Source organism: Bacillus sp. P4_E1 (genome assembly GCF_056401715.1).
Map to the genome: position 1 here is coordinate 1 of NZ_JBFUIV010000005.1, position 56,280 is coordinate 56,280.

The following is a 56,280-nucleotide window of genomic DNA, read 5'->3' on the forward strand; positions in this document are numbered from 1 at the left end:
TGTTTCTTGGTTTCTTGATATTTCCTAACCCACTCTATTAATTGCGTTCTACTTTTAAGTCCATATTTCTTCGCTATAGCTGATTGACTACCCTCACCGTTTAAAAAACTTTCTACAGCTTGTATCTTTAATTCATTTGAATAAGTTTGAAATGTAGACCCTTTTTTAGCCATAATAAAATCCCCTCCAAGTAGAAGTGTAACATCCATGTTTGTTCATGGTCTTTTTACACTGTCTACCTTAAGGGGATAATATCACATCGGATAAGTTCCGATGTCTTTTTCTTTTTATATTTGATAATCATGCAGCATTGCATAAGTCACTCAAAGATTCATAAGTAAAGGGGATGACACGATATGATTAACGTAGTATTTTCACTTGGCACGATTATTGCTTTGTACAATTAGTAAAAGTATAAAGAGGGGTGTTATCGTGCCGATTCAATCAGAAAAACATACAAATACAGTTGAAGTTGAAAATCCTTTAGAGGAATTTCAAGCTATATTAAAAGAGGCGCTTCATTTTTTAAGTTATCCAGAAGAAGTATTCGAATTTCTGAAAAAACCAATGCGTTTTTTAGAAGTAAGCATTCCTGTTCGAATGGATGATGGAACAACAAAGGTATTTCAAGGGTATCGCGCTCAGCATAACGACGCAGCAGGGCCAACAAAAGGTGGTATTAGATTTCATCCAGATGTTACGGCAGAAGAAGTAAAAGCACTTGCTGGCTGGATGAGCTTGAAATGTGGAGTGACAGGACTGCCATATGGAGGCGCAAAGGGCGGGATTATTTGTAATCCACAGGAGTTGAGTTTTAGAGAACTAGAGTTACTGAGTCGTGGGTATGTAAGAGCAGTAAGTCAAATTGTGGGGCCGACGAAAGATATTCCAGCACCTGATATGTATACAAATGCGCAAATTATGGCTTGGATGCTAGATGAATATGACCATATCAGGGAGTTTGACTCTCCAGGATTTATAACCGGGAAGCCATTAATGCTAGGAGGATCACAAGGGCGGGAAACAGCAACGTCTAAAGGTGTATTGTATACACTTCAGTTAGTAAGTGAGTTAAAACAAATTCCGCTACAAAATATGCGAGTTATTATTCAAGGGTTTGGGAATGTTGGAGGTTATTTGGCAAAATATTTATATGATATTGGTGTGAAAGTAGTCGGGGTATCAGATGCTATAGGAGGAATTTATAATCCAGACGGTCTAGATGTTCCTTATTTACTAGAAAACAGAGATTCTTTCGGTGTAGTATCGAATCTCTTTAGTAAAACAATTTCTAATCAGGAGTTGTTAGAAAAAGAATGTGATGTACTCATTCCGGCGGCAATTGGAGGAGTCATTACAAAACATAATGCAGGAAAGCTTGGATGTAAGATTATCATTGAGGCTGCAAATGGACCAACAACAAAAGAGGCGATAACCATGTTAGAAGAAAAGGGAATTTTGGTTGTTCCAGATATTTTAGCAAACTCTGGTGGCGTGATTGTTTCATATTTTGAATGGTGTCAAAATAACCAAGGATATTACTGGACGGAGCAATATGTTGATCAATGTTTAAAGGAGAAAATTACATCTAGTTTTTCTAACGTACTTGATACTTCTAAACGCTATGGAGTAAATATGAAAATTGCTGCCTATATGGAAGGGGTTCGCAAGATTGTAGAAGCATCACGCCTAAGAGGTTGGTTGCATTTTTAACCTAAAGGGAGGGCTAAAATGAAACTGGATATTTTATTAGAAGAAGTGGAGAGACAACAAATCGGTTATTACTGTATTGTGTCGAATAGTCATCGTTACGATATAGCTGTTACGTATTCGCAACAGTTTCTTGGAAAAGCAATGGTTACCTCAATTCAAAATGGGAGAATGGTTTTATTAAGCCAAGAAGATATTGGAGAGGAACAATATTGGGCAACAAGGCTAGGCATTGAGGTAGAGGACATAGAAGAGTTTCAAAGCTTTTTCTATATGATTCTTCAGTCACAAAGGTTAGAAGAACAATATTAATAGAATAAAAGAAAGGGATGATTGATTATGTATTATGATATTATTACGAGTCCGTGTTATGGAATAATTGAAAAAGTGTCTATCGATAAGGATTCTCGAATTTATGAATGGGAGCCATTATTCGCTATTAAAGATATGAATGGTAAACTGGAAGTAATTAAGATGGGATGTAGTGGAGAAGTTCAATCTTTAGAAGTAGAAGCAGGAGATAAAGTAATTCCAGGTATGGTATTAGCTTATATTCAAGAAGATCTTTTCGTTAGTGGTAGTGATTAATGATAGAACTATGGGGAAGATGGAGGCACTCATCTTCCTTTTTTTATTAAATAAAGAAAGAAATGTTTTATTTTCAGATTAATTAAAAAAATCTGCATTTAATGATACAATACAAATTAAATAGTTCAAAGGAGGAATAGCAGAATGTTTTCCATCGCTCATACAAAAATTAGACCCATAGTTTCTCTACCTATCGATCAATCTGAAAAGGAATGGAATATAGATGTTAAAAATATAAAAGAATCGTTTCTATTTTTAAAAAGAGGAGAGAAATTATTTGCATACGTTCATGTGAAGGATCTGCTATCAAATAGTAAGGAATTAACTTCTAAGCTATTACTTTCAAATGCTGTTTCACTAGATACAATATGTCATCTTAGTAAAGATATTTCTTTAACAGCTCTTTTTCAAATTATTGGAGCGCCGATTGCCATAGTAAAAAATGAAGTGGATGAGCTAACAGGATATATAAGAAGAGAGGATGTTTTTGCAGAACTATTTAAACAAGAAAATCAGAGTGTTGATATATTGAAAATTATTTTAACGTCTATTCCAATGGGGATTTTTGTAGTAGATCGAGAAAAGAAAATTGTAAATTGTAATGAATCTGGTTTGAAGATGATTAAATCGACTCCTGAAAAAGTTATGAATGTACCAGCAGAACTGATTTTTAATGGAGAACATATTAATAACGTATTTACAAAGGGAAAAACGATCTTGAATCAATTACAAATCACAAATGAGATGGGTGTATTAGTTGACTATAGTCCGATTCCAAACTTTGATCAAAGTATTGAAGGAATGGTTATTATTGTGCAAGATTTGCCGATGGTCGAGGACATGGCGATGGAAATTGAATATATAAAGGATTTAAATAAAGATTTACATGCAATTTTGTCTAGCATTTATGATGAAATATTAGTTGTTAATCATAAAGGGGAATTAATTCGTTATAGTGAAACTGTTATCAATGATTTTTGGGGGAGTAATTTGAAGGACTTGTTAGGAAAAAATCTTTTAGACCTAGAAAAGAAAGGATTATTTAGTCCATCGGTTACGCGATTAGTGTTGGAAAAACAAAAAAAGGTATCAGTTGTACAAGAAACAAAAAGCGGAAGAAAAATATTAGCAGTTGGAAACCCTGTATTTAATGAAAACGGAGAGCTTCATCGTATTATTATTGCCTCCAGGGATATTACCGAAGCAACGAGATTGAAGACGGAATTACATGAAATAAAGAAGATATCAGAGCAATATAAGAAGGAGTTAGATGACTTTAAAAATAAAGATCGTTTTCTTAAGAAGCTTATTTACTGTAGTCCGAAAATGGAGCAAATTATTAACCAAGCTAAAAAAATAGCAGATTTTTCTTCCAATGTTCTTATTTCTGGAGAATCTGGCGTCGGAAAAGAAGTAATTGCTCAGGCAATTCATCAACTTGGAAACCGATCTTCAAAGCCATTTTTAAAATTAAATTGTGGTGCAATTCCAGAAACTTTGCTAGAAAGTGAACTATTTGGTTATACGAAAGGTGCTTTTACAGGAGCCGATAAAAATGGAAAAGAAGGATATTTTAAGCGAGCTGATCAAGGTATTTTATTTTTAGATGAAATTGGAGAAATGCCTTTACATTTGCAAGTAAAATTGCTTAGAGTCCTGCAGGAACAAGAAGTAATTCCTATTGGAAGTACAACACCTATGAAAATAAATGTACAAATTATTGCTGCTACAAATAAGAGCCTTGAAAAGATGGTCGAATCTGGAACATTCCGTGAAGATTTATTTTATCGCCTCAATGTAATTCCACTGCGAGTTCCTTCTTTACGAGAGCGAATGGAAGATGTTCCGGTACTTGCCTTTCATTTCTTACAACAGTTAAATGAAAAATATAATAAAAATTATCATTTAACTCCAGATGCACTTAATTTACTAGAGTTCTATTCATGGCCAGGAAATGTCCGTGAATTACAAAATATGATTGAACGTTTAGTAGTATCAGCAGACGATCCAGTAATTGAAGCGGAGTTTGTTAGTAAGTTTTTAACACCCGGTTATGACTTTAATAAATCAAAACCAGTTATTACAAGAGTATTACCATTACAAGAAGCACTACATTCTGTAGAAGAACAATTGATTTTGCTTGCAATGAAGCAGTATAAAACAACGACTAAGGCTGCAAAAGCTCTTGGAATCAGCCAATCTTCAGTGAGTCGTAAATATCAAAAGATTGTTAGTGAAAAAGAGATAGCGGCTGATATCATCTCATATTCCTAAAAAAGGAGAAGGTCACATAGACTTCTCCTTTTTGTGTGCGCTCAGCATGTACATATTCTCTGGGATTCAAGTCTCGAGTGGTGAAGGCGGTAGCGGAAATGATTAAAGTTTCACTTTATGCAAAATGGAATAGTGTATGCGGAAATGCATAAAATGTTTGTTGTTTTTAAGAAAATAGTCAGTTTATCCCGATATTTGTGGGCAGTAAAACTCCCACCTCAAAATTCAGGTGGAGCAAAGAAGTTAGGTGGAAGCCCTGCTGTCCGTAAACGCCCGATTGGTGAGGGCTAATTAAAGTTTCACTTTATGTATGATTCTTTTGAATTTTAAATATTGGCATGGAAATTGCTTATAAATATATAAACGATCGATAAAGGAGGATTCAATATAGTGCTAGATTTAAAAATGTATGTAAACGGTGAATGGAGAGACTCTAGTGATCAAGAAAAAAGAACGATTATTAACCCTGCGAATGGCAAGGGTATAGCATATGCACCTGAGGGAACGATTGAGGATGCAAAATACGCGATAGAAGTGGCAAGAACGGCTTTCGATAGCGGAATTTGGTCAGGAACATCCACTGCTGAAAGGGCATCATATTTATTTAAAATAGCAGATGAAATTGATAAAAATATGGAAGAATTAGTGTACCTTGAAACAATGGATAATGGAAAAACATACCGTGAGGCAGAAGGAGATATTGGAGATGCAGCGGCTTGTTTTCGCTATTATGCCGGATTGATTACAAAGCCAGATGGTCAAACATATCATGTAGCCGATCCGATGCAAGCGATGGTTGTAAGAGAGCCAGTCGGTGTTTGTGGATTAATTGTTCCATGGAATTATCCGCTATTGATGAGTGTATGGAAAATTGCACCTGCTTTAGCAGCTGGAAATACCATTGTGTTTAAACCTTCTGAAGTGACACCAATCACTGCAACAAAGCTATTCGAAATCCTTGAAAAAGTAGGGCTACCAAAAGGTGTTGCCAATATGGTAATGGGGGCCGGTCCAATAGTAGGAAATGAAATTGCAGCGAGTAATAAAGTGGACATGATTTCCTTTACAGGTGGAACAAAAACAGGTAAGCACATTATGAGAACAGCGGCTGATAATATGAAAAAGATTTCGTTAGAACTTGGAGGGAAATCTCCAAATATTATTTTTGCAGATGCAGATTTTGAGACCGCTATTGATTATGCTCTATTCGGTATTTATGCAGGTAGCGGACAAGTATGTTCAGCAGGATCAAGAATCCTTGTAGAAGAAAAGATTTATGATAAATTTGTTAATAGTTTTGTAGAGCGAGCGCAGCAAATTAACGTTGGACCTGGTGATAATCCAGAATCAGAAATGGGGCCACTTGTAAGTCAAGAACATATGGAAAAAGTATTACGCTATATTGAAATTGGGAAAGACGAAGGTGCAAACGTTGCTTGCGGAGGTAGACGAATAATGGAGGATGGAAAAGGTGATGGTTTCTTTATTGAACCAACAGTCTTTGTCAATGTAAAACCTGATATGCGCATTGTCCAGGAAGAAATCTTCGGTCCTGTTGTAGTAATTCAAAAGTTTAAAGACGAACAGGAAGCAATTGAGTTGGCAAATGGTACAGACTATGGTTTGGCTGGAGGAGTATTTACAGTTGATGGTGCAAAAGCAATGCGTGTGATTCGCAAACTTCGCGCAGGAATTACGTGGATTAATAGTTATCATCCAACATACAATGAGGCACCTTGGGGCGGATATAAGCAAAGTGGTATAGGTCGTAGTCTAGGAACGTTTGGTTTAGAAGAATTTCAAGAAATTAAGCAGATTAATATAAATCTAGAAGTAGAACCAATAGGTTGGTTTGCAAATAAAAAAAATGTAGGAGTGAATTAGATGGAAACGAACGTGAAAAATAAATTGAATGAGAAAGAATCAAATGTAAATGAGTATATTACGAAAGTACTACAGTTAATTGAAAAAGAAAAGGTTACTGAAGAAGAGGCAAACTGGATTCAAAAAGAAACAGTAGACGGATTTAGAGAGCATGTAAACCCTGGTTTTCTTGCTTATAGAAAAACAGTAACAAAAGATGGACAATTTGCAGCAGTAGAGTGGTCAGATGAAGGATCTTGTTTCATGGATATTAACGGTAAAAGATATATTGATTGTTTAGGTGGATTTGGAATTTATAATGTTGGTCACCGTAATCCGAAAGTGGTAAAAGCTGTGACAGATCAATTAAAACGTCAAGCATTGCACAGTCAGGATTTACTGGATCCACTTCGAGCAATGCTTGCAAAGATTTTAGCGGATATTACACCTGGTGATTTGAAATACGCCTTCTTCACAAATAGTGGAACAGAAAGCGTAGAGGCAGCATTAAAACTAGCAAAAATGTATAGTGAACGAACAACTTTCATTGCTACAACGCGTGCTTTCCATGGTAAGAGCCTTGGTGCTTTATCTGGGACGGCAAAAGGAATGTTCCGTAAGCCATTTTTACCATTAATTCCGGGTTTCCGTCATGTTCCGTTTGGCGATATTGATATGATGAGAAAAACATTTGAGACATGTGCATTAGTGGGAGAAGATGTTGCAGCAGTTATTTTAGAACCAATTCAAGGAGAGGGCGGTATTATTTTACCTCCAGAAAATTATTTGAAACAAGTACGAGAGCTTTGTGATGAGTTTGGATCACTCCTTATTTTTGATGAAGTACAAACTGGAATGGGACGGACAGGAAAAATGTTTGCTGCAGAATTATATGATGTCGTGCCGGATATTATTTGTCTTGCGAAGGCGTTTGGTGGAGGTGTAATGCCAGCGGGAGCTATTGTTGCGAAAGAAACAGTATTCAAAAGTTGGTTTGAAAATCCATTTATGCATACAACAACATTTGGAGGAAATCCACTTGCATGTGCTGCTGCAATTGCAACAATCCATGTATTATTGGAAGAGAAATTACCGGAACGAGCTATGGAAGTTGGGGAGTATTTCTTAAATGGATTGAAACAAGCAGCAGAAGGGCACGAAGATAAAATCTTTGAAATTCGTGGTCAAGGTTTAATGATTGGGATTGAATTCCATAAAGACGAGATTGGTTATGAAGTGTCAAAGGCGATGTTTGATCAAGGAATTCTTGTTGCGGGAACATTAATTAACTCAAAAACAATTCGTATTGAACCATCCCTTACAATTAGTTATGAAGAAGTAGATACAGTTATTAATACGTTTAAATCTGTGCTAGCTCAAGTAAAAGTAAAATAAATTTCGCATAAGGTTATATGTGAATTCAAACGATTGAAACTATAATTAGAATAGATTTACCTGTATTTTATTACAGGAAGGCAGTGTAACGAAAAGTTACACTGCCTTTTTATTACATTTTTTGTTGTTGAGTATTTACATATAATTTGTCTTAGTGTACTATTTAACTAACACACTAAGACAGGAGTGGAGAAATGAAAATCGAGTTTTCTCCAAATACACCAATTTACATTCAGGTAATGGAATACACAAAGAAAGAAATTGTAACGGGTCATTTATTGCCTGGCGATAAAATTCCCTCCGTACGTGAATTAGCGAGTGAATTACAAGTAAATCCAAATACGATTCAACGTACATTTCAAGAACTAGAACGGGATGGAGTTGTTGTAACGCGTAGAGGAATGGGGCGATATGTAACGAATGAAGGGGAGAAAATTATGGAGCTGCGAAAAGATATGGCGAAAGAATTACTTCATTCTTTCATAAATGGAATGGACAATTTAGGTTTTTCAGAAGAAGAAATTCTTTTAATTCTTAGTTCTTCATTAAATAAGAAAAGGGAGGAGAACGAATGACAGAGCTATTAAAAATAGAAAATCTATGGAAGCGATACGGATTGAAAGCAGTAATCCGGGAATTAAACATAGAGATTACAGAAGGGAAAATCGTTGGGCTTGTTGGAGATAACGGGAGCGGGAAAACGACGTTATTGAAAATGATTGCAGGCTTGCAGCACCCTTCTGAAGGTAGTATTACAATAGATGGTAAAAAGGTAGGATTAGAGACGAAAAAAATCGTTTCATTTATGTCCGATAAGCCAGTCTTTGATGATTGGATGACTGTAAAAGATGCTTTATTTTTCTATAGAGATTTTTATAAAGACTTCGATATTCAAAAAGCAGTAGATACGATTGTGGAATTCAAAATACCGTTAGAAGAAAAAATTAAAGCATTGTCAAAAGGGATGATTGAGAAGCTGCAAATCATTTTAACATTTTCTCGAAAAGCGAAGTTATACGTACTGGATGAACCGCTTGGCGGGATTGATCTCGTTTCTAGGGAGCATGTACTTGAGCTAATCCTTAAATTTTATCGTGAAGATTGTACGCTGCTTATATCAACTCATTTAATAAGAGAAATTGAAAATATATTTGATGAAGTAATCTTTTTGAAAGATGGAGAAATAATATTGCATGAAAATGTGGAAGAACTACGATTTCAAAAGGGGAAAGCAGTACATGAGCTGTTTAAGGAGGCCTATGAGAAATGAGTCAGCTTTTTCTTTATCTGTATAATTGTAATAAGAGAAAAATAGCCATTATTTACTTCGGATTTATTACAGTTTCATTAATTCTTTTATTTAATATGAAAGGAGTTTCAGGAGCTAGAATTTCAGGTAGGCAAGATATAATCATTATTATATTTTTTATCGTACTAGGTATAAATGGATTCGCAATTCTTCTAACAGGTATATCGTCTTTTCGAAAAATGCTAAAAAACTCTATGCTACGTTGTACTTCTATTTCAGCACAAAAATATATAGCTGCAAATGTTTTATTTTGTGTACTACTCTTTATGATTTTGCTAGGAATAGGAATCATTTTTCTATACTATTTTTCTTTAAATATTTATAATGGAAAAACAGATTTAGGTGTTCAGCAAGCAATCCACAGTTTATATGATTATGGAATATTACATCATATGTTATCTATTTTCTTATGGGGACTAGATTTTGTTAATATGCTAGTTTCTATTTATTTAATTATAGTAATTACGAAGCTATTCAATGTGAAATCATCGATGAGTAAGATTGTTTGCGTAATCTTATTCGTTGTTTTTATCGCATTTAATGGGGGAATAACATATATCTTTCAGCAAATAGAAAAGTATGTGTTTGCCATAAATAATATTGGATTTATAGATCAAAATGGCTTTTTAAATACATCATTTTATTCTGGTACAGATATTACAGTTTTAAATCTATGTTTTAACTGTTTATTAACAATTATATTATTAGTAGTTACAGGGCGCATCATCGACAAAAAACTAGAAGTTTAAAGGAGGAATCATCATTGGGAAATGTAGTAGTGAAATTAGAAAATGTCCGAAAAAAAATCGGTAGAACAGAAATTATTCGGGGCTTATCATTTGAGGTTCGAGAAGGAGAGGTATACGGATTCCTTGGACCGAACGGTAGCGGCAAGACAACGACAATTCGTATGATGACAGGTCTTATTTCTATGACAGAAGGCGATATTACAATTTGTGGTCATAGTATTCGCACAGAGCGTGAAAAGGCGCTAGAGCAAATTGGAGCGATTGTAGAAAATCCCGAGCTATATGATTATATGACTGGAATGCAAAATTTAAAGCATTTTGCGAACATGGCGATTACCCCAATTAGTAAAGAGCGCATCGCTGAAATTGTAAAGCTTGTTGAATTAGAGCATGCGATTCATAAAAAGGTGAAAACATACTCACTTGGTATGAAACAGCGTTTAGGAATTGCGCAGGCGTTACTTCATCAGCCGAAAATCTTAATTTTAGATGAACCGACAAATGGATTAGATCCAGCTGGTATTCGCCAAATTCGTGATTATTTACAACGATTAGCGAAAGAAGAAAATATTGCAGTCATTGTATCAAGTCATTTATTAAGTGAAATTGAATTAATGTGTGATCGCGTAGTTATTATAAAGCAAGGTGAGTTTGTACAAGAGTATAACTTACATGAACAAGCGAAGCATGATGAAACAGTTGTAGTTGCATTTGAAGTAGATCAAGTTCAAAAAGCGAACGAAATTATTAAAGGTAAAGTACAAGGAAAGGTAGCTGTGGCATCTGTAATGAAAGAAGAGATTCCGCAAATTGTAAAACAGTTAGTGAATGCTGATGTACTCGTATACGGTGTTACTGTTCAAAATAAAACGTTAGAGGATGAGTTCTTAGCGATTACAGGGGGAGTGAAAGCGTAATGTTTAAATTAATTCAAAATGAATTTTTAAAGTTACATGCGAAAAAAGGTATGTACATTTTAATAGGTGTAATTGCAGCATTGGAGATTTTGGGAGTTTTAGCGATGCTGAAATGGGGAGGAGGAAATGAGTTTAAAGGATCATATTTAGATTTTGTAAGTTCAGAGATTGGTTTAATTACCTTATTTGCAACAATTTTTGGAATTACGATTGCGTCTCGTACAATTACTGATGAGTTCCAAAAAGGTACAATTAAGCAGTTATTAATCCGTCCGAGAAAACGAATTACAGTTTTGTTCTCTAAATATATTACAGTGTTACTTACTATATTATTTATCATATTTGCTAGCACGTTAATCTCAATGATTATTGGCGGGATTGTAATGGATGGTAGTAAAACAGGAGTAACGTTAGGAATCGTAATGAAGTCCATTTTATATCAAGTACTTTCACCGTTCTTCTTTGCAACTCTTTCATTTTGCTTAGCTAATGTATTTAGAAATTCTGTATTACCATTAATTATTTCGTTGTTCTTATTCTTCTTACAAAGTGCAATTACAATGGTGCTTATGATGTTTGCTAAAGGTGTTGCAAAGTTTGTTGTATTCTCGCATTTAAATTTAAGTGTGTACGACAGCAATAAATTAGTAAGTGGCGGAGTAGAACCACCATTTACAGAATTTACGTTTACAACTTCATTATTACTTGTAGTTGCATACTTTGCTGTATTACTTGTAGCATCAAGTGTATTATTCCAAAAACGTGACGTATTATAGTAGAAAAATCCCCGTGTTAACGGGGATTTTTATTAACCAGCTTTTTTGATTTATGTAGCTTTTAAGTGTGGCAGATACATATTTACTTAGGAACATAATTGTAACTAAGTTGAAGAACATTGATATGGTATATCAAATAGGATCGTTATTATATAATTTAATACGTATATTATTCGGAATAAAGTGAGAAAAATAGGAAGATTTTCAACTATATTCATATTATAATTTAGTTATCCGGCCATTTGTGGAGAAGGGCTACCCATAAAATACTGATTAAAGTTTCACTTTATCCCGCATTAACGGGCAGTAAAACTCCCACCCAAAAATTCGGCTGGAGCAAAGAAGTTAGGTGGGAGATCAACTGCCCGTAAAAGCCCGATTGGTTCAACTAATAATCAGTGGGGGATGAACAAAACCCCCACTGATTAAAGTTTCACTTTATATCATCTCTGGAGGTGTTCCATATGCAACATGCATTTTCACGTATAAGGCTACGTAGTTTTTTTGGATGGATGATTATAGGGATGTTCCTGACGATGATTCCATTAAGGTTATCAGGTGCTTCTGACAATACGATAGAGTTGCTGTCACAAATATCAATATTTTTTGCATTTCCACTATTGTGGCTATATTTAAAAACAAGTAAAAATAATGTTGTTTTTAAAAGTTTTTTTGATAAGCCCGGACGTTTACATTGGGGGTTAATTGTATTAGCAACGATCATGGGAATGATTTTTGCAGTCGGTATATCCCAAATTCAATTTTATATTTTAGCACATACTTTACCTAATTTCTTAGTTACCATGTTAAAAGATGGAAATGTAATTAATACGAGTAACATATACATGACGATATTTACTTTCATTTCAGCATGTGTATTAGCCCCAATAATGGAAGAGGTTATTTTTAGAGGTTTTTTCTTGCAGCGAATGGCTTACAAATGGGGGATTAAACGAGCGGTTATTATATCCTCTCTTATTTTTGGACTAGGACATTTTGATGTTATCGGTGCTTTCATGTTCGGTGTTATTATGTGTCTTCTATACATAAAGACAAAAAATATATGGACGAATATTGCTGTGCATGCTCTAAATAATTTGATTGCAACGAGTATGCAATTTGTAGGTGGAGATGGAAGTGACGCAATCTCGATTACTGAATTACAAGCACAAAGTAATTTATGGATCGGCATTGGTCTTGTGATTATCGGTTTATTATGGTTCATTCCTTTTACTTGGAATCAATGGCGTACAGTAAAAGAAGTTGGTGTGCCACCGCTTCGTTTCATAAATGAAGAGAAAGTAGTGAATACATCAGAAGAAAATGAAATATATAGCCAAGTGATAGTAACAGATAGATTGATGGCTGTAGAACTACCTGATGACGCTGTAAATAAGCTTCGGTTAGAAGAAAATGATTATGTAACAGTTTCTGTAGAAGAAGATAAAATTGTTATAAAGAAAGCGCATAATAGATAATTAAAAAGTAGCTCCTAAAGAGCTACTTTTTAATTTGTAATAATCTCTACACGAAAATTATTACCGTTCTTTACATATTTAATATCTGTAACGATCCGAACGGTTTTTAGAAGTTCAACTTTTTCACCAATTCGAGGGATGGTCGGAACATTGTCCCAAATACCAAGCAAGTCATCTAATTGTGCCGTTTTTTCATAAAACCAGATTTTCAATGTAAAGCCCCTTTCTCGAACTTTATGTATTTTAATACATAATATATTATTTTTATTCTTATTGTAAGGGGTTTTTCAATAATTTATGAATAAAAATAAATTAATTTTCTGGGAAGATATGTTCAATGTCCGGAGTAAGAGCTACTTCTGATAATACGATATGAGAAACTGTCGTTGCATATGAAGAAACATCATTGATAAATTCTTCAAGTTCAACGAGTGAAGGAACAGAGATTTTTACAATGTAGCATAAGCTTCCTGTTACTCGGTAACAAAAACTTGCAGATGGATAAGACTGAATAAACTGTTGCATACGTGTTGTATCACCATTTTTTAAAGTGATTTCTAAAATACAATCTAAAACAAGTCCTGCTTTTTTATAATTGATATCGATTGTGTATTTTTGAATAATCCCTTCACCTTCAAGTTTACGTACACGTTCTGTAGTAGACGGAGCCGATAAGTTTACTCGTTTTGCTAATTCACGCATCGAAAGGCGGCTATCATTATATAATTCATTTAAAATTTTTCGATCAACACGGTCTAATTGCATTTGTAACTATACCTCCAGTAAAATGATAATTTTTGTAAAGAAAAATTTAAAATTAAGATTCATATGAAATGTAAAGTGAACTTTATTTATTTTACAATAAAAAAGAAGGAAATAGGAGGGGAAATGATGGAGAGAATTACATTATCAAATGTAGGAGATACAAAGTTTCAAAAATTATTAGGTCATAATCCAGATATATTAAATTCGTGGAGTACGTTAGAGAATACACTGTATAGTACGGGGGCCCTTTCCGTAGAGTTAAAGGAGCAAGTAAGAAGAACATTAGCGTTTGGGAATGAATGTCCGTACTGTATGGCAAAGGGAAAGCCGGATGATATACAAAAAATAGAAGAAATTAGCGTAGCCGTTACTTTTGCACATGCATTTGTTCATGACCAAAAGGCGATAGATGATAATATGTTTCATATATTAAAACAATATTGGACTGAAAAAGAAATTGTAGAGCTTTGTGCCTATATTTGTTTTATTACTGCTTCGCAGCAACTTGGTTTTCTGTTTCAATTACAGCCCAATTAATTAGGAGGATATTATGCTTAATCAAGCAGCACTTATAATCATTGATGTACAGGAAGCATTCAACTTACCATACTGGGGCGTGAGGAATAACCTTTTGGCGGAAGAAAATATGAAAAGTTTGTTAGAAGAATGGAGAAAAAGAAAACTACCAGTTTTTCATATTCAACATGTAAATAAAGAAAATGTTCAATCGATGTTTTATCAACATGCGGAAACGGTAAACTTTAAAGAAGAAGTGCAACCGATGCCAGATGAAATAATTATCCAGAAAGCCGTTAATAGCGCGTTCATTGGGACAAATTTGGAAGAACAATTAAGAGAACAAAAATGTAATACGGTAGTGATTGTAGGATTAACAACAAATCATTGTGTGGAGACTACAACACGGATGGCAGGTAATTTAGGGCTTACAACGTATTTAGTGAGCGATGCGACGGCTACATTCAATCGTAAAGGTCTGGACGGGACAGAGTATAGTGCAGAGGACATTCACAATATGACACTTGTAAACTTACATGATGAATTTGCCAAAATCGTTACGACTGAAGGTGTTTTAAAATTATTTTAAGAAAATAATTGTGGAATTATGTAGAAAAAAATAAGAATATTTCGTATAATCTAAGTATAATCATTTTGAAAATAGGGGTGTCATCATATGGAGCAAATTCCGGTAAAGAAAATAGAAGAAGTACTCGTTTTAGCAGGAGATGATAAACAAAAGCAAAAGGAATTTTATGAATTGCTCTTAACAACGGAGTTTTATGTTGCTGGTTCACTTGAAGCAGAAGACGGGGCAACGGAAGGAACACTTCGTTTGCGTCATTTCCAAGGAGAGGGTAGATGGATCGTTCCGTTCTTTACACAATTGAAATTTGTAAAAGATGTGTTGCCAGAAGGTACACCCCTTATTACGATACGTGGAAAAGAATTATTGGGTAGCATCGAGAAAGATGCGACAGCTGTATTAAATGTTGGAACAGATATGAGTAAAACATTTATTCCAGAAGAAATTGCAGAGATAGCATCAGGACGAATCTTTAATTATTATAAGTAAAAGGAAAAGCTTAGCAGCTTTTCCTTTTTAATTTGAACATGGAGTGGCTATACCAGAAGAAATAGAAACAGTTTTGTTAGTTGTATTTATTGTTGCTGTAGCTCCGAGGGGAATACCGATATTTGGACTTATATGTCCAATCGGTAAACCGAATAACACAGGTATATTATATGGCGTGAAATATTCATATAATATTGTTTGCAATGATTGAGATGGCTTAGAAGGGTTGCAGTCGTGACAACTTGTAAAAATAACGCCGCTGCATTCATTAAACTGTCCAGATAAAAGTAGTTGATTTAACATCCGGTCAATGCGGTACGGTTCTTCACCAATATCTTCAAGCAATAAAAGTTTATTTGACGTATTTATCTCATAGGGCGAGCCAATTATACTTGTTAACACAGTTAAATTTCCTCCAACTAATGTGCCTGTAACTGTACATGGAGAGGTAGGTACGATACATTCTGATGCATATAAGATAGATGAATACGGATGGAATAGTTGATTGAAAGAAGATAAAGAGAGAGAATCTATACCTTTTCCTAATTCTTCAATCATTGGACCATGAAAAGTAACCAGCTCCGCATAACGTGAAAAGGCAGTATGTAAAGCGGTAATATCGCTATATCCCCAAAAAATCTTTGGATTCCGTTGAATGATTTCATATTGAATGTAAGGGAGGAGACGAGCGCTGCCGTAACCACCTCGTGCACAAAAGACTGCTTTGACCTCAGTATTTGTAAATGCTTCATGTATATCATCAAGACGAACTTGATCACTTCCAGCTAAATATCCATATTTTTCATAAACACTCTTTCCAATTATTACGGATAATCCCATCTCTTGTAATACGTTCACACCTTTTAATATATTCTCAAGTGTTGGTGGGCCAGACGGTGCAATAACCATTACTGTATCACCTTTTTGCAAAGCATTTGGATAAATCATTGTTCTCAGCCTCCTTCTCTTTCAATATATTCGCTTGAGCGAAAGTTCAATCCTTGTAAAAGAAGGGGAAAGCATGTCATATAAAGAAGGTATAGGGAAAGTAGGAGGGAAAATGATGTTTACAAGTCGAGTAATAGATATATTACAAATTAAGTATCCGATCATTCAAGCAGGTATGGCAGGAGCGATTACAACGTCAAAACTTGTTGCAGCTGTGAGTAATAGCGGAGGATTAGGTACGCTTGGAGCAGGGTATATGAGCCCAGAACAAATCCGTGAAGCGATTTATAAAATAAGGGAACTAACAAATAAGCCTTTCGGTGTTAATTTACTTTTAACGAAAGAGATACAGATAGAAGAAGAGAAGGTAAACGAGGCGAAAGTATTACTTAGTGGAGTGAATAGAGAATTAGGTATAGAGGAAGAAAAGACTTTAAAACTTCCAAAAAGCTATAAAGAACAATTACAAGTATTATTAGAGGAAAAGGTACCAGTCGTTAGTTTTGCATTTCAAACGTTAGAAAAAGAAGAAATAGATGATTTGAAAAAGGAAGGGATAAAAGTTATCGGAACAGCTACCCATGTAGCGGAAGCGAAAGCACTTGCTAAGTTAGGGGTAGATATTATTGTCGGGCAAGGTAGCGAGGCAGGAGGGCATAGAGGAACGTTTATTGGGAAAGAACAAGATGCGATGATTGGTACATTTGCATTAATCCCGCAATTAGTAGCGGAAGTACCTCATATCCCGATTGTTGCAGCAGGTGGTGTAATGAATGGGCAAGGGCTTGTTGCGGCATTTGCGTTAGGGGCAGAGGCTGTTCAAATGGGATCAGCCTTTTTAACGAGTGAAGAAAGTATTACGCATGACGTGTATAAAGAGGCGATTTTACATAGTACAGATACGAGTACAACGGTAACCCGTGCGTTTTCCGGGAAATATGCACGGGGTATTCGTAATGAATTTATAGAGAAACATGAAGGAAGAGAAGAGAATTTACCGATGTATCCAGTGCAAAACGTATTAACTTCAAAAATACGTCAAGAAGCAGCGAAGCAAAATAAGGAAGAGTATATGTCGCTTTGGGCGGGACAAGCATCATCATTAGCGCGAACGGAATCAGCTCAGCACGTAGTGAAACGTGTCATGAAAGAAGCAGAGAACGTAATTGAACAATTACAAGATGTATATAAAAAAAGACCACTTGAATAATTCAAGCGGTCTTTTCGTTAGTTTGCTTTATAAAATTGTTGGATAGCTTCGTCGATGTAAACCCAGCCTTTCCAACCTAAGTGCATATGATCTTTTAAGAAGTACTTATCATATTCATGATTTGAGAAATCAGCAATTGGATAGCCAGCTTGCTTAATTTGCTCATGAACTTTATTGTAGTATAATTCGCGTTTTTCTTTCGGGAAGCCAGCGTAATCATACCAAGGACCTTTTACAGGAACAGAAATGAAGAGCGGTTTTGCGCCAGATTGTTTTAATAAATCAAGTACAATTTGTAAATCTTCATATTCTGGTGATTGGTCATAAGCATCATTTTTTAAGTAACCTTCACGTTGTTTTAATTTCTTCTTAATTTTGCTATTGAAGTAATCATCTTCGATACCATATTCGTTGGAGCTTGATTCTACTGCACCTGTTTGATCAGCATGCTTACGAGCTTCTTCCCAGTTCATTTGTTTCAATGATGGATCAAGCTGTTCTTTATGCGGCTTAATATTAAACATAACTGTAAATAAATCTTTACGATCTAGAATGTTACGATAAATATAAGCGAAAGGTTTAGCAGCAAGTGCTTTTACTTTATACTTTGTATCATCGTAGGCGATACCTTCAAGCGAAATTTTTAATAAAGTTTCTTTTTTAACAATCTCAAAGTTTAATAAGCGTTTTGCAATTTGTTTTTTCATTTCAGGTTTTAAATCATCGTTGAAAATGAAGTGGTAACCTTGTTGTTTTGAAAAGTTAGGTGCAAAGTGTGTCTCATCAATACCTTGTGGTACAAACCATTGCGGAGAAAGAACGAATATCATTTTCTTATCTTTCAATTGATCCATTGTAGATGTGAAGTTTAATACATGTACAAGGTCTTGTGTTCCACCGCGCCCAAGTAGGAATGGTGTGAATCCTTCAGGCTTTACTTTGAAATAATTCGATGGATGGAAAGCATCCATACGTGCGAATTCCGATGAACCGTACATCGGAAGATATTTCGGGTCTGCTAACATCTTTTGCTGTAAAATCATACTTTGAATCTTTTCTTCTTTTAAAGAAGTCGCAGCTTGTTCTACTTTCTCATCACTTAAAAGTGGGAGTAGGAAGCGCGTAGGAATAAGTAAGAATACAGCAAAAAGGGCCAATGCTAAAAGCATCGGACCAAATTTCACTTTGTTCATCGGATTTCTTCTAACTTTTTAATAACCATATTTGGTGTAGCCCACTCATCGCGGTCAAAATCAGAAATAGAAACTTCAATCTCTAAACGCTCTTGGAATTCTACTAATAAAGATACTACAGCGAAAGAATCAAGAATACCTTCTTCAAATAATTGAACATCTAAGTTTTCTTTCACAATATCGTTTTCACATACTTCTTCTAAAATATCTAATACTTGCTCTTTGAATTCTGCCATTTTTAAAATCTCCTTTATATCCGAAATATATTATATGTGCAACTTCTTAATAGTATAAGAAGGGTGCATTAAAAGTATCTGTTAAGGTGTCCAGAGAAGATCAGGAAACCGAAACATACAACGTGGAACGTAATTACAATCGCAAGGACGTGTGTAAATTTATTGTTTGGCCAAAACTTATGCTTCTTGTTTTTTCGTTCGAAAATATCGAATAAAATAAACAGTGCGGCATGATATAGACCATAAATAACATATTGCGCAACAGCGCTTCCTTGGATGTGCCAAATTCCCATAATGAAAAAGTTTAAAAATGCACCGATATACGAAATTGTGTAACGGTTCTTAATTAACTTTTTCTTCGTTGCAAAAAAGACGAAACGCATGTAAATAAAATCACGGAACCAGAATGATAAACTCATATGCCAGCGGTTCCAGAAGTCTTTAATGTTACGACTAATGAATGGCTTATTAAAGTTTTCTGGAGTTTTAATTCCCATCATGTAACTGATACCAATTACGAATGCACTATAACCTGCAAAGTCAAAGAATAACTGCATGCTAGTAGCGTACATAAAAATCACATTAGATAAAAGTGTATCTTGATTGGCGAATACTGCCTTTACAAGATATGTTGTTATCAAGTGCGCGATTATAAATTTATACAGAAAACCTTGGAAAATACGGTTAATCCCTGTATATAGTAACTTTTGATATTCCTCAGCACTAGGCGGCTTTTGAATATCTTTTTGGAATCTACGGTAACGATCGATAGGTCCACTTGAAATCGCAGGGAAGAATAAAACGAATTCCCAGAAATTAAAGAAGGAAAGTTCTTTAATTAAATTATCACGAACTTCAAAGACCATCTGTACAGCTCTAAATGTTACGTAAGACATACCTGCGAAAACAATAAAATGCAATTCAGGTACAAACGGTGCGATTTTTGCCAAAATAAGCGGTAAAATCGATAAAATAACAGCTATACAAAACGTGAATGTACTATTATTTTGTTTTCTTAAAATTAAATAGCCTTTAATAAGGGCATATTGCCAAATAATAAATGCGGCTAACATGATTGCTTGCTTCGGTTTATCAGAGAAGATAATAACGAGCATTACTAATGTTAAAACGGCATTATATTTACGCAACATTTTACCTTTTAATCCAGCTATGATAGTAGGTATTAATAAAATGCCTACTATAGCGAAAAAATAAAATGATCCATATGCGGTCATGCTGTAACCTCACTCAATAATTTTTTGCGATCTACCTTTCCATTTGGTGTCATTGGAATAGAAGAGTGATACATGAATTTACGTGGAATCATGTAATTTGGTAATCGCTCATTGAGTTCTTTTTTGATTGCAGATGTTAATTTGAATTCTTTTTCAAACGAATGCTCTCCAGGAACAACAACCGCTAATAAGTAATCATATTTTTCACCTTTTTTAATTGGAACAACAACTGCACCTTCTACGTAAGAACACGCGCGAAGATGATGTTCGATTTCTTCTAATTCCATTCGATAACCATGAAGCTTAATTTGGAAATCAAGACGACCATTATAGAATAGAAGACCATTTTCTACATAGCCAGCATCACCTGTTTTATAGGCACGCTCACCATCAATCATGGTAAATACTTTTTCTGTTAATTCAGGGCTTCCTAAATAGCCAACGCTTACGCTTGGACCGACAATTACGATTTCACCTTTTTCACCTTCAGGTGCAATTGTACCATCTTCTTTCATAATAAGAAGGCGACAGTCTGATTTACAGTAGCCAACTGGAAGTGATTTGTATTGATCAAGCACTTCTTCTGTAACGTGAATGCCTGTTACAGCAACAGTAGCTTCTGTTGGACCGTACGTATTCATAATTGCTGCTTTCGGGAAACGCTCAATTAATTTTCTAGCTACTTCATTTGGTAACACTTCACCGCAGAATAAGAATGTTTTCATGTTTGGTAGCATACTTTCAGAGAAAGAGGCTTCCATTAAACACATTTCTGCGAAAGATGGTGTCGAAGTCCATACTTGTATATCCGATTGCTCTAAAGAAGCAAACAAGTCTTTTGGACGTGCAATCATATCTTTATCGATTGCCCAAAGTGTACCACCTGTTACTAATGATGGGTAAATATCCATTACAGATAAATCGAATGAGAAAGGTGCTTGGTTTAAGAATACTTGCCCTGTTTGTAAGTTGAAATCTTCTACAGCCCATTTTGTAAAGCTAACAAGACAGTTATAAGTAATCTGAACCCCTTTCGGATTACCTGTACTTCCTGATGTGTAAATAATGTAGAAGTTCTCATCACCTTTTACCGCATGTTCAGGATTTGGAGTATTCCCTTTATGAGTAAAGAAAATATCTTTTAAGTTATCTTCACTTGTAATGCGAACTGGTAAGTCCGTTACCGTTACTTCTGCCCCTGATAACAGTAATTTCGCACCAGAACTTTCAGCAATACGTTGTACACGATCAGCTGGAATAGATAAATCTACAGGAATGTAAGCATGTCCAGCTTTTACACAACCTAAAAAGTTAATAATCATTTCAGGTTGCATATGGCCATAAACCATAATTGGTGAACGATCATCTGGATACTCAGAAGAAATCCAATGTGCTAACGCATCAGAATCTTCCTTTAATTGTTTGTACGTAATTTTCGCATCTCGCCAAACAAAAGCGGTTTGATCAGGCGTTTCTACAGCCCACTTTTCAATTTGTTCTAATAACTTCATAACGTTCCCACCCTAGAATTCATTGTAAATAAATGTACTTGTGTTTGTATCATGGAATCCATACAACCAAAGTAATGCAAATAAAATTGCAAGGTAATAAACCGTCTTTGCAACCCATTGTGTGAGTGGTTGAGACCATATCTCTTTTAATCTTTCCATGTCTTTCCCTCGCTTAATGAAATAATAGCTCTTTGTAGGTATCATGTCCTACATTATTGTGAAAAAAACAAAATCCCACATTTTAGGTAAAAATAAGTCAAAAGGCTCTTTTCTGATATTAGCACTAAATACTAAAAAAGAAAATCCCTAACTTAGCAATTATATTACATTCAGCATGAATTTGTAATGGGTTTGACATGTAAATAGGAAGTGGATTGTGTGAATGTATAAAAGTGGATTGTGAGAAGGCGGGAAAATATAATATTTGTTTTGTTATTCCTGAATTGGAGTGGGTTAATAATCACTGGGTACTTAGTACATTTTCAAGGTATAGAGCCTTTTAAAAGGAGGTAATTATTATGAAAAGAGAGTGGAGGAGTTTTATTTCAGAGGAAAATATCATTAAATGGAGACGGCATTTCCATAAGTATCCGGAATTATCGTTTCATGAAAAAGAAACTTCGCAATTTATATATGAAACATTATGCTCATTTTCTTCTTTTGAAGTAACGAGACCAACGCAGTACAGTGTGCTAGCAATTAAAAGAGGAAGGCAACAAGGGAAAGTAGTTGCGATTCGAGCTGATATAGATGCTTTACCAATCCAAGAGGAAACAAGGAAACCTTATACGTCTGTGCATAAAGGAATAATGCATGCATGCGGGCATGATGCTCACGCAGCTATTTTATTAAGTGCAGCAGAGACGATAGCAAATATGAAGGAAGATTTTGCAGGCGAAATCCGTCTGTTCTTTCAGCACGCAGAGGAAGTGTATCCCGGTGGTGGACAAGAAATGGTGGAGGCCGGTGTTATGGACGGCGTCGATTATGTAGTAGGTTTGCACGTTATGTCTGGATTAGAAAGTGGAAAGATAGGAATTGTATATGGCCCTATGATGGCAGCACCAGACGTATTTACAATTGAAATTTTAGGAAAGGGTGGTCACGCGGCACGACCAGAAGAAACGATAGATCCTATTGCTATCGGAGCACAAATTATTACAAATTTACAACATATCGTATCAAGAAATACAAGTGCTTTTATGCATAGAGTAGTGTCAGTTACACAATTTCATGGGGGGATGGCCGATAATATCATTCCTAGTGCAGCAGCTTTAATGGGAACTGTTCGATCTTTTAATCAAACATTAAGAGAGGAAGCAAAAGAGAAAATTGAGCAAATTGTAAAAGGAATTACAGAAGCACATGGGGGAGATTATACATATACGTATCGTTACGGATATGATCCAGTTGTTAATAATGAGTACATTACGAAAATAGTAGAAAAAAGTGCGATAAAATTGTTCGGAAATCAGCGTATTGTGCATCTTGAACCTTCTATGGGAGGAGAAGATTTTTCAGCGTATTTAAGAAAAGCACCTGGTTGTTTCATTAAATTAGGAACAGGGAATAAAAATATTGATACTTGTTATCCACATCATCATCCGAAATTTGATGTGGATGAATCGGCTTTAATTAATGGAGTGGAACTATTTTTAGAGACAACTATAAGACTACTAGAAACTGATAAAGCATAAAAAAAGGCAACTGCACTCTATTGCAGTTGCTTTTATTTCTTCCGTCAGAGAGGGCTGAGAAAGAACTATGCTCATTTATAGTATATGAATAGCTAACGGACAAGCTTGTACATTTTAACTATTTTTTTAAAAATAGTTATTGACTTTGATAATCAATTTCAATTAATCTAATGGTATAATTGAAATTGATAATTATTATCAATGAAACAGATGAGGAACCTTAATGAGAAAAACATTTCACCTTTTACGAAGGGGATTAAAAAATAAAGATGTTGATAAGCATATTGAATGGCAACGAAATGTAATTCGTTCTGAATATGTAGATGAGAAGAGTACACTTCAAACAGAAAAAGAGATACAAGGTAAAAGGAGAGGTTCAGTTGAGTAAGTTAGTAATGATTTTTGCAAGTATGAGTGGAAATACAGAGGAAATGGCTGACCATATTGCGGGTGCGATTCGTGAAACAGAAAATGAGATTGAAGTAATTGATATTATGGATACACCAGAAGCTTCTATATTAGAGCAATATGACGGGATTATTTTAGGTGCTTATACTTGGGGAGATGGTGATCTTCCTGATGATTTTTTAGATTTTTATGATGCAATGGGTTCTATTAACTTAACTGGTAAAAAAGCAGCTGCATTCGGTTCTTGTGATTCGGCTTATCCGAAATACGGGGTAGCGGTTGATATTTTAATAGAAAAGCTGCAGGAGCGCGGGGCAGCAGTTGTGTTAGAAGGATTGAAAGTAGAATTAACGCCAGAAGATGAAGATGTAGAAAAATGTTTACAGTTTGGAGCTGAATTCGTAAAACACCTTTCTTAATGGCAGAAGGGAGATGAAGAGCAATTGCATGAGAAAATCTCAATCAAAACGATGACAGATTACCATTTGTATGATTTTATGCGTTGTCCGCATAAATTTTATTTCCGTCATATAAAAAGAAGAGAACCTTCTTCATTTGAATGGCAACAAATAGCGCAAATGATTGTGAATCAAATTATTAATGAATATTACACGCTACCTGCGGGCCAACAAACGAAAATTGTACTTTTAATATTAATAGAAAAGTATTGGAAAAAAGTAAGAATTAATATGTTTGCTTCAAAGGCGGAGTACTATATTGTTTTAGCGAAGCTAACTGATCACTTATTACAGTTTGTTGAAAGGGATGATAGTCAGGCACCGCCGTTATTTTTATATGAGAAGTTTCAAACATATATGGAAGAGTTAGGTGTCCACATGTCATTGACATTTGAAGTTGGTGAGTGGAGTGCTGAATCGTTTGTAATTAAAAAGTATGTTATCGATGCGGATGAGGAAATGCTTGCTCTTTGTCAGAAGCTAATGACAGTATTCAGTTATAAAGCTTTCGGTATTCTTCCAGGGAAAATTGAAGTTATTAATTTAATAGAAGGAACTAAGTATGAGTACATTCCAAAGCAGGAAGATATTATAACTGGAATGGATGATTTATTTAGAATGAAAGAAATGTTGCAGCAACCTGAGCACTATACAGAGCGTCATTTTCGTTCTGAGTGTATGAGTTGTGCGTTTCGTAGTGAATGCCAAAGGGAAGAAGTAAAGAAAGAAGCGAAGCAGAAGAAAAATATAGTACATTAAAGGATGCAAATTTGCATCCTTTTTTGTTATTGACATGAAAAGCTTTTCATCATTTACGGTATATAAGTAGCAGATTTTAATAAGAGGAGGAATAATCAATGAAAGATGAAACGGCAGTATTTCAATGGTTAAAAGAACAGAATGCTCCTTTTGGAATTCAACTGCAAATTTTACAGGCGTTTCAATTGTATAAAGTTATTGTTGAAATGGATAAAAAGTTAATGATGTATGAGGAGAGAGTATAGGGAGAGAATTTAATCTCGTCCCTGTAGTATTGCTTTAAGCTGTTCTTCATTCTCCTTTAATGTTATTTCGTTGTTTGTTTCAATGTTATAAATAAGGTTATGTAGTAAAGGGCTGTATTGATAAAAGGTAGTGATGCGGTGAATGAGTAATGGATCGTGGTGAGAAATACGTGCACTGTATTGTTCATATACAGAAGTAGTAAACTCATGACCGAAATCATAATATAGTCCAGCAAAATCAAAAGCAGGATCGCCAATTTGAGCATCACCAAAATCAATAACTCCCGAAATGTTTTTGTGCAGGTTGTTAAATAAAATGTGATGATGTGTAAAGTCAGCATGGATGATTGTATTTTGAAAGGTAGATTTAGCTATACAGGTAAAGAAATTTTCGAATAAACGATTTAAGGCTGATTTCTGTAATGAAGTAAGATTGTTAGTAAAATATTGATTTAATTTTGTTTGTAGCTCTTTCCAGTAGATAAGTGTTTTTTCGATAGGGAATCCTAGCGTTTCAACACGTTTTAAAGGAATACTATGTAAAGCCGCAAGGAAAGTGGCTAATTGTGTAATAATTACTTCAAGTTCTTTTTTCTCTAGCTTTGCAACTAGTTCAGTTGTTAACGGTTCACCATGAATGAGAGGATAATAGCTGCAAAATGGAACAGTATTACAATTATTCTTATACAATAAATGATACTTAGGAATCTTGATTTCTTGTAATGAATGAGAAAGAATTGTGCACAGTTCTTTTTCTAACGGAATTCGGTTTGCATATTCAAGTTTTCGTGGGAAACGAAATAGTAGTTCATCATTTATAATAACAGTTATATTATCCCACCCTTCTTCATTTTGCATATATGAATGTATAGAAAGATCTGGTAGAGCTTCTTTTATATATTGTTTGTAAGAGTCCATAATTGTTCCTCGTTTCTAAGTTAAAGGTAGGTTATTCCACTTTATGATATCAGAATTTTCTTTCTATATGTTAAAATATAACTATCATTATGGAGGAGGGTGGGGTGCATTACGAAGAAAAGAATATTAATCATTTCTCTATGTATCGCTTTTGGATTGTTTTGGCCATATAAAGAGGAGGTTTTTGCTACCTTTAAACCGATAGATCGCTACGAGTTAAATAAGGAATTAAAGAACAAAAGTATAGAAACTTTAACTGATAAAGAAATGAAAATGATAGGAGAACACTTTGTGACAGTGCAACTATCAGTGTTTGAGTTTAATAATAAAGAAGATGTGAAACGAAAAGGTGAAGAAATATTTGTAAATAGAGGGTATGAACAGTTAATAGAAAATTATTACCCAAACCGTTTTCGGGATTTAGAGTATAAATTTACAAACGAAGAGATACGTGAAGAGACAGATGAGAGTTTTCGCTATCATGCTGTAGCGTACGTTGCTGGTATTGAAAATGGTAAGAGAAGTGAAATGAAATTAAATTATGACATGAAAATTGTAAAGGTTAATAATATATTTATGGTGTTAGATCAAAAACAGTACGTACAATGAAAAATCCCTCTAGAAGCAGAGGGACTTTAAAGATTTTCATTTTGTTGACCAAGTTCTTTTTGAGCAATGTATAAATTTCCTTGCTCAACTTGTTTCAGTGTATGAACAGAATCTCCTGCATATCCTTTTTCTGTTTTAACAGTTCTTTTTGAACGATTTGAATCTTGTTTCTTCATATAATAGACCACCCTTCCTTAAAAATAGACGAAAATGATGAGCACGAGTAATACAGCTGCGAAAATGGTAATGCCCATTAAAAAAGAAGTGTTTTTATATTTAGGTGGCTTATGTACATCTTGCCGATATCCAGGTGAAATTTCAGGGGCGAATTCTTCATCGAATGATTGTTTCTTTTGTTTTTCGTCCATATGTATCCACCTTTCTTTTTCATTATGTTACACGTTACAAGAAAAAATATGCATGAAGAAAACAGCCGCTATATCATTAGCGGCTGCTTTGCGTTGTATATTTTCTTTGTACTTGAAAGAGACGGATAAGCAGGAAGATTGCTCCAAATGCTAGACCGATAATAAGACCGATCCAATAACCTTTTGCTGCCCAGTCAGTATAAGTTGCTAACATGTAGCCAAGAGGTAGACCTATTACCCAATAAGCTATTAATGTCATAATTAAGGCAACATTTACGTCTTTATAACCACGAAGTGCTCCTTGTACTGGAGTTGCAATCGCATCTGAAATTTGAAATAAAATCGCGAATATAAGAAATTCTTTAGCTAAATGATGGACATTTGCATTTGTCGTATAAATAGAAGCAATTTCATCATCAAAGAAATAAAGAAGGATTGAATATAAAAGAGCGAAAGCAAGGGCTAACCCAATTCCGATAAATCCATATTGTTTCGCATTATTGTATCGTTTTGCTCCAACTTCAAATCCAACGGCTATCGTCATTGCCATTGCTAAACTTAAAGGAGTCATATATAACAAGGAAGCAAAGTTCATAGCTGCTTGATGTGCTGCTATTGTTGTCGTACTAAAATTACTCATCATAAGTGTTACCGCAGCGAAAATACTCGTCTCAAAAAAGATAGCAAATCCGATAGGGACGCCAAGTTTCAGGAATTCCTTCCAAATTGTAAAGGAAGGACGGTATAACTGTTTAAAGATATTGAAAGAAGCGAAAGGCTCTTTCGTACGAATAATAATAACCGTAATAATTAAAATACACCAATAGGTTGCTGCAGAAGCGATTGCCGCACCAACACCACCGAGTTTTGGAAAGCCAAAGTGACCAAAAATTAATAAGTAATTTAATACTACATTAATTGGTAATGATAGTAATGTAATAATCATCGTTGTTCGAGTTTTTCCTAATGCATCAATAAACCCGCGTAAAACGGTGTAAGTAAATAAAGGGATAATTCCAATCGCGATAATAATTAAAAATTGTGCTGCAATACGTTCCACGGGTTCTTCTAATTGCATGCCATTTAAAATAGGTGAAACAGCGAAGAATCCGATAAGGATAACAACGAAACTAGCACAAATTGCTAAATATACTGCTTGTATGACAATGTGGGGAACGTCCTCCTTTTTCTTTGATCCAACGAGCTGTGCAACAATAGGAGTAGTAGCCATTAAAATTCCTGTTAAGCCGGTACTAACGGGAAGCCATATACTTGTTCCGATAGCAACACCCGCTAAATCAATAGGACTCGCATGTCCTGACATTGTCGTATCAAAAAAGCTCATCGCAAATAATGACATTTGCGTTACAAAAATCGGGAAAAAGAGTAATAAAAATTGCTTTAACTTTTGTGAGAATGAAGTAGTTTCTTTCATAAAATCCCCTTTCAACGTAAAAAACAAACTCTTATTATCATACAATTTAATCAAAAAATAGAAAAGAAATAAGCGTATACAACAAATGAAATCAATAAAAAAAGGATGCACTTTGAAAAGGGATAAGGTATTATGATAAGGTGTGAAAAAATTACATATTCGTTATTAAGGAGGCACTACTTGTGGCTGATTGGTTAATTGGATTAATCATGGGTGCTGTTGAAGGTTTAACAGAGTTTTTACCAGTATCATCAACAGGACATATGATTTTAACAGGACACTTAATTGGATTTGAAGACGATAGAGCGAAAGTTTTCGAAGTTGTTATTCAGTTGGGATCGATTTTAGCAGTTGTTGTTATATTTTGGAAACGTTTATGGTCATTAGTTGGAATAGGGAAAGTAACTGATGGACCATCTTTAAATTTATTACATATTATTATCGGGATGATTCCTGCCGGCATACTCGGCGTACTATTCCATAGCGCAATTAAAGAAGTTTTATTCGGTCCAGGACCGGTTGTTATTAGTTTAGTAGCTGGTGGTATTTTAATGATTGTTGCTGAGAAGTTTTCAAAACCAAGTACAGCAAGAACGTTAGATGAAATCACATATAAGCAAGCATTTACAATCGGAATGTTCCAATGTTTAGCACTTTGGCCAGGATTTTCTCGTTCTGGATCAACAATAAGTGGTGGTTTATTAGCACGTGTTTCGCATACAGCGGCAGCGGAATATACATTTATTCTAGCGGTGCCAATGATGGTAGCTGCAAGTGCCTTAGATTTAATTAAAAGCTGGGATATATTAAGCGTGGCTGATATACCGTTATTTGCAACTGGATTTATTACAGCATTCGTTGTTGCGATGCTTGCAATTGTTTCATTCTTAAAATTATTAGGTCGTGTAAAACTAACACCGTTCGCTTACTACCGTTTCATTTTAGCTGCGGTATTCTATTTCTTCATTATGTAAGTATAAAATATCAGCAATACCCTATAGAATAGACACTTGAAAAAAAGTCTACTCTGTAGGGTATTTTTTTATAGAAAGAGAAAAATGAAACTTTTACCTTCAATTACTTGTATTTCACCATGTGAAATATGCCATAATGATTTCGTTATAATAATTTTAAGGAAATCGATAGGGTATTTGAGAGGAGCAATTTAGTGAGTTTTGCAATAGAAATAGTAATTCCAGCACCAATTGATGTTGTATTTGATTATGTACACAATGACGAGAAAATACTAGAATGGAGTACCTTTATGGTAGAAAATAGGTATCCTTCAAATATAGATGTTGAAAACCCTCGTGAAGGTGACAAATATATATCTGTGCAAAAGATGGGGAAGAAAATATATGAATTTGAGGCGGAAATTTTAGAGTATGATGAACCGTATATCGTTTCAGTTGGATGTGAGATGAAGCAAGGCTATACAGCTGCAACTTATATGTTAGAAGAGGATGAAGAAGGTACATCGCTTACTTTAATTGTAGAATTTGAACCGAAGAATTTTTTATATAAGATTATGTACAAGTTGACTGGGTGGATGACACGTGGAATATACATGGGTGAAATGGAACGTTTAGCAGCGTGCGTAGATGCTGTATGTTCTCAGAAAAAAGGATTATAATTTAGTAAAATAAAAAACCTGCCGAAATCGGCAGGTTTTTTATTTTACTACTTTTTCAATCATGCTTTCCATTACATGTTCCCAAAGAGAAGTATCATCAGCTAATGTAGCACGGAAATTAGCATACATTTCTTTTTGTTTCTCTTCGAATGTTGGATCTTCTTTTTCAGGTAATGTAGCGCGCATTGAAGTTACTAATTCTTGTATTTTTGGAGCTCGTGGTCCAAAGACGGCTTGTTCATTTCCGTCTTTATCAATGAAAATAAAGATTGGAATCGCACGTGCTGTTCCGTTTGTTAAGTATTGATCCATTAACTCTAAGTTTTCATCGCGAATTAATAAACGCATATCAATATTTGCAACTTCAGAAATTCGTTTCATAACAGGTACACATAAAAGAGCGTCGCCGCACCAGTCAGCTGTTAATACGATAACGCGCCAGCCATCATTTTGACGTTCTTCTAAAACTGGAAGTAATTCATTTGGAATTAAAAAGTTATTGTAAATGTGTAGTAGCTCGTATTGGTTTACTTTCATTTCATTCACATATGTATCAAAGGACATGCCTTTATCAGCCCATTGTAGTAAGTTCATAAGTAACACCTCTTTAGTATGATTTATTTTTATTGTACCAATTTTTATATAGAAAAGCTTGTATTCTTACTCTTTCTTATCACTAAATAATTTATTTAGTGTGTAAAGGAATAGTGCGACACATAATTCAGCTATGTTGGGCATTTGTACACTCTCTATCCAGTCATCGGCGGTATGTATGACAAACCAATCTAACGTAATTTCAATTATAGAGAGCAGAGCAATTGAGAGCCAATTGGGCATACTTGTCATCATTGGATGTAGGAGCACTTTAAAGAAAATGAATATAAAATATGTAATACCGTCTAATAAAAGAATGAGTAAAAAAAAGAGTAGTAGAGCTGTTCTTGATGAATATTCTATACCTGTAATATGAAAGATTCCCACATATACAAAAAATATAAATGCAAAGAATATAATGAGAATAAGAATAACAACACTAATAATAATAGTCTTATCTTTTAGACTGAGATTAGAAAGTTTGTCTTCTTCACTCATTACCCCAACTCCTTTTTTTGGAAAATCAATTTCATTGTACCATGAAATATCTATTAAAAAACTACGAATTATGGGGAAATAAGGTGACAAAAAGTAAGATTTCGTGTAAAATTATTAATAAGGTTTTTATTTAACTAAATTAAATAAAAGGGGCTGTCGAAGTTGTCTCAAAATCGAGAACAATTAATGGAAGAACTATCGACAAATGTTTTTGCAATGTTTCGCACGTTGCGTAATGATATTGGAAAAATATTTGGTGGTTACATACCGTGGAATGAGTTCATTGTCCTTAGAATATTGAACCGTACGAATAAAGAAATGGTCTCACGTGTAGCTAATGAGTTAAATGTGTCGAATAGTCATATTACAGCTGTTACAGAAAAATTAATTAATAAAGGCTTTGTAACTCGTTCACGTTCTACATCAGATCGCCGAGTTGTATATTTAGAGATTACAGAACAAGGGAAAGAGTTAGTTGCGAAAATGGAAGGTGAGAAAAAGAAATATTTACAAGAAAGATTTTCCGCACTTTCAGAAGATGAAATGGATATAATGATATCTATTTCTAAAAAACTTATTTAAATAATTACAAATAAGAAAACGCTTACCTAATTAAAAAGAAGACCTTCCTCATATATGGAAGGTCTTCTTCTGTGTGTAATAGATGATAAAAAATAAAATGTGTATGAAAAAAGATAGAGCGCCATACTACTAATAAAGGAAGGAGGGAGAAATATGACGAATCGTAATGGTAGTCAAGGAAGTGGAAATCAAGGTTCACCAAAATCAGGGCAATTCCAGCAGGAGTTTAGTACTGAATTTGAAACGGGAAATGATAATAAAGGAAAAGAATATCGTTCGAAAAAAGGAAGTAAATCAAAAAAGGAGTGAAATGATTCACTCCTTTTTTGATTTAAGATGCTGCAGATTGATCCGTATTATATTTTTCTTCTGATTTTGCAACAATCATTGCACAAATTGCATCACCGGAAATATTTACAGCAGTTCTAGACATATCTAGAATGCGGTCAATACCGATAATTAAAGCAATGCCTTCTACTGGTAGATTTACTTGATTTAAAACCATCGTAAGCATTACTAGTCCAACACCTGGTACACCTGCAGTACCGATACTAGCTAGTACAGCAGTTAATACGACCATAGCTAATTGTGGTAATGTAAGTTCAACGCCGTATACTTGAGCGATAAATACAGTTGCTACCCCTTGCATAATAGCGGTACCATCCATATTAATCGTTGCACCTAGTGGTTGTACAAAAGAGCTTATCGCTTTTGGAACTCCAAGTTTTTCTTGGGCGGTTTTCATGGCAAATGGAAGGGACGCATTAGAGCTAGATGTACTAAACCCAATTGCCATTACCGGACCGAAATGTTTAAAGAAACGAATAATACTTTCTTTGGCTAGTACCTTTAATAAGCCGCCGTATACGAAGACACCGTGAATAATGAGTACCAACATAACGACAATCATATACTTGAACATCGCAGCGACGCCTGCAAGACCCATTTTACCAACGGACGAAGCGAGCAACCCGAATGTTCCGATTGGAGCTAATTTCATGACAAGATTAACAAGATACATCATTAATTCGTTGCCCTGTTCAAGTAATGAATGGATACCTTGAACTCGTTTTCCTAAAACAGCTAAACCGAGTCCGATCAATGCGGCAAAGGCAATAATTTGTAGCATGTTCCCATCAGCCATCGCTTTTGCTGGATTATCTGGCACAATATTCAGCAATGTATCAACGAAAGATGTTTCAGTTTTTGCACCTTCATACTTAAGCCCGTCTGTTTTAAAGTTACCGCCAGCTCCTGGTTTTATGATAAGTGCAAATGTAACTGCAATAGAGATAGCGACAGCTGTTGTTACGAGAAAGAATGAAATTGATTTTAAACCAATTCTTCCAAGTTGTTTCGGATCTCCAAGACCAGCAGCCCCAAGTACGATAGAAATGAACACAACAGGAACAACTAGCATTTTAATAAGTCGAATAAACAGTTGACCAATTGGATTGAACGCATATTGATTCAATGGCTCAAAAATAGATGGAGCAGCTAAATTTAAAGTGAGTCCGACAACTAGACCGAGAAATAATGCAATTAAGATTGCCTTTGTTTGTTTCAATAAAACCCCCCCTTTTGTTTTTGTAAAATTGCTTTCTAAATTAATTATACCGAAAAAATACCTATTTTGACAATATTTTCTGAATATTTAGTATAAAACTGTCTGTTTCAATGTATATAGTCCAGTTTTGCTGAAATATGTGGAAAGAATACATTTATGTATTTGGAAAAAAAATAGACCATCACATGATGGCCTAGGGAAGGGGACAATTTATATCAATTTAATTAGGGATGGAAGCTATTCAAAGATACTGGGGAATGTCTTATAAATTAGGGAGGAACAGCTTCGATACATATACTATAAAAGATAGATGTGAACATAGAGTGAAATAGAGGGGAAGTTTTAAGTAAGAAGAAAGAGAGAATAAAAAAATAAGACCATCACATATAGGATGGTCAAAGGAAGGGGACAATTTATGTCAATTTAATTAGGGATGGAAAGCTGTTCAAGACACTGGGGAATGTCTTATAAATTAGGGAGGAACAGCTTCGATACGTATACTATAAAAGGTAGATGTGATCCTCGTGTGAACATGGAGTGAAAGAGAGAGGGAGTTTTAAATAAAAGATAGAGTAAACAAAAAAATAAGACCATCACATATAGGATGGTCAAGGGAAGGGGACAATTTATGTCAATTTAATTAGGGATGGAAAGCTGTTCAAGACACTGGGGAATGTCTTATAAATTAGGGAGGAACAGCTTCGATACGTATACTATAAAAGTTGGATGTGACCTTGGTGTGAACATAGAGTGAAAGAGAGAGGGAGTTTCAAATAAAAGATAGAAAGAATAAAAAAATAAGACCATCACATATAGGATGGTCAAGGAAGGGGACAATTTATGTCAATTTAATTAGGGATGGAAAGCTGTTCAAGACACTGGGGAATGTCTTGAACAGCTTCGATACATATACTATAAAAGGTGGATGTGATCCTCTTGTGAACATGGAGTGAAAGAGAGAGGGAGTTTCAAATAAAAGATAGAAAGAATAAAAAAATAAGACCATCACATATAGGATGGTCAAGGAAGGGGACAATTTATGTCAATTTAATTAGGGATGGAAAGCTGTTCAAGACACTGGGGAATGTCTTATAAATTAGGGAGGAACAGCTCCGATACATATACTATAAAAGGTAGATGTGACCCTCGTGTGAACTTGGAGTGAAAGATATGGGAATTTGAAAAGGGATAAAATAGTTGTTGTAAGAGTCATAGTATAAGTGGAGATATAATAGAAAATATTCTTTTGTAAAACGATAGGAGTCTGAATATAAATAAAAGTTGAAATCTATGAAAAAAAGGATTATGCTCAACTATATTATAAGAATATAAGGTTTATCCCGCTACTTGTAGGCTCTTAAAGAGTCTTTATTTATGAGGGGATAAAAGCTTCACTTGATAAAGGGAGTTAGTGATATGGAAGTAGCAAAAAAACAAGGGTTGTATAATCGTTTTATACGATTGAATCCACCACAAATTTTAGCATTAGGCTTTTTTTGTTTAATTGTGGTCGGAGGATTGTTATTAAAGTTACCGTTTGCAACGAAAGTACATATTAGTTGGGTAGATGCTTTCTTTACAGCTACGTCGGCAGCGACTGTAACCGGTTTAGGTGTTGTAGATACTGCGAGTACGTTTACGATGTTTGGTGAAATTGTTATTATGTTTTTAATTCAAACGGGTGGTCTCGGTCTTATGACGATAGCCATTTTAATTGTTTGGGTATTAGGGAAAAAAATTGGTTTACGCCACCGATTATTAATTGGAGAAGCATTTAATCAAACAAATATTGGTGGTCTTGTGAAATTAGTAAAACGTGTTTTTATTTTTTCTATTTGTATTGAGCTAATTGGAGTTATCTTTTTATCGATTCGCTTTATTCCAGAGTTTGGTTTTGGAAAAGGTTTATACTATAGTATTTTTCACGTTATTGCGTCATATAATAATGCCGGCTTTGCGCTTTGGCCAGATAATTTAACAAGATATGTAGGAGATCCTATTATTAATATTGGGATTTGTTCTTTAATTGTAATAGGAGGGTTAGGGTTTACGGTATTAATTGATATATGGTATAGCCGTAGTTTCCGAAAATTATCACTGCACTCCAAAATCATGATTGTTGGAACGATAGCACTTAATGTTATTGCGATGATTGTGATTTTTGTATTGGAATATAATAATGTGAAGACTTTGGGGCACTTATCTTTAAATGAAAAATTATGGGCTTCGTTCTTCCAAGGAATTACACCTCGTACAGCTGGTTTTAACACGGTAGATTATGGGGGGATGGAAGAGTCATCGATACTATTTACAATGGTATTAATGTTTATTGGTGCGGGAAGTGTATCGACAGGCGGTGGAATTAAGTTAACGACATTCGTTATTTTAATTACGTCAGTTCTTTCTTTCTTTAGAAAGAAAGAGGATTTTGTTTTGTTTCAGCGTACGATTAAAATGTCGACAGTAACGAGAGCGTTAGCAATTGTCGTTGCTAGTCAAATACTTATTTTTACAGCGGTATTTGTATTAATGCTTACAGAAGACTTCAGTTTTATTCAGTTATTATTTGAGACAATTTCAGCGTTTGGTACAGTAGGGTTAACAATGGGGATTACTGCGAAGCTATCGGCGTTTGGAAAATGTATTATTATGTTTGTTATGTTTTGTGGATTAATCGGACCGTTAACACTTGTGTTCTCTTTGGCACGACCAGCAAAACAAAAAATTAAATATCCATCAGAAGATGTATTTACAGGATAAGGTATCCCGCATAAAGCGAGATACCTTTTTCTTTTTAAAAAAGAGAGAACAATAAACCAATAAGCGCCACTCGGAATAAAATCGCAATGAGTGCAGCGATACCACCCACAATGGCAGCGGTACCGCCAGTTACAGTAGCCCCGCGATTATAAGCGTAAATACCAAGTAGAACAGAAACAAGACCAAATAGTGTTGGGAATGTGAATAATGATAATATTGCTAAGGCAAGAGCAATGAAACCAGCAGTCGATCCAGCTGCAGACGATCTTACATCATCGTTATCTTTATCATCATAATCGATACGCTGTGGTGCAACTTCAGCTGCGTATTCTTCTTTATAATCACTATCTATTCGATCTCTTTTTTTATATTCATCAAATTTCTCAGTCAAAGTAAGGACTCCTTTCATAACAAGGTTCAATAGTAGTATGTTTCTCTTTACTGTTTTTATCCCGCTATTTGCGAGCAGTAAGACTCCCACCTCAAAATTTGGCTGGAGCCCTGCGACTCGTGAACGCCCGATTGGTGTGGGCTAATAATCAGTGGGGGATGAACAAAACCTCCACTGATTAAAGTTTCACTTTATCCGAGCATGTACAGGGAGTAATATCCAATTGGAAAGTGGAAAATGTTTTTTCGAAATAGGAAAACTTAGTATGACTTCCTCTATTTTGGAAAGTATAAAAAAGAATAATGAGGAAAGGGTGTAGTACATAATGGAACATCCAATTGAAAATTTAATGAAAACAGCAATGACAAATTTAAAAGAGATGGTAGATGTAAATACGATTGTTGGAAGTCCGGTTTCAACAGCTGACGGAAATGTAGTATTAACAGTATCTCAAGTGGCTTTTGGTTTTGGAGCTGGTGGAAGTGACTTTAAAGGTGATTTTATTTCCGAAAAACATAACGGCGGACAAGGGCAGCATAAAGAGAACAAGCAAAGTCATCCATTCGGAGGCGGAAGCGGGGCTGGGGTTTCTATTAGCCCAGTTGCTTTTTTAGTAGTTGGTTCTAACGGTGTGCAAGTGTTGCATCTCAATAGTAGTACACATTTAATTGAAAAAGCGTTAAATACTGTGCCAAGCACTGTGGATAAATTTGTGAATGGTCGCCAAAAGTGAACTTGCATTTTTTAGGAATTATGATATATTAGAAAAAGTGCGCTTTATGACGATCGGAATAATTGAACTGTAAATATATATGATGTGTGGAATAAGGGAGAGGAATTTATGATTAATATCAAAAACTTAGTAGTTGGCTTATGTATGTTAGTAAGCGGTTTTGTTGTATATGTAATAAAAGAAAAAGCTCCATTCTAAAACAGACAAACCGTTAATGTCTGTTTTTAATTTGTAAAAAATGTTGACAAGTTATTGTATTGGTGTTAGAATTTTAATTCGTGTCTCGGTTAAAGCTAGTGTAAAGTAAATAAATCTTATGAATATAATACGAAAAGTTTGCGAAAGATCGGGTAGTCTTACCAACAACTTTTGTGAACAAACCCTATAAATTGTATATGTAAGCTTTATATGTATACTAGTGAATCAAGGAGCGGTCAGTGGAACCGTAATGATGAGAGAGAGGTAGGGCTTTCATCCAGTATATGTTACTTTCCCGTTAGGTGAATATAAAAAAGAGGGCTCCTTTTGAAAAGGAGCCCTCTTTCTATAAATAAATTGAAACTATAATCAGTGGGACCATTCCATTCTCTTTACATGTTAGCTCACAAATAATGTGATAAAAATGATTAAGTGCGGTTTTCAACTTGCTGACAAATTTCATCTGTTGTTAAACCATGTGCTTTAATTACAGATCCTTTTATCGATGTATCTGCAATGCCCATCATATTAGAATCTTGCCCGGTTACAACGCAACAATCACACCCATGTGCATCATTTTCAGAGTTAAGTGAAACGACTTCATGTCCTTGTTGCTGAAGAGCTTGTTGAACATCTGTTAAAGAGTTCTCAACACCAATTCTAGCCATAATTTTCACCTCCTACCATCTAGTTGCTAGTATGCTCAAGTCCATAGCATATATTTATGAAAAAATGGTAGGAAGAGAATATTTATTTAGTCGTTATATACACCAGTAAGCATTTGACTAACGAATTGATCATTTAATGTATCTTGTGCTGAGCTGTTATTAGACTGAATATCGATTGAAGCTGTGTAGTTGTTATGTTTCCTACTATTTGGTTCTACTTCAACGTAATTATTGAATTTACAAAATCCTTTCGTATCCATTAGATCAAATAGTTGTAGCATTTCTACTACCTCTTGTCTCGTTCCTTTAATTTGTACACACGCCATTGTTATTTCCTCCTTCAATTTGACAAATTGTTTTTTAAAAATAGGATTATGATTACTAAATGAAAAATATGAATGTTATTTTTAGACAGCGTTATTTTTGTTATTTTCCCCCTTTTTCACCAAAAGTCGTTGTATATTCCCGGATTTATAAAATCGGACGTCCGTTTATTGAATACAATAGATTCGTATCAATTGGCGAAAACCCTTCTTTTAAACAAATATTTTTTTAGTAGAATTTGACGAAAAAATTTTTTTGACTTTTTGTAAACGTTAACAATGTTATTAAATCAATATAAACAAAGATGTACGTACGATTAAAAATTAAAAATTTTCTAAAAATTCACTTGATTTATTTGAAAAGGAGAGTAGACTAGGAAACAATAAAAAACTCATAGAACATAGGGGGCGCTTTCAAGTGAACGAGCAGTGGATTTTCTTAAATGGAGAATTTGTTCCAAAAGACGAAGCAAAGGTTTCAGTATATGATCATGGCTATTTATATGGCGATGGAGTGTTCGAAGGAATTAGGGTATATAGCGGTAATGTTTTCCGTTTGAGAGAGCATCTTGTCCGGTTATATGAATCAGCGAAATCCATCATGTTAGAAATTCCATATACGTTAGAAGAAGCAATGAAAATCGTTGTTGAAACGATTCGACAAAACAAACTATCTAATGGATATATCCGCCTCGTTGTATCAAGAGGACCTGGGAACTTGGGATTAGATCCCGATTCTTGTACGAAACCAAATGTAGTAGTAATTGCAGAGCAATTATCTTTATTTCCACAAGAATATTATGAAAAAGGGATTCCGATTATAACAGTTGCAACGCGTCGCAATCGCCCGGATGTTTTATCGCCTCAAGTAAAATCTTTAAATTACTTAAATAATATTTTAGTTCGCATTGAGGCGAAATTAGCTGGAGTACAAGAAGCACTTATGTTAAATGACCAAGGATATGTAGCTGAAGGCTCTGGAGATAATGTATTTATTGTGAAGGGAAATAAATTAATTACACCACCAAGTTCTGCTGGAGCGTTAGAAGGTATTACACGAAACGCGATTTTAGAAATCGGCGAAAAACTTGGATATGACGTAAGAGAAGAATTATTTACAAGGCATGATGTATATGTAGCTGATGAAGTGTTTTTAACAGGAACAGCTGCTGAAGTAATTGCTGTTACGACAGTAGATGGAAGAACGATTGGTTTAGGTAGAACAGGGCCACATACGAATCGTTTATTAGAAGAATTCCGTAAATTAGTTGTAGAAGATGGAGAGAAAATTTACGAAGAAAATAAAGTTGGATAATAGCTCTTATGACATGATAAAGCGTTGATAGGGAGGAGTAGTTGACTGTGAAGCCTCACAGAGAGTCGGTGGTTGCTGGAAACCGATGGTTCACGTCGACGAACATCACCCTTGAGTGCTAAGCTGAAACGTTTGTTTAGGCTTAGACGGTAGCTCCGTTATTAGCTAGACTCATATCCCGAGTCACTGAGGCAAGAGTAATCTTGCAAAGAAGGGTGGTACCGCGAAATCTTTCGTCCCTTCAGCACATAGCTGGAGTGTGGACGTAGGATTTTTTTATTTTATAAATGTTTTAAAAAAGGGGGCTTATAAGAAAAATGTCTTCAAAAACGGAAGAGAAACTGGCAACTGGTGCACAGCTATTGTTAGAAGCGCTAGAAAAGGAAGGAGTAGAGGTGATTTTTGGTTATCCAGGTGGTGCGGTTTTACCTCTATATGATGCGCTTTATGATTGTGAAATTCCGCATATTTTAACGAGGCATGAGCAAGGTGCAATTCATGCTGCTGAAGGATATGCAAGAATTACAGGAAATCCAGGAGTGGTAATTGCAACAAGTGGACCGGGTGCTACAAATGTTATTACTGGTCTAGCTGACGCGATGATTGATTCATTGCCACTTGTTGTATTTACAGGGCAAGTAGCAACAACGTTAATCGGGAGTGATGCTTTCCAAGAAGCTGATATTATGGGGCTTACGATGCCGGTGACAAAACATAATTATCAAGTACGAAAAGCATCGGATTTACCCCGAATTATTAAAGAAGCATTTCATATCGCTAGAACAGGAAGACCAGGCCCAGTCGTAATTGACCTTCCGAAAGATATGGTAGTAGAGAAAGGTGAGCGATGTAGTGATGTACAAATGGATTTACCAGGATACCAGCCTAATTACGAACCGAATCTACTACAAATAAACAAATTATTACAAGCGATTGCGACTTCAAAAAAACCGTTAATTTTAGCTGGAGCAGGTGTATTGCATGCGAAAGCATCGAAAGAATTAACAAGTTTTGCTCGCAAATATCATATTCCAGTTGTTCATACATTACTTGGTCTTGGTGGGTTTCCGCCAGATGATGAACTATTTCTAGGGATGGGAGGAATGCACGGTTCATACACCGCAAATATGGCGTTATACGAATGTGACTTACTTATTAATATAGGTGCAAGGTTTGATGATCGTCTTACTGGAAATTTAGCTTATTTTGCTAAAGAGGCGATTGTCGCACATATAGATATTGATCCAGCGGAAATTGGGAAAAATGTGCCGACTGAAATCCCTATTGTTGCGAGTGCAAAGCAAGCATTAGAAGCTCTACTCAACTTTAAGGAAGGGGAAGTAAATCACAATGATTGGCTCTCATTATTGAATAGTAGAAAAGAAAAATACCCTCTTTCTTACAAAGAACATGCAGAGCGTATTAAACCTCAATATGCAATTGATATGCTATACGAAATTACGAAAGGAGAAGCGATTGTAACGACAGATGTTGGGCAACATCAAATGTGGGCAGCTCAATATTATCCGCTGAAAAACCCAGATAGATGGGTAACCTCTGGGGGGTTGGGAACAATGGGCTTCGGGTTTCCAGCAGCAATAGGTGCACAAATCGCAAAGCCTGAAGAACTAGTTATTGCAATTGTCGGTGATGCTGGATTTCAAATGACCTTGCAAGAACTTAGTGTGTTAAAAGAGCATTCTTTACCAGTTAAAGTTTTTATTTTAAATAATGAAGCTTTAGGGATGGTAAGACAATGGCAAGAGGAATTTTATAATGGGCGATATTCGCACTCCTTACTTTCATGCCAACCAGATTTTGTTGCGCTTGCCAATGCTTATGGCATAAAAGGTGTTCGTATTGAAGACCCACTTCTTGCAAAGCAACAATTACAGTATGCAATTGAGTTAAGAGAGCCTGTTGTAATTGATTGCCGCGTACTTCAATCCGAAAAGGTAATGCCGATGGTTGCCCCAGGAAAAGGCGTTCATCAAATGGAGGGAGTGGAGAAAAGGTGAAGAGAATTGTAACAGCGACAGTTCGAAATCAAAGCGGTGTGTTAAATCGAATTACAGGTGTTATGACACGTAGACATTTTAATATTGAAAGTATTTCAGTAGGTCATACGGAATCATCGGATATTTCGAGAATGACGATTGTTGTACACGTTGAAAATGAACAGCAAGTTGAGCAGTTAATTAAACAACTTCATAAGCAAATCGATGTACTGAAAGTATCAGATATTACAGAAGAAGCGATGATCGCTAGAGAACTTGCACTTATTAAAGTAGCAACGTCTGTAGCAAGAGCAGAATTATATAGTTTAATTGAACCGTTCCGAGCCGCTGTAATAGACGTTGGGAAGGATTCCATAGTGGTGCAAGTAACAGGTACCCAGGAGAAAGTAGAAGCGTTAATTGAATTACTTCGTCCATATGGTTTGAAAGAAATTGCTAGAACAGGTGTAACAGCATTTACACGTAGTATGAAAAAACAAGATAAACAAGTTATGTTAATTCAATAATTATTTAAAAAATAGGGGGAAATGAAAATGGCGAAAGTTTATTATGAAAAAGACGTAACGGTAAATGTATTAAAGGAAAAGAAAGTAGCAATCATCGGATATGGATCGCAAGGCCATGCGCATGCGCAAAACTTACGTGATAACGGATTTGATGTGGTAGTAGGACTGAGGAAAGGGAAGTCATGGGATAAGGCGAAAGAAGACGGTTTTTCTGTTTATACAGTAGCGGAAGCAGCAGAAAAAGCAGATGTAGTAATGATTCTACTACCTGATGAATTACAGCCGGAAGTATATGAAGCTGAAATTGCACCAAACTTACAAGGCGGCAATTCTCTCGTTTTCGCGCATGGATTTAATGTTCACTTTGATCAAGTAAAACCGCCAGCTAATGTAGATGTATTTCTAGTAGCACCGAAAGGTCCAGGACATCTAGTACGTCGTACGTTTGCGGAAGGGGGAGCTGTTCCTGCATTATTTGCAGTATATCAAGATGCAACAGGAGTTGCGACTGAAAAGGCACTTTCATATGCAGATGGAATTGGGGCGACGAGAGCAGGTGTATTAGAAACAACGTTTAAAGAAGAAACAGAAACAGATTTATTTGGAGAGCAAGCTGTACTTTGCGGCGGAGTGACTGCACTAGTAAAAGCTGGGTTTGAAACGTTAGTTGATGCTGGTTATCAACCGGAAGTTGCATATTTTGAATGTTTACATGAACTAAAACTAATCGTTGACCTTATGTATGAAGGCGGACTTGAAAATATGAGATATTCAGTTTCAGATACAGCGCAGTGGGGCGACTTCGTATCAGGACCACGCGTTGTAACGGAAGATACGAAGAAAGCGATGGGTGCAGTGCTAGCAGAAATTCAAGATGGTACATTTGCAAGAGGCTGGATTGCAGAGCATAAAGCAGGAAAACCAAATTTCCATGCGACAAATGAGAAAGAAAATGAACATGAAATCGAAGTAGTTGGACGTAAATTACGTGAAATGATGCCTTTCGTACAGCCCCGAGTAAAGGCAGGGGTCAAATAATATGAAGCAAATTTTGTTCATGGATACGACGCTACGTGATGGCGAACAATCACCAGGAGTTAATTTAAATGAACAAGAGAAATTACAGATTGCGAGGCAACTAGAGAGACTTGGTATTAATGTAATGGAAGCTGGATTCGCAGCAGCTTCTGAAGGTGATTTTCAATCGGTAAAACGTATCGCAAATACCATTCAAAATGCTACGGTTATGAGTTTAGCTAGAGCGAAAGAAAGTGATATTCGAAGAGCCTATGAAGCTGTGAAAGGCGCTGTCTCTCCTCGTTTACACGTATTTTTAGCTACGAGTGACATTCATATGAAATATAAGCTTTGTATGTCAAAAGAAGATGTATTAGATAGCATACATCGCTCGGTTACGCTCGGGAAATCACTATTTCCAACAGTTCAATTTTCAGCAGAAGATGCAACAAGAACATCGAGAGCATTTTTAGCGGAAGCAGTAGAAGTCGCGATTCGCGCAGGAGCGAATGTAATCAATATTCCTGATACAGTTGGATATACGAATCCAGAAGAATATTATTCTCTCTTTAAATACTTACAAGAATCCGTTCCGTCGTATGAAAAAGCAATTTTCTCTTGTCATTGTCACGATGATCTTGGGATGGCAGTAGCGAATTCGTTAGCTGCGGTTGAAGGCGGAGCGTTACAAGTAGAAGGAACGATTAATGGAATTGGAGAAAGAGCGGGGAATGCGGCGCTAGAAGAAGTCGCGGTTGCTCTCCATATTAGAAAAGATTTCTATGAAGCAGAATCCTCTATGACATTAAAAGAAATTAAAGCGACGAGTACGTTAGTAAGTCGGTTAACGGGTATGGTTGTACCGAAAAATAAGGCGATTGTTGGAGCAAATGCTTTTGCTCACGAATCAGGTATTCATCAAGACGGTGTATTAAAAGAAGTAACGACGTATGAAATTATTGAACCATCACTGATTGGAGAGTCACAAAATTTATTTGTATTAGGAAAGCATTCCGGGCGCCATGCGTTTACTGAAAAAATGAAAGAACTTGGTTATGAGTTTACAAAAGAAGAACGAGATGTGGTGTTTGAAGCATTTAAAAACTTGGCTGACCGTAAAAAAGAAATTACAGAAGAAGATTTACGTGCGCTTATGCTTGGTGAAGCAGCATTTGCGGCCCAGCAATATAGCATTACTCAATTGCAAGTACATTTCGTATCAAATAGTACACAGTGTGCAACGGTTGTACTAAAAGATGAGGAAGGAAATATGTACGAAGATGCAGCAACTGGTTCTGGAAGTATTGAAGCGATCTATAATGCAATTCAAAGAATTTTAGGATTAGAATGTGACTTAGCGGATTATCGCATACAATCTATAACGCAAGGTCAAGATGCACTTGCACATGTTCATGTTGAATTAAAAGAAGGAACTCATCAAGTATCAGGTTTTGGTGTTGCGCAAGACGTATTAGAAGCATCGGCGAGAGCGTATGTTCATGCGGCCGGAAAATTAAAATCTTTTATTACTCTTGTGAAGTAACTGTTTGATAAGTGAGGGGATCGTCCCTTACTTATCAAAATATATTTCTGAAAATTCAGATAAAAAGGAGTGTTTTAATTGGAAAAACGTATCGTTTGTTTAGCGGGTGATGGTGTTGGTCCGGAAATTATGGAAAGCGCGAAGGAAGTATTGCATATGGTAGAGAGGCTATATGGACATCACTTTCATTTACAAGATGAGTACTTTGGCGGAGCGGCTATCGATTTAAATGGGCAACCATTACCACAGCGAACACTTGCCGCTTGTTTAGCGAGTGATGCAGTTTTACTTGGAGCGGTTGGTGGACCGCGGTGGGATGATGCGAAAGAAAGGCCAGAGAAAGGATTATTAGCTTTAAGAAAAGGACTTGGTGTATTTGCGAACGTTCGTCCTGTAACAGTAGAAAGCGCAACTGCACATTTATCGCCATTAAAAAACGCAGATGAAATTGACTTCGTTGTCGTTCGTGAACTAACAGGCGGTATTTATTTCTCTTATCCGAAAGAAAGAACGGAAGAATCGGCAACCGATACACTTACGTACCATCGTCATGAAATTGAACGTATCGTGTCGTATGCTTTTCAATTAGCGAGTAAGAGAGAGAAAAAAGTAACCTCTATTGATAAAGCGAATGTTTTAGAATCTAGTAAATTGTGGAGAGCTGTTACGGAAGAAGTAGCTCTTCGTTATCCTAATGTTGAATTAGAGCACATTTTAGTAGATGCAGCTGCTATGGAGTTAATTCGAAACCCAAGGAGATTTGACGTTATCGTAACAGAAAATTTATTTGGTGATATTTTGAGCGACGAGGCTTCTGTATTAGCAGGGTCATTAGGAATGCTTCCATCAGCGAGCCATGCGGAAAACGGGCCGTCTTTATATGAGCCTATTCACGGATCAGCGCCAGATATTGCAGGTAAAAATAAAGCGAATCCAATTGCGATGATGCGTTCAGTAGCGATGATGCTTGGGCAATCATTTGGATTAACGAGAGAAGGGTATGCGATTGAAGAGGCAATTTCTGCAGTTCTTCAATCTGGGAAATGTACAGCTGATATTGGGGGGAATGAGACGACAACTTCATTTACGAGGGCAGTTATTCAAGAAATGGAAGAGCAGGCACTAGTAGGGAGAGGAAGATAATGGGGAAAAGGTTACTAGATAAGCTTTGGGAAAGACATGTAGTTGTAACGAATGAAAATGGATTGGATTTATTATATATCGATCTTCATCTCGTTCATGAAGTAACGTCACCGCAAGCCTTTGAAGGCTTGCGGCTTGCAAATCGAACTGTTCGGAGACCGGAATTAACGTTTGCAACGATGGATCATAATATTCCAACGAAAGATGTTTGGAATATTACCGATCGCATTGCGAAGCAGCAATTGGATACACTTCGTGACAATTGTAAACAATTTAAGGTGCGATTAGCCGATATTGGTGATGAAGAGCAAGGGATTGTTCACGTTATAGGACCAGAACTTGGGCTCACACAACCGGGGAAAACGATTGTATGCGGTGATAGCCATACAGCAACCCACGGTGCTTTCGGTGCTTTAGCGTTTGGTATTGGTACGAGTGAAGTAGAACATGTATTAGCAACTCAAACGTTGTGGCAACGAAAACCGAAAGCGATGGGGATTGAATTAAAAGGAAAGTTACCGAAAGGAGTTTATGCAAAGGATATTATTTTGCATCTTCTCTCAAAGTACGGTGTAGCGGTTGGAACGGGGCATGTAATGGAATTCTACGGAGAGACGATTCGTGATATGGGTATGGAAGAGAGAATGACACTTTGCAATATGGCAATTGAAGGGGGAGCGAAAGCTGGCATCATTGCACCAGATGAGAAAACATTTTCTTATGTAAAAGGGCGTGAATATGCACCGAAAGACTATGAAACGTTTACGGGAAAATGGTCGGAGCTTTATACAGATTCAGATGCAATTTATGATTTACATATTTCGGTAGATGTTACGGATTTAGCACCGTATGTCACTTGGGGAACAAATCCTAGTATGGGTGTTCCTATTGATGAAAAATTACCAGAGAAGCATAACGAAAATGATGAAAGAGCATTTTCATATATGGGATTGAGCCCTGGGCAAAGTACGTTTGAAATTCCTGTTAAGCATGTCTTCATTGGTTCTTGTACAAATTCACGTTTATCTGATTTAGAAATTGCTGCATCTGTTGTAAAAGGGAAAAAGGTAAAAGAAGGTGTGCGAGCACTCGTTGTACCAGGATCAAAAAGTGTGAGAGAGCGGGCGATGCAAAAAGGCTTACATCGCATATTTGAAGAAGCGGGATTTGAATGGAGAGAGCCTGGATGTTCAATGTGTCTTGGGATGAATCCAGATCAAGTACCTGAAGGAGAACATTGTGCTTCTACTTCAAATCGTAATTTTGAAGGAAGGCAAGGGAAAGGAGCACGAACACATTTAGTAAGTCCAGCTATGGCTGCAGCAGCTGCGTTATATGGTCATTTTGTTGATATTAGAAAGGAGAGTTACGATGGAACCATTTCATATTCATAAAGGTACTGCCGCAGTACTTATGAATGATAACATTGATACAGATCAAATTATTCCGAAGCAATATTTGAAGAGAATTGAAAGGACGGGATTTGGAAAATATTTATTTGATGAGTGGCGTTACGATAATGAGCGCCATGAAAATCCTAATTTCTCCCTTAATGCACAAGAACGAAAAGGAGCAAGTATATTAATTACAGGTGATAATTTTGGATGTGGTTCTTCAAGAGAACATGCTCCGTGGGCGCTTGCGGATTATGGTTTCCGCGTTATTATCGCCGGAGGATTTGCAGATATTTTTTATATGAATTGTATGAAGAATGGTATGTTACCGATTGTAATGGATAAAGAGATGCGTGAACAACTTGCCAAAACGAATGCAAGAGATCAAATGGAAGTTGATTTAGAGAATGAAGTAATTATTACGAATACGCACAGGTTTCATTTTACAATCGAGAAAATGTGGAAAGAAAAATTATTAAATGGTCTAGATGAAATCAGCATTACAATGCAATATGAACAAGAAATTGAAGAGTATGAAAGAAAAGTAGCTTCACATTAACTAAAAATAGAATATTCGAAATGTATTTACATTCAGAATTAACTGTTATATAATATGTAAAAAATCAGAGGAGAAAGGGAGTAAGTATTATGAATATCGTACAATCTATTAAAATGCTTACAAAACTACATCATCATACATGAAACCCTTGAACCTAACGTGAAAACGTGTAGGCACAAGGGTTATTCCCGTTGTACCTACACTCTACTAAAGAGCCTTGTAGGTATTTTGTCTACAAGGCTCTTTTTATTTTCGGTTTGGGTGGATGGAATGGGCATAAATTAAAGAGGGAAGGGTGTGTGAATTCAGATGACAAAGTGGAAACGGGCAAATCCGAATGGAACGAGAGATTACTTATTCGAAGAATGTACGTTAATTGAAGAAGTGGAACAAAAATTAAGACGGACCTTTTTAGAGAGAGGTTATGAAGAAATAAGGACACCTACAATTGAATTTTATGATGTTTTTGCATTTCAAAACAGGCCGATAGATGAAGAAAAGATGTATAAATTTGTCGATGAAAAAGGACGGATTATCGTTTTACGCCCAGATATGACAATTCCTTTAGCAAGAGTAATTGGAACACAGAGAGGAGATATTCCTCTTAAAGTAACTTATAGCGGGAATGTATTTCGGGCGAATGAGTCCCTTACTGGGAAATATAATGAAATAGTGCAAAGTGGTATTGAAATTATCGGGATTGAAAATGTAAGGGCTGAAATTGAATGTGTGATAAGCGTAATTCAAGCACTTCAAAAATTAAAGGTGCAATCTTTCACAATTGAGATTGGGCAAGTGCAGTTATATAAATGTATCGTAAAAAAGCTCCCCATTAATGATGAAGAAGAGAAGTTACTTAGAACGTATATTGAAAATAAAAATTATGCCGCACTCTCACACTTTATAGAAGAAAAGAAATTAAATCGGTGTGATGAAACAGTAAGGTTACTTGAGAAACTACCAAGGTTATTCGGGAGTTTAGATGTTGTTGAGGAAGCAGAAAAACTCGCCTCAAGTAATGAAATGAAAATGGCCATTGCGAGAGTGAAAGAAATATATGAAACAATTGAACAGTTAGGATATGGCTCTTACATATCAATTGATTTAGGTATGGTTCAACATTTGGATTATTATACGGGTGTTATTTTCAAAGGGTATATATATGAAATTGGAGAAGAGATTGTTAGTGGCGGAAGATATGATGAGTTAATTGGAAATTTTGGAGAAATGATGCCAGCGGTTGGGCTCGCGGTGCAAGTAAATCAAATAGTTAAGGCACTTCAAGAGCAGCAAGAACCATATAAACGAAAGAGAATAGATATTATGATTCATTATGAGTTAAATAGATTAGCAGAAGCGGAAAGGTTACGAAATTTACTTCAAAAGGACGGGAAGAATGCCCAGTTATCTTTATTCTCTAATTTAAACGATACTTTTCAATTTGCAAACAAGAATAAAATAATGACAGTCGTTGAGGCGAAGAGTGAGTCACTAGTGGAATATGTATGGAGAGAGAAATGGATCATCCAGAAAGAAGGGGAGGCTTCATGCGTAACATTCAAATTGCGTTAACGAAAGGAAGATTAGAAAAGCATGTTATTCCACTGTTTGAAAAAATTGGAATTGATTGTTCAGAGCTCAAAGATAAAGGAAGAAAACTTGTGTTTAAAAGTAAAAACACAAACATTTCATTTATTTTAGTGAAAGCGGTAGATGTTGCTACTTATGTAGAACATGGCGTAGCTGATATTGGAGTCGTTGGAAAAGATATATTAATGGAATTTGAGAAAGATATATATGAGATGGTCGATTTAGGAGTGGGCGTGTGTAAATTTTGTGTCGCTTCTATTCCTACGTATAATCCGAAGAGTTATCGAAAAAAACGAATTGCTACGAAATATCCGCACATTACTTCTACATATTTTCATGATAAAGGGGAGGATGTAGAAATTATTAAAATAGAAGGATCTGTAGAGATTGCTCCACTTCTAGGTTTGGCAGATGCCATTGTTGATATTGTTGAAACAGGAAAAACATTACAAGAAAACGGGTTAATTGTATTTGAGGAAATGTGCTCTATATCAGCTCGAATGATTGTGAATAAGGCTGCATTGAAAACTAAAAAAGACGAAATATTCTGTATTATAAATATGATGGAGCAAGAAATTTTGTCAGGGAAATAGGGGGACTTTAAATGGAGATAGTTTTTGAAGATTTCCAAGAGGCTTTATCGAAAATAAAATCGCTACGAGAAAGCGCTAATATAATAGAAGAAACTGTTCAAAGAAGTGTAAGTGAAATTGTTCAAAACGTAAGGAAGAGTAAAGATGAGGCTTTATCGTTCTATACAAAAAAGTTTGATGGTGTAGAGACAAAAGATTTTCGTGTAAGTGAGGAAGAAATAAAACAGGCAAGTAAGTTTGTAGAACAAGATTTTTTAGAAGCGTTAAAAGAGGCGAAGAAAAATATTATCTCGTATCACGAAAAGCAAAAAAGACAATCTATGTTTGATTGCGTGAGTGAAGGGGTAATTAGAGGGCAGCTTATTCGTCCGTTAGAAAATGTAGGTGTATATGTGCCGGGCGGGACTGCTTCGTATCCTTCATCAGTATTAATGAATGTATTGCCAGCAAAACTCGCAGGAGTGAAAAAAATTGTAATGGTAACACCGCCGAAGCAAGGAGGAATTGATCCGCATATTTTAGCTGCTGCAAGTCTTGCAGGTGTAGATGAAATATATATGGCCGGTGGTGCTCAAGTAATTGCTGCTCTAGCATATGGAACGGAATCGATTCCTAAAGTGGATAAAATAGTTGGGCCAGGGAATTTATATGTCGCGCTAGCGAAGAGAGAAGTATATGGGATAGTCAATATCGATATGATTGCTGGACCATCAGAAATTGTAGTTATCGCAGATGAAACAGGAAATGCCGAATATATTGCTGCTGATTTATTATCACAGGCAGAACATGACGAGAGGGCAACAGCTATTTGTATTACAACAAATATAAAGCTTGCTAAAGAAGTAGAAAGAGAAATAGAAAGGCAGCTAGAGACGTTGCCTAGAAGTGAAATCGCTCGTGAATCCATAAAAAGAAATGGAGCAATTTTTATTGTCCCTTCTTTAGAAGAGGCGTTTCATTTATCAAATGAAATCGCTCCAGAACATTTAGAGTTACACATAAAAGAGCCAATGAATGCTCTAGCTTATGTAAAGCATGCTGGATCAATTTTTCTTGGTCCATATGCACCTGAACCGCTCGGAGATTATTTGGCGGGGCCGAATCACGTATTACCGACAAGTGGAACGGCAAGATTTTTTTCTCCGTTATCCGTCGATGATTTCGTAAAAAAATCAAGCTTCGTTTCGTATACGGAAGAAGCGTTAAGAAGTGTACAGCATCATATTGTAGAACTTGCAAATAAAGAAGGTTTACATGCACACGCAAGAGCAATCCAAATTAGGTTTAAGGAGGAAGAATAATGCGCGAGTCTAGTCAAGTACGTGAGACGACGGAAACAAAAATTAAATTAAGTTTGCAACTTGATGAAAGTACGAATGTTTCTGTGCAAACAGGAGTTGGATTTTTTGATCATATGCTAACTTTATTTGCTAGACACGGAAGATTTGGTTTGCAAATTGAAGCTGAAGGTGATGTATTCGTTGATGCTCATCATACGGTTGAAGATGTTGGAATTGTACTCGGAACTTGCTTGAAAGAATCATTGCAAAATAAAGAAGGGATTAACCGTTACGGCTCAGCGTATGTACCGATGGATGAATCTTTAGGATTTGTCGCGATTGATATAAGCGGGCGCTCATATATTGTATTTCAAGGTGAATTAACAAATCCGAAGCTAGGGGATTTTGACACAGAATTAACGGAAGAATTTTTTAGAGCAGTTGCTCATGCTGCAAATATTACGTTACATGCTCGCATTTTATACGGAAGCAATACACATCACAAAATTGAAGCTTTATTTAAAGCGTTCGGTCGAGCGCTTAGAGAGGCAGTCGATAAAAATGCCAATATTAATGGTGTAAATTCAACGAAAGGGATGTTGTAATTGATTGCAATTATAGATTATGGAATGGGAAATATTCGTAGTGTGGAACAAGCATTAAAATATATTGGAACAGAGTACATCATAACGGATGATAAAAAAGAAATATTGAGAAGTGATGGAGTTATTTTACCAGGAGTAGGCACATTTCCGAAAGCGATGGGCGTTTTAGAAGAAAAAGATTTAGTATGTGTGCTAAAAGAAGTGGGGAGCTTAGGAAAACCGCTTCTGGGTATTTGTTTAGGAATGCAGCTTTTATTTGAAAAAAGTGAGGAACTACAAAATTGTAACGGATTAAATTTATTGCCAGGTGTTATTCGAAAGTTAAAAGTTCCTTATAAAATTCCACATATGGGGTGGAATGAATTAAAAAAAGAAGGAGAAATATCGCTTTGGAATGGAGTAGAGGACGGTTCTTTCGTATATTATGTCCACTCTTATTATGCAGATTGTCCGAATGAAATTGTGTATGGGGCAAGTGAATATGGAGTGAAAGTACCTGGTTTTGTAGCAAAAGGAAATATATTTGGCGCACAGTTTCATCCTGAAAAAAGTGGGGAAATTGGGATGCGAATGTTAAAAAATTTCAAAGGGGTGGTAGAAGCATGGAAATCTTCCCAGCTATCGATTTAAAAGAAGGACGATGCGTCAGGCTTTATCAAGGAGAGTTTAGTAAAGAAACGGTGATGAATGAAGATCCAGTCGCACAAGCAATCATATTTGAAAAACTTGGAGCGAAAATACTACACGTTGTTGATTTAGATGGAGCAATTGTTGGGGAGTCAGTAAATTTACCTGTCATTGAAAAAATATGCAAGGCGGTACGTATTCCGGTGCAAATTGGAGGAGGAGTTCGGTCACTCGCGGCAGTGGAGAAGTTGTTGTCAGTAGGTGTAGAAAAAGTGATATTAGGAACGGCTGCCCTTTACGATAAATCATTTTTAGAAGAAGCGGTTCGTTTATATAAGGAGCAAATCATAGTTGGAATTGATGCGAAAAATGGTTTCGTAGCAACGAGGGGCTGGTTAGATGTGTCTGAAATTTCGTACATCGATTTAGCGAAGCAAATGGAAAGTGTAGGTGTTCAAACGATTGTGTTTACGGACATTTCAAAAGATGGGACACTTGCAGGACCAAATTTTGAGCAATTAGAGTTACTGCAAAAAAGCGTGGGTATTCGTGTGATTGCATCTGGAGGTGTCGCATCTATTCAACAGGTGAAAAGATTAAATGATATGAACATATATGGCGTCATTATTGGGAAGGCACTTTACGAGAAAACGATTGATTTAGAAAAAGTGTTACAGGTAACAAAACTATGTTAGCAAAACGAATTATTCCATGTCTAGATGTGAAAGAAGGGCGGGTAGTAAAGGGTGTGAATTTTATAGGGTTACAAGACGTCGGTGATCCTGTTGAAATAGCCGCATTATATAATGATGCGGGAGCAGATGAAATCGTATTTTTAGACATCACTGCGACGCATGAAGGGCGAAAAACGATTATAGATGTTGTAGAACAAACAGCCTCAAAGGTGTTTATTCCTCTTACAGTTGGCGGGGGGATTTCAAGTGTTAAAGATATGTACAATTTACTAAGAGCTGGAGCAGATAAAGTTTCAATAAACTCAGCGGCAGTGAGAAATCCGAAGTTAATCCAGGAAGGTGCGGAACATTTTGGCTCACAATGTATTGTCGTAGCAATTGATGCTAGAAAAGTAGAGGAAGATAAATGGAATGTATACGTGAACGGCGGAAGAGTCGATACAGGGATGGATGCAATCGAATGGGCGAGACGCGTTGCCCAGCTCGGGGCAGGAGAAATTTTGTTGACGAGTATGGATGCAGATGGAACGAAAAACGGATATGATCTTCGTTTAACAGGAGCAATTTCAAACAGCGTTTCTGTTCCAGTAATCGCATCAGGTGGATGTGGTCATGTGGATCACATTATAGAAGTATTTCAAAAGACAACAGTTGATGCAGCATTAGCGGCATCAATCTTTCATTATGGTGAAGCGACTGTACAAGATGTAAAGAGAAAATTAAGAGAAGCAAACGTTGAGGTGCGGTTATGAAACCTAATTTTGCAAAAGGATTGATACCAGCTGTTGTTATCGAGGAAGATACGAAAGAAGTTTTAATGTTAGCTTATATGAATGAAGAAGCGTATGACAAGACGCTGGAAACGAAAAGAACATGGTTTTATTCCCGTTCGAGACAATCGTTATGGAATAAAGGAGGTACATCGGGAAATGTCCAATATGTGCAATCACTTTATTTAGACTGTGATCAAGATGCAATCGTTGTTGTCGTAAAGCAAGTAGGGCCTGCTTGCCATACGGGAGAAAAAACGTGTTTTCACTACAAAATTATATAGGGGGATACATATGGAAGATATCCTTAAGTTATTATTTGAAACAATTGAAGAACGAAAGAAAAATCCACTCTCTGAATCATATACGAATTATTTATTTTCAAAAGGTGAAGATAAAATTTTAAAGAAAATTGGTGAGGAGTGCACCGAAGTAATTATTGCGTCTAAAAATAATGATAAAGAAGAAATAGTAAAAGAAATGGTTGATGTGTTCTATCACTGTTTTGTTCTATTAGCCGAAAAAAATATTCCATTAGAAGATGTCATGCAAGAAGTGAAAGAAAGAAATGGAAAGCTTTCGCGAGTAGGGGACAGAAGAGAAATAGATACATTATAAGGGGGAATATGGATGAAAGTGGACTATCACATTCATTTAGAAGAAGGGCCATATTCAATAGGGTGGCTAGCTAAAATAAATGATGCGCTACAATATTTTGAACCGCTTAAAGAAGAAAAACATTCTATGGAATGGCTTATGAAAACACAAGAACGCCTGCAAAGACGTGTGAAGGAAGGTCCATTTACAGCGAAATGGATTGATTTATATTTAGAAGAAGCTGTGCGAAAAGGTATAAAAGAAGTTGGCATTGTCGATCATTTATATCGTTTTCATGAAGCGAAAGGATATTATGAAAAGTATGTAGATATTAGTGATTCTAAGCTTGGTCGCCTGCAAAAAGAATGGTTAGATCAAGTAAGAGTAACGTCTATTTATGATTTTACAAAGGCGATTGAAGAGGCAAAAGAGCGATGGAGTAAACGAGGGATAACGCTCAAACTTGGAATTGAAGCGGATTATTTTATCGGGGGTGAACAAGAGTTAAAAGGTTTACTAGCATTAGGAGACTTTGATTATGTAATCGGTTCGGTCCATTTTATAGATGGATGGGGATTTGATAATCCAGATACGAAAGAGTATTTTGGTACGCATGAGTTACATACTTTATATCACGCGTTTTTCGCTACAGTTGAAAGTGCTGTTCGTTCCGAGCTTTTTGATATTATAGCTCACCTCGATAACATAAAAGTATTTAATTATCGATTGGATGAGAATGAACAGCTTTCTTATTATAAGGAAATTGCTCGTGCGTTAGTGGAAACAAATACAGCAACAGAAATAAATGCGGGATTGTACTATCGATATCCTGTGCGCGAAATGTGCCCAAGTCCGCTTTATTTACAAGTATTAGCTAAGCATGGAGTTCCGATTACTCTATCCTCAGATGCCCATTATCCGAATGATTTAGGAAAGTATGTGGAAGAGAATATAAAGACATTACGCAATCATGATATTTCTCACATAGCTACATTTACGAAACGAGTAAGAACGATGAGATTGCTTGAAGAAGAAGGAATGATTTCAAAATGAAACACGATTTTTTGATGAAAATCACCCTTTTTGTTCAAAATAAGAAAGAATGAAAAGGAGGATAAAAAATGGCGAAACAACAAAATAAACAAAACGTACAAGCGGCAGATCAAGCCTATACTTCTGAAACAAATAATACTGCTAACTCAGTTATTGAGGAACAAATTAGCGATACAGTTGCAGAAGGAACAATCGATGCGAAGCTTGGGAAAGAATCGCAAGAAAAAGCGTAAAAAGAGGGGAGAGTTGCATCTCCTCTTTTTTTATGGAAAAGTGTCGATTTTCAAAACTATAATCAAATTCCTTGGTTTTTATATGTAGATTTCTTACAATGAAATATAAGAGATATCATATTTTGTATAGAAGAGGTGTTAGTAGTGGCG

Annotated in this window: 69 protein-coding genes and 1 other annotated feature (1 of these 70 only partly in view); of the genes, 50 read left to right on the forward strand and 19 right to left on the reverse strand. The window is 35.8% G+C overall.

All coding sequences use genetic code 11. The features are described from left to right. Positions 1-209 (reverse strand): transposase (locus AC1DS7_RS08400; protein WP_476998916.1); only part of this gene is annotated, 209 nt, incomplete at its 3' end. Between the two features lie 223 nt (positions 210-432). Between AC1DS7_RS08400 and AC1DS7_RS08405 the strand changes: the two genes are divergently transcribed. From AC1DS7_RS08405 to AC1DS7_RS08465, 13 genes are all read left to right on the forward strand, one after another. Further along, positions 433-1,713 carry a Glu/Leu/Phe/Val family dehydrogenase gene (locus AC1DS7_RS08405; protein WP_476998953.1) on the forward strand — a complete coding sequence of 427 codons (1,281 nt, stop codon included), beginning with the start codon at positions 433-435 and terminating at the stop codon, positions 1,711-1,713. Between the two features lie 18 nt (positions 1,714-1,731). Beyond that, entirely contained in the window at positions 1,732-2,022 is a 291-nt protein-coding gene (locus AC1DS7_RS08410) for an SAV0927 family protein (RefSeq protein ID WP_000762559.1), read from the forward strand. A gap of 27 nt (positions 2,023-2,049) precedes the next feature. Further along, positions 2,050-2,298: a biotin/lipoyl attachment domain-containing protein gene (locus AC1DS7_RS08415; RefSeq protein ID WP_002011502.1), complete on the forward strand. Its 249-nt coding sequence runs from the start codon at positions 2,050-2,052 to the stop codon at positions 2,296-2,298. Positions 2,299-2,442: 144 nt separating this feature from the next. Beyond that, positions 2,443-4,572, forward strand: a complete 2,130-nt coding sequence (locus AC1DS7_RS08420) for a sigma 54-interacting transcriptional regulator (protein WP_016119865.1) — start codon at positions 2,443-2,445, stop codon at positions 4,570-4,572. Positions 4,573-4,689: 117 nt separating this feature from the next. Further along, a complete protein-coding gene (locus AC1DS7_RS08425; RefSeq protein WP_002011500.1) occupies positions 4,690-4,863 on the forward strand; it encodes a hypothetical protein in 174 nt (57 codons plus the stop codon). 99 nt (positions 4,864-4,962) lie between these two features. Next, on the forward strand, positions 4,963-6,456 hold the full coding sequence (locus AC1DS7_RS08430; RefSeq protein ID WP_149190280.1) for an aldehyde dehydrogenase family protein: 1,494 nt from the start codon (positions 4,963-4,965) through the stop codon (positions 6,454-6,456). Then, positions 6,457-7,830 carry a putrescine aminotransferase gene (locus tag AC1DS7_RS08435; protein ID WP_476998917.1) on the forward strand — a complete coding sequence of 458 codons (1,374 nt, stop codon included), beginning with the start codon at positions 6,457-6,459 and terminating at the stop codon, positions 7,828-7,830. Between the two features lie 194 nt (positions 7,831-8,024). Further along, positions 8,025-8,405, forward strand: coding sequence for a GntR family transcriptional regulator (locus tag AC1DS7_RS08440; RefSeq protein WP_012260596.1), 381 nt, complete (start codon positions 8,025-8,027; stop codon positions 8,403-8,405). After that, complete coding sequence (locus AC1DS7_RS08445; protein ID WP_002086785.1) at positions 8,402-9,100, forward strand: ABC transporter ATP-binding protein; 699 nt, start codon at positions 8,402-8,404, stop codon at positions 9,098-9,100. The genes AC1DS7_RS08440 and AC1DS7_RS08445 overlap by 4 nt, the downstream gene beginning before the upstream one ends. Then, positions 9,097-9,888, forward strand: a complete 792-nt coding sequence (locus AC1DS7_RS08450) for a hypothetical protein (protein WP_012260597.1) — start codon at positions 9,097-9,099, stop codon at positions 9,886-9,888. The genes AC1DS7_RS08445 and AC1DS7_RS08450 overlap by 4 nt, the downstream gene beginning before the upstream one ends. A 14-nt stretch (positions 9,889-9,902) precedes the next feature. Continuing rightward, the gene (locus AC1DS7_RS08455) at positions 9,903-10,805 is read left to right on the forward strand and encodes an ABC transporter ATP-binding protein (RefSeq protein WP_012260598.1); all 903 of its coding nucleotides are present in this window, start codon (positions 9,903-9,905) and stop codon (positions 10,803-10,805) included. After that, the gene (locus AC1DS7_RS08460; protein ID WP_002064410.1) at positions 10,805-11,581 is read left to right on the forward strand and encodes an ABC transporter permease; all 777 of its coding nucleotides are present in this window, start codon (positions 10,805-10,807) and stop codon (positions 11,579-11,581) included. Before AC1DS7_RS08455 ends, AC1DS7_RS08460 begins: the two co-directional genes overlap by 1 nt. 464 nt (positions 11,582-12,045) lie before the next feature. Beyond that, positions 12,046-13,059, forward strand: a complete 1,014-nt coding sequence (locus tag AC1DS7_RS08465) for a CPBP family intramembrane glutamic endopeptidase (RefSeq protein WP_061688819.1) — start codon at positions 12,046-12,048, stop codon at positions 13,057-13,059. Between the two features lie 29 nt (positions 13,060-13,088). Here the strand turns inward: AC1DS7_RS08465 and AC1DS7_RS08470 are convergent, their stop codons facing one another. Continuing rightward, positions 13,089-13,271, reverse strand: a complete 183-nt coding sequence (locus tag AC1DS7_RS08470; protein ID WP_000707108.1) for a DUF3913 family protein — start codon at positions 13,269-13,271, stop codon at positions 13,089-13,091. Between the two features lie 100 nt (positions 13,272-13,371). Then, positions 13,372-13,824 carry an Lrp/AsnC family transcriptional regulator gene (locus AC1DS7_RS08475; protein ID WP_476998918.1) on the reverse strand — a complete coding sequence of 151 codons (453 nt, stop codon included), beginning with the start codon at positions 13,822-13,824 and terminating at the stop codon, positions 13,372-13,374. Between the two features lie 123 nt (positions 13,825-13,947). Between AC1DS7_RS08475 and AC1DS7_RS08480 the strand changes: the two genes are divergently transcribed. The 3 genes from AC1DS7_RS08480 (at position 13,948) to AC1DS7_RS08490 (ending at position 15,415) form a co-directional block, all read left to right on the forward strand. Beyond that, positions 13,948-14,361 carry a carboxymuconolactone decarboxylase family protein gene (locus tag AC1DS7_RS08480; protein WP_170935223.1) on the forward strand — a complete coding sequence of 138 codons (414 nt, stop codon included), beginning with the start codon at positions 13,948-13,950 and terminating at the stop codon, positions 14,359-14,361. 13 nt (positions 14,362-14,374) lie between these two features. Further along, positions 14,375-14,929: a cysteine hydrolase family protein gene (locus tag AC1DS7_RS08485; RefSeq protein ID WP_476998919.1), complete on the forward strand. Its 555-nt coding sequence runs from the start codon at positions 14,375-14,377 to the stop codon at positions 14,927-14,929. An 87-nt stretch (positions 14,930-15,016) separates the two neighbouring features. After that, the gene (locus tag AC1DS7_RS08490) at positions 15,017-15,415 is read left to right on the forward strand and encodes an SseB family protein (RefSeq protein WP_002011614.1); all 399 of its coding nucleotides are present in this window, start codon (positions 15,017-15,019) and stop codon (positions 15,413-15,415) included. 27 nt (positions 15,416-15,442) lie between these two features. Here AC1DS7_RS08490 and AC1DS7_RS08495 read toward each other — a convergent pair whose 3' ends face one another. Next, on the reverse strand, positions 15,443-16,363 hold the full coding sequence (locus tag AC1DS7_RS08495) for a S66 peptidase family protein (RefSeq protein WP_002011617.1): 921 nt from the start codon (positions 16,361-16,363) through the stop codon (positions 15,443-15,445). A gap of 73 nt (positions 16,364-16,436) precedes the next feature. Between AC1DS7_RS08495 and AC1DS7_RS08500 the strand changes: the two genes are divergently transcribed. Next, complete coding sequence (locus tag AC1DS7_RS08500; protein ID WP_012260603.1) at positions 16,437-17,573, forward strand: NAD(P)H-dependent flavin oxidoreductase; 1,137 nt, start codon at positions 16,437-16,439, stop codon at positions 17,571-17,573. A gap of 17 nt (positions 17,574-17,590) precedes the next feature. Here AC1DS7_RS08500 and dltD read toward each other — a convergent pair whose 3' ends face one another. The 5 genes from dltD to AC1DS7_RS08525 all read right to left on the reverse strand — a co-directional run bounded on the left by dltD (position 17,591) and on the right by AC1DS7_RS08525 (position 21,907). Beyond that, complete coding sequence (gene dltD / locus AC1DS7_RS08505) at positions 17,591-18,766, reverse strand: D-alanyl-lipoteichoic acid biosynthesis protein DltD (protein ID WP_002126231.1); 1,176 nt, start codon at positions 18,764-18,766, stop codon at positions 17,591-17,593. Beyond that, positions 18,763-19,002, reverse strand: coding sequence for a D-alanine--poly(phosphoribitol) ligase subunit DltC (gene dltC / locus AC1DS7_RS08510; protein WP_002011622.1), 240 nt, complete (start codon positions 19,000-19,002; stop codon positions 18,763-18,765). The genes dltD and dltC overlap by 4 nt, the downstream gene beginning before the upstream one ends. Positions 19,003-19,070: 68 nt before the next feature. Continuing rightward, complete coding sequence (gene dltB / locus AC1DS7_RS08515; protein ID WP_215590974.1) at positions 19,071-20,237, reverse strand: D-alanyl-lipoteichoic acid biosynthesis protein DltB; 1,167 nt, start codon at positions 20,235-20,237, stop codon at positions 19,071-19,073. Then, positions 20,234-21,748, reverse strand: a complete 1,515-nt coding sequence (dltA, locus tag AC1DS7_RS08520; RefSeq protein WP_215588859.1) for a D-alanine--poly(phosphoribitol) ligase subunit DltA — start codon at positions 21,746-21,748, stop codon at positions 20,234-20,236. Before dltA ends, dltB begins: the two co-directional genes overlap by 4 nt. Positions 21,749-21,760: 12 nt before the next feature. Then, positions 21,761-21,907, reverse strand: a complete 147-nt coding sequence (locus AC1DS7_RS08525) for a teichoic acid D-Ala incorporation-associated protein DltX (RefSeq protein ID WP_002011626.1) — start codon at positions 21,905-21,907, stop codon at positions 21,761-21,763. A 359-nt stretch (positions 21,908-22,266) separates the two neighbouring features. On the opposite strand from AC1DS7_RS08525, the gene AC1DS7_RS08530 reads away from it, so the two are divergent. The 5 genes from AC1DS7_RS08530 (at position 22,267) to AC1DS7_RS08550 (ending at position 25,315) form a co-directional block, all read left to right on the forward strand. Continuing rightward, a complete protein-coding gene (locus AC1DS7_RS08530; protein WP_002188904.1) occupies positions 22,267-23,445 on the forward strand; it encodes an amidohydrolase in 1,179 nt (392 codons plus the stop codon). A gap of 223 nt (positions 23,446-23,668) precedes the next feature. Further along, the gene (locus AC1DS7_RS08535; RefSeq protein ID WP_002011628.1) at positions 23,669-23,833 is read left to right on the forward strand and encodes a hypothetical protein; all 165 of its coding nucleotides are present in this window, start codon (positions 23,669-23,671) and stop codon (positions 23,831-23,833) included. Then, positions 23,826-24,272, forward strand: a complete 447-nt coding sequence (locus tag AC1DS7_RS08540) for a flavodoxin (protein ID WP_215588860.1) — start codon at positions 23,826-23,828, stop codon at positions 24,270-24,272. The genes AC1DS7_RS08535 and AC1DS7_RS08540 overlap by 8 nt, the downstream gene beginning before the upstream one ends. Positions 24,273-24,296: 24 nt before the next feature. Next, complete coding sequence (locus AC1DS7_RS08545; RefSeq protein ID WP_012260605.1) at positions 24,297-25,070, forward strand: hypothetical protein; 774 nt, start codon at positions 24,297-24,299, stop codon at positions 25,068-25,070. A 98-nt stretch (positions 25,071-25,168) separates the two neighbouring features. Continuing rightward, on the forward strand, positions 25,169-25,315 hold the full coding sequence (locus AC1DS7_RS08550; protein WP_016119876.1) for a hypothetical protein: 147 nt from the start codon (positions 25,169-25,171) through the stop codon (positions 25,313-25,315). A 9-nt stretch (positions 25,316-25,324) separates the two neighbouring features. Here the strand turns inward: AC1DS7_RS08550 and AC1DS7_RS08555 are convergent, their stop codons facing one another. Further along, positions 25,325-26,233 (reverse strand): aminoglycoside phosphotransferase family protein, encoded by a 909-nt coding sequence (locus tag AC1DS7_RS08555; protein WP_215588861.1) that lies wholly within the window; start codon positions 26,231-26,233, stop codon positions 25,325-25,327. Positions 26,234-26,332: 99 nt separating this feature from the next. Between AC1DS7_RS08555 and AC1DS7_RS08560 the strand changes: the two genes are divergently transcribed. Further along, positions 26,333-26,842, forward strand: a complete 510-nt coding sequence (locus tag AC1DS7_RS08560) for a hypothetical protein (protein ID WP_002030623.1) — start codon at positions 26,333-26,335, stop codon at positions 26,840-26,842. Between the two features lie 26 nt (positions 26,843-26,868). Here the strand turns inward: AC1DS7_RS08560 and AC1DS7_RS08565 are convergent, their stop codons facing one another. The 3 genes from AC1DS7_RS08565 to AC1DS7_RS08575 all read right to left on the reverse strand — a co-directional run bounded on the left by AC1DS7_RS08565 (position 26,869) and on the right by AC1DS7_RS08575 (position 28,645). Continuing rightward, positions 26,869-27,018 carry a hypothetical protein gene (locus tag AC1DS7_RS08565; protein WP_000743737.1) on the reverse strand — a complete coding sequence of 50 codons (150 nt, stop codon included), beginning with the start codon at positions 27,016-27,018 and terminating at the stop codon, positions 26,869-26,871. An 18-nt stretch (positions 27,019-27,036) separates the two neighbouring features. Further along, a complete protein-coding gene (locus AC1DS7_RS08570) occupies positions 27,037-27,210 on the reverse strand; it encodes a hypothetical protein (protein ID WP_000343684.1) in 174 nt (57 codons plus the stop codon). 76 nt (positions 27,211-27,286) lie between these two features. Beyond that, positions 27,287-28,645 (reverse strand): MATE family efflux transporter, encoded by a 1,359-nt coding sequence (locus tag AC1DS7_RS08575; RefSeq protein ID WP_002140955.1) that lies wholly within the window; start codon positions 28,643-28,645, stop codon positions 27,287-27,289. Positions 28,646-28,827: 182 nt separating this feature from the next. Here AC1DS7_RS08575 and uppP point away from each other — a divergent pair, with 182 nt between their 5' ends. Together uppP and AC1DS7_RS08585 are read left to right on the forward strand one after the other, a co-directional pair. Further along, entirely contained in the window at positions 28,828-29,619 is a 792-nt protein-coding gene (gene uppP, locus AC1DS7_RS08580; protein WP_002030627.1) for a bacitracin resistance undecaprenyl-diphosphatase, read from the forward strand. Positions 29,620-29,813: 194 nt separating this feature from the next. Next, a complete protein-coding gene (locus AC1DS7_RS08585) occupies positions 29,814-30,278 on the forward strand; it encodes an SRPBCC family protein (RefSeq protein WP_016101493.1) in 465 nt (154 codons plus the stop codon). A gap of 39 nt (positions 30,279-30,317) precedes the next feature. Here AC1DS7_RS08585 and AC1DS7_RS08590 read toward each other — a convergent pair whose 3' ends face one another. After that, positions 30,318-30,905, reverse strand: a complete 588-nt coding sequence (locus AC1DS7_RS08590) for a thioredoxin family protein (RefSeq protein ID WP_137076219.1) — start codon at positions 30,903-30,905, stop codon at positions 30,318-30,320. A 33-nt stretch (positions 30,906-30,938) separates the two neighbouring features. Continuing rightward, the gene (locus tag AC1DS7_RS08595) at positions 30,939-31,370 is read right to left on the reverse strand and encodes a regulatory YrvL family protein (protein WP_002193242.1); all 432 of its coding nucleotides are present in this window, start codon (positions 31,368-31,370) and stop codon (positions 30,939-30,941) included. A 162-nt stretch (positions 31,371-31,532) separates the two neighbouring features. On the opposite strand from AC1DS7_RS08595, the gene AC1DS7_RS08600 reads away from it, so the two are divergent. Together AC1DS7_RS08600 and AC1DS7_RS08605 are read left to right on the forward strand one after the other, a co-directional pair. Next, a complete protein-coding gene (locus AC1DS7_RS08600) occupies positions 31,533-31,952 on the forward strand; it encodes a MarR family winged helix-turn-helix transcriptional regulator (RefSeq protein WP_002064429.1) in 420 nt (139 codons plus the stop codon). 153 nt (positions 31,953-32,105) lie between these two features. Continuing rightward, on the forward strand, positions 32,106-32,261 hold the full coding sequence (locus AC1DS7_RS08605) for a hypothetical protein (RefSeq protein ID WP_002011733.1): 156 nt from the start codon (positions 32,106-32,108) through the stop codon (positions 32,259-32,261). 22 nt (positions 32,262-32,283) lie between these two features. Here AC1DS7_RS08605 and AC1DS7_RS08610 read toward each other — a convergent pair whose 3' ends face one another. Next, complete coding sequence (locus tag AC1DS7_RS08610; RefSeq protein WP_476998920.1) at positions 32,284-33,519, reverse strand: dicarboxylate/amino acid:cation symporter; 1,236 nt, start codon at positions 33,517-33,519, stop codon at positions 32,284-32,286. Positions 33,520-34,935: 1,416 nt separating this feature from the next. Here AC1DS7_RS08610 and AC1DS7_RS08615 point away from each other — a divergent pair. Continuing rightward, the gene (locus AC1DS7_RS08615; protein ID WP_002140965.1) at positions 34,936-36,279 is read left to right on the forward strand and encodes a TrkH family potassium uptake protein; all 1,344 of its coding nucleotides are present in this window, start codon (positions 34,936-34,938) and stop codon (positions 36,277-36,279) included. A gap of 34 nt (positions 36,280-36,313) precedes the next feature. Here the strand turns inward: AC1DS7_RS08615 and AC1DS7_RS08620 are convergent, their stop codons facing one another. Then, the gene (locus AC1DS7_RS08620; RefSeq protein ID WP_002011728.1) at positions 36,314-36,688 is read right to left on the reverse strand and encodes a hypothetical protein; all 375 of its coding nucleotides are present in this window, start codon (positions 36,686-36,688) and stop codon (positions 36,314-36,316) included. Positions 36,689-36,995: 307 nt separating this feature from the next. Between AC1DS7_RS08620 and ytfJ the strand changes: the two genes are divergently transcribed. Both ytfJ and AC1DS7_RS08630 read left to right on the forward strand, forming a co-directional pair. Further along, entirely contained in the window at positions 36,996-37,403 is a 408-nt protein-coding gene (gene ytfJ, locus AC1DS7_RS08625) for a GerW family sporulation protein (RefSeq protein ID WP_002030645.1), read from the forward strand. Between the two features lie 108 nt (positions 37,404-37,511). Next, on the forward strand, positions 37,512-37,601 hold the full coding sequence (locus AC1DS7_RS08630) for a hypothetical protein (RefSeq protein WP_000608225.1): 90 nt from the start codon (positions 37,512-37,514) through the stop codon (positions 37,599-37,601). Between the two features lie 428 nt (positions 37,602-38,029). Here the strand turns inward: AC1DS7_RS08630 and AC1DS7_RS08635 are convergent, their stop codons facing one another. Continuing rightward, positions 38,030-38,269, reverse strand: coding sequence for a YkuS family protein (locus AC1DS7_RS08635; protein WP_002011725.1), 240 nt, complete (start codon positions 38,267-38,269; stop codon positions 38,030-38,032). A gap of 86 nt (positions 38,270-38,355) precedes the next feature. Next, the gene (locus AC1DS7_RS08640; protein ID WP_002140966.1) at positions 38,356-38,595 is read right to left on the reverse strand and encodes a DUF3911 family protein; all 240 of its coding nucleotides are present in this window, start codon (positions 38,593-38,595) and stop codon (positions 38,356-38,358) included. A gap of 415 nt (positions 38,596-39,010) precedes the next feature. Here AC1DS7_RS08640 and ilvE point away from each other — a divergent pair, with 415 nt between their 5' ends. The 20 genes from ilvE to AC1DS7_RS08740 all read left to right on the forward strand — a co-directional run. Then, positions 39,011-39,907: a branched-chain-amino-acid transaminase gene (gene ilvE / locus AC1DS7_RS08645; RefSeq protein WP_002030649.1), complete on the forward strand. Its 897-nt coding sequence runs from the start codon at positions 39,011-39,013 to the stop codon at positions 39,905-39,907. 15 nt (positions 39,908-39,922) lie between these two features. Further along, positions 39,923-40,151: a binding site (T-box leader), on the forward strand. Between the two features lie 73 nt (positions 40,152-40,224). Beyond that, positions 40,225-41,925, forward strand: coding sequence for an acetolactate synthase large subunit (gene ilvB / locus AC1DS7_RS08650; protein WP_061675101.1), 1,701 nt, complete (start codon positions 40,225-40,227; stop codon positions 41,923-41,925). After that, positions 41,922-42,431 carry an acetolactate synthase small subunit gene (gene ilvN, locus AC1DS7_RS08655; RefSeq protein WP_000822948.1) on the forward strand — a complete coding sequence of 170 codons (510 nt, stop codon included), beginning with the start codon at positions 41,922-41,924 and terminating at the stop codon, positions 42,429-42,431. Before ilvB ends, ilvN begins: the two co-directional genes overlap by 4 nt. Before the next feature lie 21 nt (positions 42,432-42,452). Continuing rightward, entirely contained in the window at positions 42,453-43,469 is a 1,017-nt protein-coding gene (gene ilvC, locus AC1DS7_RS08660; RefSeq protein WP_003188179.1) for a ketol-acid reductoisomerase, read from the forward strand. 1 nt (position 43,470) lies between these two features. Then, positions 43,471-44,991, forward strand: a complete 1,521-nt coding sequence (leuA, locus tag AC1DS7_RS08665; RefSeq protein WP_002064438.1) for a 2-isopropylmalate synthase — start codon at positions 43,471-43,473, stop codon at positions 44,989-44,991. Between the two features lie 78 nt (positions 44,992-45,069). After that, on the forward strand, positions 45,070-46,134 hold the full coding sequence (leuB, locus tag AC1DS7_RS08670; RefSeq protein WP_002011718.1) for a 3-isopropylmalate dehydrogenase: 1,065 nt from the start codon (positions 45,070-45,072) through the stop codon (positions 46,132-46,134). Beyond that, positions 46,134-47,528, forward strand: coding sequence for a 3-isopropylmalate dehydratase large subunit (leuC, locus tag AC1DS7_RS08675; protein WP_002011716.1), 1,395 nt, complete (start codon positions 46,134-46,136; stop codon positions 47,526-47,528). The genes leuB and leuC overlap by 1 nt, the downstream gene beginning before the upstream one ends. Next, entirely contained in the window at positions 47,506-48,087 is a 582-nt protein-coding gene (gene leuD, locus AC1DS7_RS08680) for a 3-isopropylmalate dehydratase small subunit (RefSeq protein WP_002086742.1), read from the forward strand. The genes leuC and leuD overlap by 23 nt, the downstream gene beginning before the upstream one ends. 309 nt (positions 48,088-48,396) lie before the next feature. Beyond that, complete coding sequence (locus tag AC1DS7_RS08685; protein ID WP_476998921.1) at positions 48,397-49,659, forward strand: ATP phosphoribosyltransferase regulatory subunit; 1,263 nt, start codon at positions 48,397-48,399, stop codon at positions 49,657-49,659. Next, complete coding sequence (gene hisG, locus AC1DS7_RS08690) at positions 49,635-50,270, forward strand: ATP phosphoribosyltransferase (RefSeq protein WP_033708301.1); 636 nt, start codon at positions 49,635-49,637, stop codon at positions 50,268-50,270. The genes AC1DS7_RS08685 and hisG overlap by 25 nt, the downstream gene beginning before the upstream one ends. Positions 50,271-50,281: 11 nt before the next feature. After that, positions 50,282-51,571: a histidinol dehydrogenase gene (gene hisD, locus AC1DS7_RS08695; RefSeq protein ID WP_215588868.1), complete on the forward strand. Its 1,290-nt coding sequence runs from the start codon at positions 50,282-50,284 to the stop codon at positions 51,569-51,571. Then, positions 51,571-52,155: an imidazoleglycerol-phosphate dehydratase HisB gene (hisB, locus tag AC1DS7_RS08700; protein ID WP_002030662.1), complete on the forward strand. Its 585-nt coding sequence runs from the start codon at positions 51,571-51,573 to the stop codon at positions 52,153-52,155. The genes hisD and hisB overlap by 1 nt, the downstream gene beginning before the upstream one ends. Beyond that, positions 52,156-52,785, forward strand: a complete 630-nt coding sequence (gene hisH, locus AC1DS7_RS08705; RefSeq protein WP_002011707.1) for an imidazole glycerol phosphate synthase subunit HisH — start codon at positions 52,156-52,158, stop codon at positions 52,783-52,785. Further along, the gene (hisA, locus tag AC1DS7_RS08710; RefSeq protein WP_002140972.1) at positions 52,758-53,477 is read left to right on the forward strand and encodes a 1-(5-phosphoribosyl)-5-[(5-phosphoribosylamino)methylideneamino]imidazole-4-carboxamide isomerase; all 720 of its coding nucleotides are present in this window, start codon (positions 52,758-52,760) and stop codon (positions 53,475-53,477) included. The genes hisH and hisA overlap by 28 nt, the downstream gene beginning before the upstream one ends. Next, positions 53,471-54,229, forward strand: coding sequence for an imidazole glycerol phosphate synthase subunit HisF (gene hisF, locus AC1DS7_RS08715; protein ID WP_215588869.1), 759 nt, complete (start codon positions 53,471-53,473; stop codon positions 54,227-54,229). The genes hisA and hisF overlap by 7 nt, the downstream gene beginning before the upstream one ends. Then, entirely contained in the window at positions 54,226-54,531 is a 306-nt protein-coding gene (hisI, locus tag AC1DS7_RS08720; protein ID WP_002086731.1) for a phosphoribosyl-AMP cyclohydrolase, read from the forward strand. Before hisF ends, hisI begins: the two co-directional genes overlap by 4 nt. 10 nt (positions 54,532-54,541) lie before the next feature. After that, entirely contained in the window at positions 54,542-54,865 is a 324-nt protein-coding gene (gene hisE / locus AC1DS7_RS08725) for a phosphoribosyl-ATP diphosphatase (RefSeq protein WP_002011702.1), read from the forward strand. A gap of 12 nt (positions 54,866-54,877) precedes the next feature. Beyond that, positions 54,878-55,897, forward strand: coding sequence for a histidinol phosphate phosphatase domain-containing protein (locus AC1DS7_RS08730; RefSeq protein ID WP_215588871.1), 1,020 nt, complete (start codon positions 54,878-54,880; stop codon positions 55,895-55,897). A 68-nt stretch (positions 55,898-55,965) separates the two neighbouring features. Next, the gene (locus AC1DS7_RS08735; protein WP_002030670.1) at positions 55,966-56,130 is read left to right on the forward strand and encodes a YozQ family protein; all 165 of its coding nucleotides are present in this window, start codon (positions 55,966-55,968) and stop codon (positions 56,128-56,130) included. Positions 56,131-56,265: 135 nt separating this feature from the next. Next, a protein-coding gene (locus tag AC1DS7_RS08740) for a 2-hydroxyacid dehydrogenase family protein (RefSeq protein ID WP_215588872.1) crosses the window boundary here: on the forward strand, positions 56,266-56,280 show its start. 966 nt of this gene lie beyond the right edge of the window; the window shows 15 of its 981 coding nt (coding positions 1-15); its start codon is at positions 56,266-56,268; the stop codon falls past the right edge of the window.

What these genes read in the sequence shown, in the direction of transcription:
- AC1DS7_RS08630 (WP_000608225.1), top strand. Translation starts at nt 37,512, where the DNA reads ATGATTAATATCAAAAACTTAGTAGTTGGCTTATGTATGTTAGTAAGC.
- dltC (WP_002011622.1), bottom strand. Translation starts at nt 19,002, where the DNA reads ATGGCAGAATTCAAAGAGCAAGTATTAGATATTTTAGAAGAAGTATGT.
- AC1DS7_RS08410 (WP_000762559.1), top strand. Translation starts at nt 1,732, where the DNA reads ATGAAACTGGATATTTTATTAGAAGAAGTGGAGAGACAACAAATCGGT.
- AC1DS7_RS08420 (WP_016119865.1), top strand. Translation starts at nt 2,443, where the DNA reads ATGTTTTCCATCGCTCATACAAAAATTAGACCCATAGTTTCTCTACCT.
- hisI (WP_002086731.1), top strand. Translation starts at nt 54,226, where the DNA reads ATGAAACCTAATTTTGCAAAAGGATTGATACCAGCTGTTGTTATCGAG.
- hisA (WP_002140972.1), top strand. Translation starts at nt 52,758, where the DNA reads ATGGAAATCTTCCCAGCTATCGATTTAAAAGAAGGACGATGCGTCAGG.
- AC1DS7_RS08565 (WP_000743737.1), bottom strand. Translation starts at nt 27,018, where the DNA reads ATGAAGAAACAAGATTCAAATCGTTCAAAAAGAACTGTTAAAACAGAA.
- AC1DS7_RS08535 (WP_002011628.1), top strand. Translation starts at nt 23,669, where the DNA reads ATGAGAAAAACATTTCACCTTTTACGAAGGGGATTAAAAAATAAAGAT.
- AC1DS7_RS08605 (WP_002011733.1), top strand. Translation starts at nt 32,106, where the DNA reads ATGACGAATCGTAATGGTAGTCAAGGAAGTGGAAATCAAGGTTCACCA.
- AC1DS7_RS08495 (WP_002011617.1), bottom strand. Translation starts at nt 16,363, where the DNA reads ATGATTTATCCAAATGCTTTGCAAAAAGGTGATACAGTAATGGTTATT.
- AC1DS7_RS08575 (WP_002140955.1), bottom strand. Translation starts at nt 28,645, where the DNA reads ATGAAAGAAACTACTTCATTCTCACAAAAGTTAAAGCAATTTTTATTA.
- AC1DS7_RS08475 (WP_476998918.1), bottom strand. Translation starts at nt 13,824, where the DNA reads ATGCAATTAGACCGTGTTGATCGAAAAATTTTAAATGAATTATATAAT.
- AC1DS7_RS08730 (WP_215588871.1), top strand. Translation starts at nt 54,878, where the DNA reads ATGAAAGTGGACTATCACATTCATTTAGAAGAAGGGCCATATTCAATA.
- dltD (WP_002126231.1), bottom strand. Translation starts at nt 18,766, where the DNA reads ATGAACAAAGTGAAATTTGGTCCGATGCTTTTAGCATTGGCCCTTTTT.
- AC1DS7_RS08635 (WP_002011725.1), bottom strand. Translation starts at nt 38,269, where the DNA reads ATGGCTAGAATTGGTGTTGAGAACTCTTTAACAGATGTTCAACAAGCT.
- AC1DS7_RS08570 (WP_000343684.1), bottom strand. Translation starts at nt 27,210, where the DNA reads ATGGACGAAAAACAAAAGAAACAATCATTCGATGAAGAATTCGCCCCT.
- AC1DS7_RS08485 (WP_476998919.1), top strand. Translation starts at nt 14,375, where the DNA reads ATGCTTAATCAAGCAGCACTTATAATCATTGATGTACAGGAAGCATTC.
- AC1DS7_RS08615 (WP_002140965.1), top strand. Translation starts at nt 34,936, where the DNA reads ATGGAAGTAGCAAAAAAACAAGGGTTGTATAATCGTTTTATACGATTG.
- AC1DS7_RS08735 (WP_002030670.1), top strand. Translation starts at nt 55,966, where the DNA reads ATGGCGAAACAACAAAATAAACAAAACGTACAAGCGGCAGATCAAGCC.
- dltA (WP_215588859.1), bottom strand. Translation starts at nt 21,748, where the DNA reads ATGAAGTTATTAGAACAAATTGAAAAGTGGGCTGTAGAAACGCCTGAT.
- leuC (WP_002011716.1), top strand. Translation starts at nt 46,134, where the DNA reads ATGGGGAAAAGGTTACTAGATAAGCTTTGGGAAAGACATGTAGTTGTA.
- leuD (WP_002086742.1), top strand. Translation starts at nt 47,506, where the DNA reads ATGGAACCATTTCATATTCATAAAGGTACTGCCGCAGTACTTATGAAT.
- ytfJ (WP_002030645.1), top strand. Translation starts at nt 36,996, where the DNA reads ATGGAACATCCAATTGAAAATTTAATGAAAACAGCAATGACAAATTTA.
- AC1DS7_RS08425 (WP_002011500.1), top strand. Translation starts at nt 4,690, where the DNA reads ATGCAAAATGGAATAGTGTATGCGGAAATGCATAAAATGTTTGTTGTT.
- AC1DS7_RS08500 (WP_012260603.1), top strand. Translation starts at nt 16,437, where the DNA reads ATGTCATATAAAGAAGGTATAGGGAAAGTAGGAGGGAAAATGATGTTT.
- AC1DS7_RS08460 (WP_002064410.1), top strand. Translation starts at nt 10,805, where the DNA reads ATGTTTAAATTAATTCAAAATGAATTTTTAAAGTTACATGCGAAAAAA.
- hisF (WP_215588869.1), top strand. Translation starts at nt 53,471, where the DNA reads ATGTTAGCAAAACGAATTATTCCATGTCTAGATGTGAAAGAAGGGCGG.
- AC1DS7_RS08440 (WP_012260596.1), top strand. Translation starts at nt 8,025, where the DNA reads ATGAAAATCGAGTTTTCTCCAAATACACCAATTTACATTCAGGTAATG.
- AC1DS7_RS08450 (WP_012260597.1), top strand. Translation starts at nt 9,097, where the DNA reads ATGAGTCAGCTTTTTCTTTATCTGTATAATTGTAATAAGAGAAAAATA.
- AC1DS7_RS08525 (WP_002011626.1), bottom strand. Translation starts at nt 21,907, where the DNA reads ATGGAAAGATTAAAAGAGATATGGTCTCAACCACTCACACAATGGGTT.
- AC1DS7_RS08640 (WP_002140966.1), bottom strand. Translation starts at nt 38,595, where the DNA reads ATGGCGTGTGTACAAATTAAAGGAACGAGACAAGAGGTAGTAGAAATG.
- AC1DS7_RS08490 (WP_002011614.1), top strand. Translation starts at nt 15,017, where the DNA reads ATGGAGCAAATTCCGGTAAAGAAAATAGAAGAAGTACTCGTTTTAGCA.
- AC1DS7_RS08415 (WP_002011502.1), top strand. Translation starts at nt 2,050, where the DNA reads ATGTATTATGATATTATTACGAGTCCGTGTTATGGAATAATTGAAAAA.
- ilvB (WP_061675101.1), top strand. Translation starts at nt 40,225, where the DNA reads ATGTCTTCAAAAACGGAAGAGAAACTGGCAACTGGTGCACAGCTATTG.
- leuA (WP_002064438.1), top strand. Translation starts at nt 43,471, where the DNA reads ATGAAGCAAATTTTGTTCATGGATACGACGCTACGTGATGGCGAACAA.
- hisE (WP_002011702.1), top strand. Translation starts at nt 54,542, where the DNA reads ATGGAAGATATCCTTAAGTTATTATTTGAAACAATTGAAGAACGAAAG.
- AC1DS7_RS08530 (WP_002188904.1), top strand. Translation starts at nt 22,267, where the DNA reads ATGAAAAGAGAGTGGAGGAGTTTTATTTCAGAGGAAAATATCATTAAA.
- AC1DS7_RS08685 (WP_476998921.1), top strand. Translation starts at nt 48,397, where the DNA reads ATGACAAAGTGGAAACGGGCAAATCCGAATGGAACGAGAGATTACTTA.
- AC1DS7_RS08555 (WP_215588861.1), bottom strand. Translation starts at nt 26,233, where the DNA reads ATGGACTCTTACAAACAATATATAAAAGAAGCTCTACCAGATCTTTCT.
- dltB (WP_215590974.1), bottom strand. Translation starts at nt 20,237, where the DNA reads ATGACCGCATATGGATCATTTTATTTTTTCGCTATAGTAGGCATTTTA.
- AC1DS7_RS08595 (WP_002193242.1), bottom strand. Translation starts at nt 31,370, where the DNA reads ATGAGTGAAGAAGACAAACTTTCTAATCTCAGTCTAAAAGATAAGACT.
- hisB (WP_002030662.1), top strand. Translation starts at nt 51,571, where the DNA reads ATGCGCGAGTCTAGTCAAGTACGTGAGACGACGGAAACAAAAATTAAA.
- AC1DS7_RS08445 (WP_002086785.1), top strand. Translation starts at nt 8,402, where the DNA reads ATGACAGAGCTATTAAAAATAGAAAATCTATGGAAGCGATACGGATTG.
- AC1DS7_RS08550 (WP_016119876.1), top strand. Translation starts at nt 25,169, where the DNA reads ATGAAAGATGAAACGGCAGTATTTCAATGGTTAAAAGAACAGAATGCT.
- ilvC (WP_003188179.1), top strand. Translation starts at nt 42,453, where the DNA reads ATGAAAATGGCGAAAGTTTATTATGAAAAAGACGTAACGGTAAATGTA.
- hisD (WP_215588868.1), top strand. Translation starts at nt 50,282, where the DNA reads ATGGAGATAGTTTTTGAAGATTTCCAAGAGGCTTTATCGAAAATAAAA.
- AC1DS7_RS08465 (WP_061688819.1), top strand. Translation starts at nt 12,046, where the DNA reads ATGCAACATGCATTTTCACGTATAAGGCTACGTAGTTTTTTTGGATGG.
- AC1DS7_RS08620 (WP_002011728.1), bottom strand. Translation starts at nt 36,688, where the DNA reads ATGAAAGGAGTCCTTACTTTGACTGAGAAATTTGATGAATATAAAAAA.
- AC1DS7_RS08480 (WP_170935223.1), top strand. Translation starts at nt 13,948, where the DNA reads ATGATGGAGAGAATTACATTATCAAATGTAGGAGATACAAAGTTTCAA.
- AC1DS7_RS08435 (WP_476998917.1), top strand. Translation starts at nt 6,457, where the DNA reads ATGGAAACGAACGTGAAAAATAAATTGAATGAGAAAGAATCAAATGTA.
- hisG (WP_033708301.1), top strand. Translation starts at nt 49,635, where the DNA reads ATGCGTAACATTCAAATTGCGTTAACGAAAGGAAGATTAGAAAAGCAT.